Raw genomic sequence first — 55,514 nt, 5'->3', positions numbered from 1 at the left:
GCACCGGCGTCTGGGCGCTGATCCGCGGTCTGGCGGCCTCCGGCGTGACGATCCTGCTGACCACCCAGTATCTGGAGGAGGCCGACCAGCTCGCCTCCCGCATCGCGGTGATCGACCACGGCCGCAAGATCGCCGAGGGGACCAGCCGCCAGCTCAAGGCGCAGACGGGTTCGGGGGCGCTCCACATCACGCCGCTCGGGCCCTCCGACATCGCGGCCGGGGCTTTGGGGCGCCTGTCGGGCCGCCTGGTGCACCGCTCGCCCGAAGGCGGCGAGCTGTCCGTCCCGGTCCGCGACGCGGCCGAGGCGCAGGAGATCCTGGCCGCCCTCGGGCGCGAAGGGGTTGGCCTCGCCGACTTCCGGATGGGTCAGCCCACGCTGGAGGAGGTGTTCTTCGCCCTGACCGGCGGTCCGCGACCGGAGACCCGCCCATGACGGAGATCGCGCTCGAACCGCCCGCCCGGCCCGCCCCCCCGGCCTCGGTGCCGCAGGCCGAGGAGATGGCGCCGTCTCTGGCGGCGGTGACGGCCGTGCCGCGCCCGCCGCGTCCTTCGGCGCTCGCCAACGCGCTCACCTTCGCCTGGCGGGCCGTCCTCAAGTTCAAGCATGTCCCCGAGCAGCTCTTCGACCTCGTGATGACGCCCATCATGTTCACGCTGCTCTTCACCTTCGTGTTCGGCGGTGCGCTGGCGGGTTCCCCGCGCGAGTATCTCCAGTTCTTCCTGCCCGGAATCCTGATCCAGACGGTGATCTTCAACGCGGTCTATTCCGGCGTGGGCCTGTGCACGGATCTCCAGAAGGGTCTGTTCGACCGCTTCCGGTCCCTGCCGGTCTGGTCGCTCGCGCCCTTTGCCGGTCTGATCGTGGGCGACGTGCTGCGTCACCTGATCGCGGGGGCGATCATCCTTGGCATCGGGCTGGGTCTGGGCTTCCGGCCCGAAGGGGGGATCTGGGGGACGCTGGGCGCCGTGCTGCTGCTGCTGGCGGTGGGGTTCGGCGTGGGATGGGTGTTCCTCGTGCTGGGCCTTCTGGTGCGCACGCCCACCACGGTGATGACCTTCGGCTTCACCGTCCTCTTTCCGGTCGTGTTCGCCTCCAACATCATGGTGGACCCCGCGACCATGCCCGCCTGGCTGCGCACCGTCGTCGAGCTCAACCCCGTCTCGCACATGACCACGGCCCTGCGCGGGCTCTTCGGCGGCTCCGCCACGACGGGCGAGGTGGCGCTCGCCCTTGCGGCGCCGGCGGCGCTCACGCTGGGGCTGGCGCCCGTCGTCCTGCGGCTCTACCGCCGGGCCTAGGCGATCAGGCGGCCGCCCGGCAGGCGCCGGATGAGCCAGGCCGCCGCGGCCGAGAGGGCAAACACCGCCAGCGCGCCCGCCGCGGCCGGGCCGTCGGGCACGGTCCGATACCAGACCAGCATGACCGCCGGATGCGTCAGGTAGATGCCGAAGGCGAGCTGGCCCAGGGGCATCGCCCAGGCCGATCCCAGGGGCAGCCGCCAGACCGCCTCGAACAGCAGGCAGGCCCCGAGGATGAACGGCGCGGCGAGCGAGCCCCAGAGCAGCGAGGCGCCCAGGCAGGCCCCCGTTGCGAACAGGAGAGGCCCCCCCACCGCACCATGACGCTGTCCCGACGCCGACAGCAGCCCGTAGAGACTGGGCACGAGCGCAAAGGCCCACTGGGCCAGCGGCTCCGGCAGGCCGCCGCGGTCGTGGAGCCACAGCGCCCCCAGCCCGGCCGGGATCAGCGCCGCCGCCGCGATCCAGACCGCCCCCGCCGAGCGCAGCAGCCGCGCCGCCGCCGGCACGAGCGGCGAGGCCACCAGCACGAAGGGCAGGAACCACAGGTGGATCTCGGGCCCGATCAGCAGCCGCCACGGATCGCCGAGCGAGAGCGCCTCCTCCGGCCCGAACCGAATCACCCCCAGCCCCAGAAAGGCGCCCGACCAGACCAGCCACGGCAGGGCGAACCGCACGAGGCGCCCCAGCCAGAACCGCCGCTCGCCCCCGCGCAGCAGCGAGCGCAGCGACAGAAAGGCGGTGAGGATCAGGAACAGCGCCAGGGCGACATAGCCCTCCGCCATCCCCGGCGCCTGCATGTGTGCCCAGACGATGCCAAAGGCCGCGACAAAGCGCATCAGGTCGATCGAGGGACGCCGCGTGGCGCTGGGCAGGGTCGGCATGGTCCTTGGAGTCCGTGCCCGCAGCCTTGCCCCGGCTGCCGCGCCACCGCAAGGCCGGACGGGGCGGCCGCGCTTGAACTCCCCCCTTCGCTCCCGTATCTCGGAGCGTCACGCCAAGGAGGCCGCGATGTCCTGGACCGACGAACGGGTGGAGACGCTCAAGCGCATGTGGAGCGAAGGCGCCTCGGCCAGCCAGATCGCCAAGGAACTGGGCGGCGTCACCCGCAACGCGGTCATCGGCAAGGTCCACCGGCTGGGCCTGTCGAACCGGGGCGGCCCCGCCGAGCAGCCCGAGGAGCCGGCGGAGGAGAGTGCGGCCGCCCCCGAGGCGATGCCGGAGGCCCCGGACGAGCCCGACCTGCCGGCCGAACCCCAGGAGCCCGAACCCGAGGCGCAGGAGCCGCCCGCCCCCTTCCGCCGCCCGATCGTTCCGGCCGGTCAGCCGCTGCCGCCCCAGCCGGCGCCCAACGAGATCAGCCCCGAGGCGATCGCCAAGGTCCAGGAGGTGGAAAAGGTCGCCCGCCGCCTGTCGCTGATGGAGCTGACGGAAAAGACCTGCAAATGGCCCGTGGGCGATCCGGCCACGCCGAACTTCTGGTTCTGCGGCCTGCCCGCGCAGCCGGGCAAGCCCTATTGCGAGGCGCATGTGGGCGTCGCCTTCCAGCCGATGAGCGCCCGGCGCGACCGGCGCCGCTAGGGAGGGGTCAGAACACCCCGAGCAGCCAGAGGATGATGATGATCGGAATGGGAATCCCGATCAGCCAGGCAAGGATGGGCTTCATGGTCGCGGCCTCCGTGTGATGGTGTCGCGGCCCAACGCCGCGCGGCCTCATCCGGTTGCCTGCGGGCGCGGCGGGCGACGCAGCGTCCCCCTTCCGCCGGCGCCCGGCTTCCGCTAGGACAGCGCCTCCCGCACGCCCGGATCTCGCCATGAGCCTCAACCCCCCCGACCTGCGCCCCGACCGCGCTCCGGCCCCCCGGCTGGCGGAGGCGCCGCGTCCGGGTCAGCCGCGGGTGGGCATGGTCTCGCTCGGCTGCCCCAAGGCTCTGGTGGACAGCGAGCGCATCCTGACCCGCCTCAGGGCCGAGGGCTACGCGATCAGTCCCGACTATGCCGGCGCCGACGCCGTGATCGTCAACACCTGCGGCTTTCTCGATAGCGCCCGCGCCGAGAGCCTCGAGGCGATCGGCGAGGCACTCGCGCAGAACGGCCGCGTGATCGTCACCGGCTGCCTCGGGGCCGAGCCCGACTACATCACCGGCGCGCATCCCAGGGTCCTCGCCGTCACGGGTCCGCACCAGTACGAACAGGTGCTGGACGCCGTCCACGCAGCCGTCCCTCCGCGGCCCGACCCCTTCATCGACCTGCTGCCCCCGCAGGCCGTGTCGCTCACCCCCCGGCACTACAGCTACCTCAAGATTTCAGAGGGTTGCAACCACAAGTGCCGGTTCTGCATCATCCCCGACCTGCGCGGCCGCCTCGTCTCGCGCCCCGCCCATGCCGTGCTGCGGGAAGCCGAGCGCCTCGTCGCCGCCGGCGTGCGCGAGCTGCTGGTCATCAGCCAGGACACCTCCGCCTACGGCCTCGACCTGCGGCACGAGGAGGCGCGCGGCCACCGTGCCCACATCACCGACCTCGCGCGCGATCTCGGCTCGCTGGGGGCCTGGGTGCGGCTCCACTACGTCTATCCCTATCCCCATGTGCGCGACCTGATCCCGCTCATGGCCGAGGGGCTGGTGCTCCCCTATCTCGACATCCCCTTCCAGCACGCCCATCCCGACACGCTGCGCCGCATGGCGCGCCCCGCCGCCGCCGCCCGCACGCTCGACGAGATCGCGGCCTGGCGCGCGGTCTGCCCCGACCTCACCTTGCGCTCCACCTTCATCGTCGGCTTTCCCGGCGAGACCGAGGAGGAGTTCCAGACCCTTCTCGACTGGCTCGAGGAGGCGCAGCTCGATCGCGTGGGCTGCTTCCAGTACGAGGACGTGAAGGGCGCCCGCTCCAACGCGCTGCCCGATCACGTCCCCCCCGAGGTCAAGCAGGAGCGCTGGGAGCGCTTCATGCAGAAGGCGCAGGCGATCAGCGCGGCCCGGCTTTCTGCCAAGGTGGGCAGGACCTTGCCGGTCATCGTCGACACGGTGGACGAGGAGGCGGCGACCTGCCGCACCCAGGGCGACGCGCCCGAGATCGACGGCCACCTCTACATCGACGAGGGGCACGAGGGGCTGCGCCCCGGCGACATCCTGCCCGTCGTGGTGGAGGAGGCCGACGACTACGACCTCTGGGGCCGGCGCGTCTGACGCCTTTACGCGCGCCGCGTCCGCGCCTACCTCCACCCCGTTCCCGCCGGAGACGCGCTCCCATGGCCACCCCCGCCTTCGAGGCCATCGCCGAGACCTTCGAGTTCCTCCCCGACTGGGAGGACCGCTACCGCGAGGTGATCGCGCTCGGCCGCGCCATGCCGCCCATGCCCGAGGCGCTCAAGGTCCCTGCGACCAAGGTGACGGGCTGCGCCAGCCAGGTCTGGATTCACCCGGAGGTGCGCGACGGCCGCTTCGACTTCCAGGGCGACAGCGACGCCCAGATCGTCCGCGGCCTCATCGCGATCCTCCACGCCCTCTATGCGGGGCTCCCCGTGCGGGAGGTGCCGGCGGTGGACGCCGAGGGGGCGCTGCGCCGCCTCGGCCTCGACGGGCACCTGTCGGCGCAGCGCTCCAACGGCCTGCGCGCCATGGTCGCCCGCCTGCGCGAGGCCGCGCGCGAGGCGGCCTGAGGCGCGTTAACCCGATCTTAACGTCCCTGTGGCAGAGAGGGGGCAGGGGACGCGAATCGCGCCCGGACCCGGACCGACCTGCCGGGGATCACCTTCCGATCCGGCCCCTTGCGCCGGGGATCACCTGTCGTTCCGCCTGCATGGCGGGGATCACCTTGCGGCCCGCCCCACCGGCGGCAGATCGCCTCCGGCCCCGTCCCGTCGCGGCGGCCCACCCCCTCGGGGAGAGCCCCGGCCCGTCACCGCGGCCGCGGCGTCACCTCAGACTCTCGCCGCGCGTGCCAGCGCCTCCGCCAGGTCGCCATAGCCCGTGAAGCGGCGCTCGAACCGCAGGCCCAGCCGCTCCGCGCAGGCCCGCGCCCGCTCGGTCAGCTCCGGGTCCTCCGTCTGCGCCAGATGGACGAGGGTCTCGTAATGGCCGAAATAGGCGTCCCGCAGCTCGGGATGCCGGTCGAGCCCCAGGGGGCGCCACACAAAGGCATCGAACTGCCGCACGAGGAAGTCGGTCAGGTAGAAGGCCGTCATCTCGCCGCGCGCCGCAAAGGTCGCGTTGCCCTCGAAGAAGCTGTAGCAATGCGGCCCCGCGATCATCTCGACGCCCAGCCGCCGGCAGGCCGCCTCCAGCAGCCCCCCCGTGCCGCAATCGGCATAGGCGACAAAGATCCGCTCGTAGCGCCCGCGCGCCGCCTCCGCGGCGGCCTCCACGGCCGGGACGATCCGCTCGGGGTGGTTGTGCAGGATCGCGGGCAGGCACTGGATGTCGAGATGCCGCCAGCCGTGCATGTCGCGCAGCGCCAGCACCTCGCGCGCCAGCGCCCCGCAGGCCAGGATCAGGACCCGCCCCGTCCCCTCGGGCGGCAGGCCCGCCTCGGTCAGCCTGTCGTCGTCCGGCTCCCCGCTCAGCGCGCCGCCGCTCCCTGGTTGTGGCGCCGCGCCACCAGCGCCTTGGCCGTCTCCACCGCCACGGCCGCGTCGCGGCAATAGGCGTCCGCCCCGATCGCGCGGCCGAACTCCTCGTTGAGCGGCGCGCCGCCCACCAGCACGATGAAGTCGTCGCGGATGCCCTTTTCCTTCATCGTGTCGATGACGACCTTCATGTAGGGCATGGTCGTGGTCAGCAGGGCCGACATGCCCAGGATGTCGGGCTTCTCGGTCTCGAGCGCCTCGATGTACTTCTCGACCGGGTTGTTGATCCCGAGGTCCACGACCTCGAATCCCGCACCCTCCATCATCATCGAGACCAGGTTCTTGCCGATGTCGTGGATGTCGCCCTTGACGGTGCCGATCACCATCTTGCCCACGCGCGGGGCGCCCGTCTCGGCCAGCAGCGGCTTCAGGATCGCCATGCCGGCCTTCATCGCGTTGGCGGCCAGCAGCACCTCGGGCACGAACAGGATGCCGTCGCGGAAGTCCTGGCCGACGATCGTCATGCCCGCGACCAGCGCCTCGGTCAGCACGTCATAGGGCGCCCAGCCCCGCTCGAGCAGGATGCGCACGCCCTCCTCGATCTCGTCCTTGAGACCGTCGTAGAGGTCGTCGTGCATCTGCGCGACCAGCTCCTCGTCGTCCAGTTCGCTCAGGATGATCTCGTCGTCGGCCATGGCTGTCCTCGCAGGCGTCCTGCCGCCTCCTTGCGACCCCCGGGAGTCGCGGTCGCGGCGAAATCCGACACCCCCTGCATGGCAGGCGACGGAAGGGCAAGCGGATTGCGGCGTCTCTTGCCAAGTTCACTTTTTGTTCTAACCCTTGCCGCATGTCCGAGGCCGAGTCGCTTCCGCCCTCCCGCCGTCCCGGCCGCGCCGCCCGGTCGAACCCCGACGGCCGGTTCGAACCCTACCGGCGGGTCGCGGTGGACGACGGCTGGGAGAGCGACCCGCTTCCTCCCCTGCGGACCGAGATCGCGACCGAGCGGCCCCGCCGCGCCATGGCACGCAACAGCTCGCCGGACATCCCGTTCGACCGCTCGCTCAATCCCTATCGGGGGTGCGAGCACGGCTGCATCTACTGCTTCGCGCGGCCCACCCATGCCTTTCTGGGCCTCTCCCCGGGTCTCGACTTCGAGACACGGCTCGTCGCCAAGCGCGGGCTCGCGGAGGCGCTGGCGCGCGAGTTCCGGTCCCGCAGCTATGTTCCCGCCCCCCTGGCCATCGGCACGGCAACCGATCCCTACCAGCCGGCCGAACGCGACCGCCGGCTCATGCGTCCCGTGCTGGAGGTGCTTGCCCGTTTCGGCCATCCGGCCACGATCACCACCAAGGGGGTCCTGATCGAGCGCGACATCGACCTTCTCGCTCCGCTGGCCGAGCGGGGGCTCCTCCATGTGGGACTGTCGGTCACCACGCTCGATCCTGCGATCAGCCGCGCGATGGAGCCCCGCGCGCCGAGCCCCGCGCGCCGGCTGCTCGCGCTGCGGCGGCTGGCAGAGGCGGGCATCCCCGTCCGGGTGCAGGTCGCGCCGCTTGTGCCTGGGCTGACGGATCACGAGCTCGAATCCGTCCTGTCGGCCGCCTCCGAGGCAGGAGCGAAGGCGGCGACAACCATTCCCCTGCGGCTGCCGGGCGAGGTGGCGCCGCTGTTCCGCGACTGGCTGGCCGAGCGATTTCCCCATCGCGCGGCGCGGATCATGCGACGGGTGCGCGATCTGCATGGCGGACGGGATTACGATCCGGCCTGGGGAACGCGGATGGCGGGTCAGGGAGAGTGGGCGCGGCTGATCGCGGCGCGGTTCGACCTGATCTGCCGCCGCCTGGGCCTCGAACGGCGGTTGCCGCCGCTGCGAAGCGACCTGTTCGCCGTTCCCGCGCCCGAGCCCGGTCAGCTGTCCCTGTTCTGACACTCCGCACGGACCGGCCGCATCCGGTCGGGCGCCGCATCCACGCACCGACCCGAACGCGTGCCGCAGGCTGCCGCTCGATGGCGGGATGCGCGACCCGAGCAGGATCTTGCGCCACCTCCGAGCGGGACTTCGCCCCGACGGGCGGCCGCCTCCACCTCTCCGCGGCCCCGGCGGGCAACCTGTCCTCCGCGACCCGCTCCGCCGTTGCCGACTGCAAGAGCGGATCGTCCGGACGTCGAACCGGCCATCCCGGAGCCTTGGCGGTCCTTCAGCCCCGCCGCCGCCGTCCCGCGCGGCGGTCCGCGTCCGTGCTTCCGCCGCTTCCATCCGAGGCGGAGGAAAAGGGCCCCAGCCGCTCGGCGATGACCTCGAGCGTCGGCCGCTCGCCCCGCGGATGTGTTTCCAGGGCCTCGCGCATCCGGCGCAGATGGTCCGGGGTCGTGCCGCAGCAGCCGCCGATGATGGTGGCCCCCGCATCCCGTGCCAGGACCGCATAATCCGCCATCAGCTCGGGCGTGCCGTCATAATGGATGTGGCCGTCGTGATAGCGCGGAATGCCGGCATTGCCCTTGGCGATCAGGGGTTGTTCCGGGCCGGCCGCGGCAAAGCCGAGGATGGTGCGCAGGAGATCCGAGGCACCCACGCCGCAATTGGCGCCGAAGGCCAGGGGCTGGTGGGGCAGGCGGGCGACCATCTTGACCATGTCCACGGCCGTCAGCCCCATCATCGTGCGGCCGGCCGTGTCGAAGCTCATGGTGCCGCACCAGGGCATCCCCGCCCGCTCGAAGGCTTCGGCCGCCGCGCCGAATTCCTCGGCCGCGCTGATCGTCTCGAGCCACAGGACGTCGGCGCCCCCCTCCTTCAGACCCTCTGCCTGCTCGTGGAAGATCTCGACCGCCGCCTCGCGGGTCAGGCTTCCCATGGGGGCCATGATCTCGCCCGTGGGCCCGACCGATCCGGCCACCACGACGGGCCGACCAGCGGCATCGGCGACCTCGCGTCCGATCTCGGCGGCGATCCGGTTGAGCGTGCGCACGCGCCCTTCCGCCCCGTGCAGCCGCAGCCGCGACGCATTGGCGCCGAAGCTGTTGGTCAGGAACAGGTCGCTGCCGGCCTCCACGGCGCCGCGATAGAGCGACCTGATGCGGTCGGGGTGCTCCTCGTTCCACAATTCGGGCGCTTCGCCGGCCGCGAGACCCATGTTGAACAGGTTGGTTCCCGTGGCGCCATCGGCCAGAAGCCAGTCGCGGGTGCCCAGAAGGCGGGAAAGGATGTCGGTCATGAGGGGCCTCGCTGCGGCCGCGGAGAAGGGGGCGCACTCCGCCCTTGGCACGGAGTGCGGCCGGACGCAAACAGGTCGGATGCCGGGCCGGACGGCGGCCTCTCAGCGCTCCGCTTCGGTCATGATCTGGGACTTGGCCTCGGCCAGAAGCTCGCGCATCTTGCTGCGGATGGTGGCCTCGTCCGCCCGGTCCCCGAGATCGCCCTTGACCTTGCGGAAGACGTCCTCCTCGCCGGCCTCCTCGAAGTCGGCCTTGATGACCTCGCGCGCGTAGAGTTCGGCCTCCTCGCCCGACTTGCCGAGCAGACCCGCGGCCCAGAGCCCCAGCAGCCGGTTGCGCCGGGCTTCGGCCTTGAACTGCATCTCGGCATCGTGGGCGAACTTGGCCTCGAAGGCGTGCTCGCGCTCCTCGAACGGGTTGGGCATGGGCGGGTCCTTTCGTTCCGGGCGCCGGGACGGTCCGACGGGTTGCCTTGGGGATATGCCGACGGCCCGGCTTGCCCGCAAGGGTCCCTTGCCGTAAGAGGCCGCCAATCCCGTTGCACGGCGCGCGCGCGCGGTGGCCGCGCACACCCAGGAGCCCCCATGGCGCGTCGCAAGAAGTTCTACGAAGGCAAGGCGAAGATCCTCTACGAAGGTCCGGAGCCCGGCACCCTTGTGCAATACTTCAAGGACGAGGCCACGGCCGGCAACGGTCAGAAGAAGGAGGTGTTCGAGGGCAAGGGCGTCCTCAACAACCGCCTGAGCGAATTCTTCATGCAGGGCCTTAACCAGATCGGGGTGCCCACCCATTTCATCCGCCGCCTGAACATGCGCGAACAGCTGATCCGGCAGGTCGAGATGATTCCCCTCGAGGTGATCGTGCGCAACTTCGCCGCGGGCTCCATGGCGCAGCGCCTCGGCCTCGACGAGGGGGCGCAGCTTCCGCGGCCCATCGTGGAGTTCTGCTACAAGGACGACCGCCTCGGCGATCCGCTGGTGCCGGAGGAATACATTCTCGCCTTCGGCTGGGCGAGCCAGCAGGATCTCGACGACATCGTGGCGCTGGCCCTGCGCGTGAACGACTTCCTGTCCGGGGTGTTCCACGGCGTCGGCATCAAGCTGGTGGACTTCAAGATCGAGGTGGGGCGGATCTGGGACGGCGAGTATCCGACGCTGGTCGTCGCGGACGAGATCAGCCCCGATTCGTGCCGCCTGTGGGACATCGAGACCGGCCGCAAGCTGGACAAGGACGTCTTCCGCAAGGATCTCGGCAGCCTGACCGAAGCCTACACGGAGGTCGCGCGCCGCCTGGGCGTGCTGCCCTCCAACGTGACCCACCGGCCCAAGCCGACCCTCATCAACTGAGGGGGATGCCGATGAAGGTCGTCGTCACGATCATGCTGCGCCCGGGCGTCCTCGATCCCCAGGGTCAGGCTGTCCAGCGCGCGTTGGCCTCGCTGGGCTTCGAGGAGGTGCGGGAGGTGCGGCAGGGAAAGGTCATCGAGCTCGACCTCGCCCTCGCCGACCGCGAGGAGGCGGAGCTGCGCGTGCGCGAGATGTGCGAGCGGCTGCTGGCCAACACGGTCATCGAGAGCTACCGCATCGACCTGCCCTGAAGAGGGCTCAGGCGGGCAGATGCCGCATCAGCGCCGCGACCTCGTGGGCGCGCAGCGACGGCAGCGCGTCACGGCGAAGGCGGCCGCGAGACAGGTGCGCCAGTTCGGGAAACAGCGCCAGCAGTTCGGTCCGCGCATCCTCGAAGCCTGCGAGCGTCAGCGCGCCGGGTTGCAGGCTCTCGGTGGGCAGACCCTCCGACAGGACGATCTCGTGCCGCTCGAACAGGAGGTGGTGGTAGGTCACGGGTCCCGTCACCGGGGCGCGCCGGGCGCCATGCCCCACGAAGTGGATGGCGGGCGCCAGGGCACGGCCGCCGCATCCCGCCAGAAGATCGACCGCACCCCCCCTGATGACGATCCGGTGCTGGGGGGAGAGGCCCAGATCGCGCCGGGGCAGGCCGGGCCCGAAGAGGCCCGCGGGCACGATCACCGGCCTGAGCCGGGGATTCAGGAGGAGATCCGCAGCCGACAGGGTCCGGCGCCCGATCCAGACGACCGGCTGCGCCGCCCCGTCGGCGGTCAGGACGAGGTCGCCGGGCCGGATCGCCTCGACCGGCCGTTCGCCCGAGGGCGTGGCGATGAGGGTGCCGGACACGAAACAGATCAGGATCGGATCGGTCGAGTTCGGATTGACGACGGCGATCGTGCCGGACGGAAAGGCGCTCATCACGGCCGGCGTCCCGCTGCCGTCCGTCAGGAAGACGTAGCGCTGTCCGGCCACGGTCACGATGGCGACCGGCTTGCCGCGCAGATCGACGCCGTTCACGTTGCTCAGCTTGTTCACCGACGCGAGCTGGCCGGAGAAGTTCACGACGAAGCTGTAGCTCTGGCTGTTGATGACCACGAGGGTGTCGGGATCGGGCTGTCCGCCGTTCGGCTCCAGCCGGACATCGCCGCCGGGCCCGTTCCGCACGAAGGTCATCGTGGTCACCGGCACCTGATTGGTATTGATGGCGTTGATGCTGCTGCTCGACGTGCTGCGGTCGCCGCGGGCGTGAAAGGTCAGGGCGGTCATCGTCCTCTCGGGTGCTGGAAGGGTGGCCGTCCGGCCGGCGGGAGTGGCGATCCGGCAGATCCTGCGGCGGCATCAAGGCAGGAATGAGGCCGGATCGGGGCAGAGATGGGCCCGCCGGTTGACGCCGCCGCCCGGGCGCCCTTACTGGCCCTGCCAGACTTTCGGAGGGCGTGATGAGGGCGGCGCTTGTGGTCTTTCCGGGGTCCAACTGCGACCGTGACCTCGACGTGGCCCTGCGCGCCGCGGGCGCCGAGGTGCGGCGCGTCTGGCACCGCGATCAGGTCCTGCCCGAAGGTACGGACCTTGTGGCGGTGCCGGGCGGGTTCTCCTTCGGCGACTATCTGCGCTGCGGGGCCATCGCGGCGCGGTCGCCCGTCGCCGGTGCCGTGCGTCGGCACGCCGGGCGGGGAGGCTATGTGCTCGGCATCTGCAACGGGTTCCAGATCCTGATCGAGATGGGCCTGCTGCCCGGTGCGCTGATGCGCAATGCCGGGCTCCGGTTCGTCTGCCGCACGGTTCCACTGACCGTGGAGGCCGAGAGCGCCTTCACCGCCCATTATGCGCCGGGCGCGCGCATCCGCCTGCCCGTCGCCCATCACGACGGCAATTTCGTGGCCGATCCCGACACGCTCGACCGTCTCGAGGCCGAGGGTCGTGTCGCCTTCCGCTATGCGGAGGACGTGAACGGCTCGGCGCGGGGGATCGCGGGCATCCTGTCGGCCGACCGTCGTGTGCTGGGCATGATGCCGCATCCCGAACGGGCCTGCGATCCGGCGCAGGGCGGCACTGACGGGGCGGCGCTGTTCTCCGGCCTTGTCGGGGCCCTGACGGCGGCGTGAGCGTCCCCTCGCTTGCTCCATGCGCAGGCGGGGCGTAGAACGCCCCCATGACCGCGATCGAGCATTCGCCCCCCGATCTTCCGGGCGGCGCCTCCTGGTGGCCGCGCATCGCGCTCGCGCTGTTCGGCCTGTTCGCGGTCTCGGTGATCTGGATCACCAATCTGTACCTGACCGAACGCTTTACCGAGACGGTCCGCAACCGGGCCGAGGTCCGCTACACCCTCTATGTCGGCAACCTCGTGTCCGAACTGCAACGCAACTCCATCGTGCCGCAATTCCTGGCGCGGGACCCCGAACTGATGACGGCGCTGCGGGAGGCAGACCATTCCCGCTCGACGATCCGTCTCATGGACCTGGTGGACGAGGTCGGCGCGGCCTCCATCATGCTCTACGACCGCGACGGGGTGGTGGTGGCGGCGACCGACCGCACCCGGCTGGGCGAGAACCACGCGGATGCGATCTACTTCACCCAGGCGCTCCGCGCCGCCGGAACCGTGTTCACGACCGTCCCGCGCGAGACGGCGGGCTTCGGGTTCTTCTATTCGCGCCGGGTCGCCGATCCGGGGGGCACGCTCGGGGTCGTGGCGGTGGAGGTGGATCTCGCCAAGCTCGAACGCTCCTGGGCCGGCACGCAGGATGCGGTCATGGTCGCCGACAGCGAGGGGCGGATCATCCTGGCGACCGAACGGCGCTGGCGCGGCCTGACCGAGGCCGAGGCGCTGTCCGCCGCGCCCTCGCCGACGCCCATCGAGAAGGCGCTGCGGCTGACGCAGGACTGGACCACCCTGCCGGCCGACGCCTACGTCTCGGGCGAGGCGGTGATGCGGCGGGAATTGCGCGTGCCGTTCCAGGGCTGGAAGCTCGTTGGCTTCACCACCTTCCAGAGCGTGCGCGAGCGGGTGAACGGCATTCTCGCTCTGCAGGTCATGGGTTTCGCCATCCTGCTGGCCGTGGCCTTCTGGGTGTCGTCGCGCAAGGCGGCCTCGCGGCTCGGCCTGTCGTTGCGCGAGTCGGCGGAACTGCGGATGCTCAACGCGCGTCTTCAACGCGAGATCGCGGAGCGCGAGCGGATGGAACGGACCCTGGAGGTGGCGGAGCAGACCCTTGCCCAATCCTCCAAGCTGGCCGCGCTGGGCGAGATGTCCGCAGCCGTCAGCCACGAGCTGAACCAGCCGCTCGCTGCCATGAAGACCTATCTCGCGGGCGCGCGCCTGCTGATCCAGCGCAAGCGCCACGAGGAGGCGCTGTCCTCCTTCGGCCGCATCGACGACCTGATCGACCGGATGGGCGCGATCACCCGCCAGCTCAAGTCCTATGCCCGCAAGGGCGCCGAGGCGTTCGAGCCCTTCGACATCCGCGAGGCTCTCTCGACGGCGCTCGCCATGATGGAGCCGCAGCTCAAGCAGCGGAAGGTGGCCATCGAGCGCACCGTGCCCGACCGGCCGGTGATGGTGCTGGGCGATCGCCTGCGCTTCGAGCAGGTGGTCATCAACCTTCTGCGCAATGCGCTCGACGCGACGCGCGACGTGGCCGATCCCACGGTCGAGCTGATCCTGACCAGCGGCCAGACCGTGCGCCTGATCGTCCGCGACAACGGGCCGGGCATCGAGGATCTCGATGCCCTGTTCGAGCCCTTCTACACGACCAAGCAGCCGGGCGAGGGGGTCGGTCTCGGCCTCGCGATCTCGTCCGGCATCGTCAACGACCTGGGCGGCCGTCTGACCGCCCGCAACGGCGCCGACGGCGGCGCGGTGTTCGAGGTCGTTCTGCCCGCCTTCGAGGCCCCTGCCGCCGCCGCCGAATAAACGGAAGGACCACTCCGCATGTCCAAGGCCATGAAGATCGCCATCGTGGACGACGAAAAGGACATGCGCCAGTCCATCAGCCAGTGGCTGGCGCTTTCCGGCTTCGACACGGAAACCTACGGCAGCGCCGAGGACGCGCTGCGCTCCGTCTCGGCCGACTATCCCGGCATCGTCGTTACGGATGTCCGGATGCCCGGCATGGACGGCATCCAGTTCCTGCGCAAGGTCAAGAGTCTCGATTCGACCCTGCCGGTCATCGTCATCACCGGCCACGGCGACGTGCCCATGGCGGTGGAGGCGATGCGCATCGGCGCCTTCGACTTCCTCGAGAAGCCGTTCAACCCGGAGCGCATGACCGAACTGGCCAAGAAGGCCACCCAGGCGCGCCGCCTCGCGCTTGATGCACGCGCGCTGCGCCGCGAGCTGTCGGACGGCGGCGCCATCATGCGCAAGCTGATCGGCTCGAGCCCCGCCATGGAGCGCCTGCGCGAGGATATCCTCGATCTTGGCCAGGCCGACGGCCACGTGCTGATCGAGGGCGAGACGGGCACGGGCAAGACGCTGGTGGCCCATGCGCTGCACGCCGTGGGCTCTCGCGCGAGCCGCAAGTTCGTCCTCGTCGCCTGCTCGGCCTTCGACGACGAGGCGCTGGGCCGCCGCCTGTTCGGACCCCCGGCCGAGGACGAGCCGCTGCCCGCCATGGAGGAGGCCCGCGGCGGCACGCTGGTGCTCGAGGATGTCGAGGCGCTCTCGCCTGCGATGCAGGCGCGTCTGCTGACCGCCATCAACGAGCAGGGTACCCCCGCCGAGACCCGGATCGTCGCCATCTGCAACCTTCAGGAGCAGGGCAAGACCTGCGAATCGGTGCTGCGGCCCGATCTGTTCTACCGGCTCGCCGCGCTCAAGATCACCGTTCCGCCCCTGCGCACCCGGGGCGAGGACATCCTGACCCTGTTCACGCGCCTCAGCGAGCAGTTCGCAGAGGAATACGGCTGCGACGCGCCCCAGGTCAGCGCGCAGGAGGCGGCCCAGCTTCTGCAGGCCCCCTGGCCGGGCAATGTGCGCCAGCTCATCAACGTGGCCGAGCGCGCCGTTCTCCAGAACCGCCGCGGCTCCGGCACGATCGCGTCGCTCCTCATGGCCGAGAGCGACGACGGCAAGCCCGCCATCACGACCGAGGGCAAGCCGCTCAAGGAATTCGTCGAGGCGTTCGAGCGGATGCTGATCGACAACACGATGCGCCGGCATCGCGGCTCGATCGTGGCGGTGATGGAGGAGCTGTGCCTGCCCCGGCGGACGCTGAACGAGAAGATGGCCAAGTACAATCTGAGCCGGCAGGACTATCTCTGACGAAGCCGGATTCGGTCGGCGCGAAATCGCCCATTGTGTTCGCCCGACGGGCTTGGCTATGAAGGGGTCAACGGGCTGGCGCCCTCCGGGTGCCGCTCGGACGGATTTCCGCCTTTCCGCCTCGACGGTCCCTGCGGCCTGCGGGAAGCGCGGGCTGGGAGCGGCCCCGAACGGGTCTCTTGTCTTCCCCTGCGGCGCCGTTCCGGCTGCCGGCCGGGATCATCGAACGGGCGCCGCGGATTGCCTTCCGCAGCGTCGAGGACCAACCGCGATGCTGCGCGCACAAGACCGGTCAGACATTGGAGCGGCCCCCCGGGCTCCGCTCCGGTCGCCGGGCGGCGCGCCTTCGCCTTTCATGGACACCCCGGACCCGGCTCCGCGCCCTGCGGCGGTCGGGTTCGTGCGTGCAAGGATTCATGCCCAAGAAGATGCTTATCGACGCGACGCATCCCGAGGAAACGCGGGTCGTCGTCCTGGACGGCAACAAGGTTGAGGATTTCGACTTCGAGAGCGCGACCAAGCGCCAGATCGCCGGCAACATCTATCTGGCCAAGGTCACCAGGGTCGAACCCTCCCTGCAGGCCTGTTTCGTGGAATACGGCGGCAACCGCCACGGCTTTCTCGCCTTCGGCGAGATCCATCCCGACTACTACCAGATCCCCGTAGCCGACCGGCAGGCCATCCTGGCCGAGGAGCGGGCGCTGGCCGCCAGCCAGTCGGACGACGACGAGGACGGTTCCGACGGCGAGGCGTCCGACAGCGGCCAGCGCCGCCGTCGGGGCAGGGGTCAAGCCCTGCGCGCGGCCGAGGCCGTCACCGCGGAGGATGCAGCCGAAGCCGCGGAGGACGGGTCCGACGAGGGCCTCTCGCCCATGGCGACGGTCGGCGAGACGCCGGTGGAGACCCCCGCCGCGGACGAGACCGACGAGGAGGGCGGCGTCGAGACGGTCGAGAAGGACGACACGATCGAGGTCGTTGCGGAAGAGGACGATCCGCTGGCCATGCGCCCGTCGCGCAAGGCGGTCCGTCTGCGGCGCTACAAGATCCAGGAGGTCATCAAGGTCCGGCAGATCATGCTGGTCCAGGTCGTCAAGGAGGAACGCGGCAACAAGGGCGCCGCGCTGACCACCTATCTCTCGCTCGCGGGCCGCTACTGCGTGCTGATGCCCAACACGGCACGGGGGGGTGGCATCTCGCGCAAGATCACCAACGCCGCCGATCGCAAGAAGCTCAAGGAGATCGCCAGCGAACTTCAGGTGCCGGAAGGGGCGGGCCTCATCATCCGCACCGCCGGTGCCCAGCGCACCAAGGCCGAGATCAAGCGCGACTACGAATATCTCCAGCGCCTGTGGGAGCAGATCCGCGAACTCACGCTGAAATCCATCGCCCCCGCCAAGATCTACGAGGAGGGCGACATCATCAAGCGGTCCATCCGAGACCTTTATTCCAAGGACATCGAGGAGGTGCTGGTCGAGGGCGAGGAGGGTTACCGCAACGCCCGCGACTTCATGAAGATGATCATGCCGGGCCATGTGGGCAACGTGGTCCACTACACCGACCCGCTACCGCTCTTTGCGCGCTACGGCGTCGAGAGCTTTCTCGCCTCCATGTTCAACCCCGTGGTGCAGCTTCCCTCGGGCGGCTACATCGTCATCGGCGTGACCGAGGCGCTGGTCGCCATCGACGTGAACTCGGGCCGGGCCACCAAGGAAGGCTCGATCGAGCAGACCGCGCTCAAGACCAATCTCGAGGCCGCCGACGAGATCGCGCGCCAGCTGCGCCTGCGCGACCTGGCCGGGCTGATCGTGCTCGACTTCATCGACATGGACGAGCGCAAGAACAACCTCGCCGTCGAGAAGCGCCTCAAGGAGCGGCTCAAGACCGACCGCGCCCGCATCCAGGTCGGCCGAATCTCGGGCTTCGGCCTTCTCGAGATGAGCCGGCAGCGCATGCGCCCCGGCATGCTCGAGAGCATCACCCAGCCCTGCCCGCATTGCCACGGCACGGGCCATCTGCGCTCGGACGAGAGCGTGGCGCTGCTGATCCTGCGCCAGCTCGACGAGGAGGGGGTCAAGGGCCGCTCGCGCGAGGTGGTGGTCCGGGCTCCCGTCGGCATCATGAACTATCTCGTCAACCAGAAGCGCGAGCACATCGCAGGCATCGAGCGGCGCTATGGCATGGCCGTGCGGCTGGAAGCCGATCCCGCCCTGGTCTCGCCCGACTTCTCCCTCGAGAAGTCCAAGACGCCGACCCGCGCCATCCCGGAGCAGCGGCCGATCGTCATGGCCGGCCAGCCCGCCCTGATGCCCGAGGTCGAGGAGGAGACCGCCGAGACCGAGGAGGAGGCGGAGGAGGCTGTCGCGGGGGGCGACACGGCCGAGGGGGCCGAAGACGACCGGCCCCGGCGCAAGCGCCGTCGCCGCCGCCGCCGCAAGGGTGGCGACCGGACGGAGGAGACCGGCGAGAGCCGGTCGGCAGACCTGACGGGCGACGACGAGGGCGAGCCCGAGCACGCCGAGCCCGAAGGCGGGACCGCCGCGACGGAGGAGGGGGAGCAACCGGCCCAACCCGTCGCCGAACCGGCGGCCCCCGCGGCAGAGGAGGCGTCGCCCCCGCGCCGCACCCGTGTGCGCCGCCGTTCCGCCGCGCCGCCCGAGGCGGCTTCGACCGAGTCCCCGGACCTCGCGGGCGGGACGGCTCCGGCCGCCGACACCGTTCCGGCCGAGGCCGCGCCCGCAGCCGAGGAGAAGCCGAAGCGGCGCAGCCGCGCGCGCAAGGCCGCTGCCGAGCCGACCGAGCCGGCAACCGAGCCGGCAACCGGGTCGGCGGCCTCCAAGCGCTCGCGCAGCCGGCGCGCCGCGCCCGAGAATCTGTCCGAACCCCCCGCTCCGGCCCAGCCTCCTGCCGATCAGCCGAGCGAGCCGCCCGCGGGCGTGGAGCCGGCTCAAGCGCCCGAGCCCGCCGCCGCAGTCGCCGCGACGGGCCCGGCCGAGGCGCCGGAACCCCTGCCGCAGCCCGAGCGGCCCAAGCGGCGCGGCTGGTGGTCGGCCTGAGAGCGTCTCCGCACCTCATCCGCCCCGGCGGATGAGGTGCGCCTGTGCCCCCTCCCGATCGGTGAGGCCCAGATGATCGTGTCCCGCCTCGCGGCAGAAATGCGGCAGGTCGATCGCGGCCATCGGGTCGTCGGCCAGGACGCGCAGCACCTCGCCCGGCCGCATGCCCAGCAGTGCCTTGCGCGCGCGCAGGACGGGCAGGGGACAGCGCAGCCCTCGCGCGTCGATCTCGCGGTCGGGAATCATGGCCCGGCGGGGATGTCGAAGCCCGGCGGGGCCAGCTCGAACCCCTCGAACCGGAACCCCGGCGAGACGGTGCAGCCCACCAGCGTCCAGTCGCCGAGGCTCCGGGCCGCCTGCCACCAGCCGGCGGGCACCACGGCCTGCGGCATCTCGCCCGCCCGCAGGTCCGGGCCCAGTCGCCGCTCCTCGGCCGGGCCCCCGGCATCGGCTGCCAGACGCAGCCGCAGGGGCGCGCCCGCGTGAAAGTGCCAGATCTCGTCGGCGTCCACCCGGTGCCAGTGGCTGCGCTCGCCCTGCCGCAGCAGGAACAGGATCGCCGTCCCCGCGGGGCGCTCGCCCGGCCGCGCGCCGGCCGTCCAGGTCTGCCGGTACCAGCCGCCCTCGGGATGGGGGGACAGACCGAGCCGCGCGATGATCTCGTCCCCCGTCACTCGTCCTCCTCCGGGGCTCTTGCCCGGATGTGCAGGACGGCCATCATCCGGTGGACCAGCGGATACAGGATCAGTGCCGCCACCGCCGGATAGACGGCGCCGCCCACCAGCGCATAGATCCCCGCGAACAGCTTGGCTGCGTCGTGGGGCATGGGGTCCACCGGGCCCATCCCGCCCAGGATCATGGCGGCGTTGAGAAAGCTGTCGACCCAGCCCAGCCCCGCCAGCTCGTGATAGCCCAGCACGCCAATCCCCAGCGCCACCGCCAGGAACCCCGCCGCCACGGCCACGAACCGCGCCACGCGCCGCGCGAACTCTGCGCGGCTGTGCAGGCGCAGCGCGGGCCGGTGCCCCTCCACGGCCTCAGCGCAGGACCGAGCGCCCGGCATATTCCGCCACGTCGCCCAGGCCCTCCTCGATGCGGATGAGCTGGTTGTACTTGGCCAGCCGGTCGGACCGCGACAGCGAGCCCGTCTTGATCTGCCCGCAATTCGTCGCCACGGCGAGATCGGCGATGGTCGCGTCCTCCGTCTCGCCCGAACGGTGCGACATCACGCAGGTCATGCGCGCGCGATGCGCCATGTCCACGGCGCGGAGCGTCTCGGACAGGGTGCCGATCTGGTTGACCTTGACCAGAAGCGAATTGGCGATGCCGCGCGCGATCCCCTCGCGCAGCCGGTCGGGATTGGTCACGAACAGGTCGTCGCCCACCAGCTGCACCCGGTCGCCCAGCGCCTCGGTCAGCATGGCCCAGCCGTCCCAGTCGTCCTCGGCCATCCCGTCCTCGACCGACAGGATTGGATACGCGCCCACCAGCTCCTCGAGGAAGCGGACGTTCTCCTCCGGGGTCAGGGACTTGCCCTCGCCTTCCATGGCATAGCGCCCGTCGCGCCAGTATTCCGTCGCCGCGCAGTCGAGCGCGAGCATCACGTCCTCGCCCGCCCGATAGCCCGCCTTCTCGACCGACCGCAGGATCACGTCCAGCGCCTCACGCGTCGAGCGCAGGGCGGGCGCAAAGCCGCCCTCGTCCCCGATCCCGGTGGACAGGCCCATCCCCGACAGCTCGCCCTTGAGCGTGTGGAAGATCTCCGCCCCCCAGCGCACCGCCTCGCGCAGCGACGGCGCGCCGACGGGCATGATCATGAATTCCTGGATGTCGATCGGGTTGTCGGCGTGCTGGCCGCCGTTGATGATGTTCATCATCGGCACGGGCAGGACGCGCGCCGCCGTGCCGCCGACATAGCGGTAAAGGGGTGTCGCGGTGTAGTCGGCGGCCGCCTTGGCGACCGCGAGGCTCACGCCCAGGATCGCGTTGGCCCCCAGCCGCCCCTTGTTGGGCGTCCCGTCCAGTTCGCACAGCAGCGCGTCGATCCCCGCCTGCTCGGTCGCGTCCATGCCTTGGACGGCGTCCGCGATCTCGCCGTTGACGGCGGCGACCGCCTCCAGCACGCCCTTGCCCCTGTAGCGCGCCTTGTCGCCGTCGCGCTTCTCGACCGCCTCGTGGGCGCCGGTGGATGCGCCCGAGGGGACGGCCGCGCGGCCCATCGTCCCGTCCTCCAGCGTGACGTCCACCTCCACGGTGGGGTTGCCGCGGCTGTCGAGGATCTCGCGCGCGTGGACGTCGATGATCGTGGTCATGGAAGGGCTCCCGTGATGGCCGGCGTCGGGCGCTCCCTAGCGCGGGGCGGCCCCCCGCGAAAGGGCCTCGCGCGCGCGGACCCGCTCGCGCCAGACGGCATAGAGACCGCTGCCCACGATCATCGCCGCCCCGATCAGCGTCCAGCCGTCCGGCCGCTCGCCGAAGGCCAGTGTGCCGATGACCAGCGCGACCAGCAGCCGGACGTAGCGGAACGGCATGATGGCCGAGAGCTCGCCCACCCGCGTGGCCTCCGTCAGCCACCAATAGGCCGCCACACCCGCCCCCAGCGCTCCTCCCAGCAGCCACCACGTCCCGGCCCCCGGCCAGACCGCCCCGCCCGTCACCCCCAGCTGCGCCGCCCCGATCAGCGCCACCGCCAGAAAGCCCCAGGTCGTCAGCTGCGTCGTGTCGATCCCCGACGGCACGCGCCGCGTGAACAGGTCCCGCGCGGCCAGCCCCATGACCGCCAGCAGCGCGAGCAGCGCCGCCGGCTCGAACCCTGCCGCGCCGGGCCGGATCACCACCATCACGCCCGCGAACCCCACCAGGATCGCCAGCCACCGCCGCCAGCCCACCTCCTCGCGCAGGAACAGCGCCGCTCCCATCGCGACCGCCAGCGGGATCGCCTGAAAGATCGCCGTCACCAGGACCAGCGGCACCAGGGCGAGGGCCAGCACATAGGCCGCGCTGCCAAACATCTCGGCCAGGTTGCGACCCAGCACGGCCGGGTGCAGAGCCTCGGCCGACCAGATCCGCCGCCCCCGCCGCCGGGCGGCGGCTCCGAACAGCACCCCCCCGCCCAGGCCCAGCATCAGCAGGATCTGCCCCGCGGGCAGTGTGGCCGAGGCCGCCTTCACAAAGGCATCCTCCACGGCGAAGGCCGTCATGCCCAGGCTCATCAGCAGGATGCCGCGCGCGTTGTCCGCCCCGCCGGGGGGCGCGCTCACCGTCCCGCCTTGCGGGGCAGCGCGTAGAGTTCCAGCCGGTGCCCGACCAGCCGATAGCCCAGCCTCTCGGCAATGCGCTCCTGCAGGGCCTCGATCTCGGGGTCCACGAACTCGATCACCTCGCCGGTGGACAGGTCGATCAGGTGGTCGTGGTGGTCGCGCTCGGCATCCTCGTAGCGGGCGCGGCCCTGCCGGAAATCGTGCCGCTCGAGGATGCCCGCCTCCTCGAACAGCTTGACCGTCCGATAGACCGTGGCGATCGAGATGTTGGGGTCCAGCGCCGCGGCTCGCGCATGCAGCGCCTCCACGTCGGGATGGTCCTCGGCCTCCTCCAGCACGCGGGCGATCACCCGCCGCTGCCCGGTCAGCCGCAACCCCTGCGCCTCGCAGCGTTCGATGATCGTCAGCGGCACCGGCCCGTCCCCTCAGCCCAGCCGCACCAGCGCGTGACGCTTGCGCCCCGCGCTGAGCTTGAGGCCCCCGGCCACCTCCTCGGCGGTCAGAAGCCGCGGCTCGGTCACCACCTCGTCGTTGATGCGTGCGCCGCCTTCCGCGAACAGCCGCCGCGCCTCCTTGCCGCTGGCCGCCAGGCCCGCCTGCACGAACAGCGCCGTGTTGGCCAGGCCCGCCTCGATCTGCGCCTCGGTGACGACGATGGTGGGCAGGTCCTCGCCCACGCCGCCCGCCTCGAACACCTCGCGCGCGGTGCGCTCGGCCGCGGCGGCCGCCTCCGCCCCGTGGAGCAGCGTCGTCACCTCGCGGGCGAGCCGCACCTTGGCTTCGTTGATCTCTGCCCCGCCCAGGCGCCCCAGCCGCTCGCACTCCTCCACCGGCAGCTCGGTGTAGAGCTTCAGGAACCGGCCCACATCGGCATCGGCCGTGTTGCGCCAGAACTGCCAGAAGCCGTAGGGCGACAGCATGCGCGCGTCCAGCCACACGGCGCCCCCCGCGCTCTTGCCCATCTTGCGCCCGTCCGCCGTGGTCAGCAGCGGCGAGGTCAGGCCGAAGAGCGCCGCCCCCTCCATCCGGCGGCCCAGTTCGATCCCGTTGACGATGTTGCCCCACTGGTCCGACCCGCCCATCTGCAGCACGCAGCCGTGCCGCCGCCACAGCTCGACGAAGTCGTAGGCCTGCAGGATCATGTAGTTGAACTCGAGGAAGGACAGCGACTGCTCCCGCTCCAGCCGCGACCGCACGCTCTCGAAGGAGAGCATCCGGTTGACGCTGAAATGCCGCCCCACGTCGCGCAGGAAGTCGAGGTAGTTGAGTCCGTCGAGCCACTCCGCATTGTCGAGCATCAGCGCCCCGGTCGGCCCCTCGCCGTAGTCGAGATAGCGCGCGAAGACCCCCCGCAGCCCCTCGACATTCGCCGCGATCTGCTCGGGCGTCAGCAGCGGGCGCTCCTCGCTGCGAAAGGACGGGTCGCCCACCTTGGTCGTGCCGCCCCCCATCAGCGTGATCGGCCGGTGCCCCGTCCGCTGCAGCCAGCGCAGCATCATGATGTTGAGCAGGTGCCCCACATGTAGCGACGGCGCCGTGGCGTCATAGCCGATATAGGCCGTGACCACCCCTCCGCTCAGCGCCGCGTCCAGACCCTCGAGGTCGGTGCAGTCGGCGTAGTAGCCGCGCTCGATCATCGCCTGGAGAAAGTCGGATCGGGCGCGCGCGATGGTCATGGCCTTGTTCCCCTCGGGTCGTCGGGGCATCGTCATAGCGGCGCCGGGCGCCGGGGGAAAGCGGGGCGGGGGATGGCCGGGACGGTTGCGGCTCTGGGAACCATGTCGGGCACCTCGCTCGACGGGGTGGACGCGGCGATCCTCCACACGGATGGCGAACGGATCGCCGGCTTCGGCCGCACCGCCTTCCGCCCCTATTCCGAGGCGGAGCGCGAGACCCTGCGCGCCGCGCTCGGCCGGTGGGATGGTCCCGAGGTCGCGCGAGCCGCCCGGGTCGTCGAGGATGCCCATGCCGAACTGCTCGCCACCTTTTCCGAAGCGGGGATCGTGGGCTTTCACGGCCAGACGCTGGCCCACGACCCGGGGGGCAGGGGCACCCACCAGGCGGGCGACGGAGCGGCACTGGCCGCGCGTCTCGGCCGCCCCGTGGTGTGGGACTTCCGGTCCGCCGACATCCGGCTGGGCGGGCAGGGGGCCCCTCTCGCCCCCTTCTATCACCATGCGCTCGCCCGCCGCGCGGGCGAGACGCATCCCGTTGCGGTGCTCAACCTCGGCGGCGTGGGCAACCTCACCTGGATCGACCCCGCGCGGGAGCGGCCCGAGGAGGAGGGGGCGCTTCTCGCCTTCGACACCGGCCCCGCCAACGCGCCGCTCGACGACCTGCTCTGGCGCCGCCGCGGCGAACCCTTCGACCGCGACGGCCGGCTCGCTGCCGCGGGCACGGTGGCGATGGCGGTGATCGAGGAGTTCCTGCGCGCCCCCCATTTCTTCCGGATGCCGCCCAAGTCGCTCGACCGGGATGCCTTTGCCGGCCTGGCAGAGCGGGTCGCGCATCTGGACGACGCGGACGCCGCCGCGACGCTGGCGGCCTGCTGCGCGGCCGCGGTGGCGAGCGGGATGGATCTTCTGCCTGCTCCGCCTGCCCGGCTTCTGGTCACCGGCGGCGGGCGGCGGAACCCCACCCTGATGGCCATGATCCGGGCAGGGGTCGATTGCGCCGTGGAGCCGATCGAACGCTGGGACGTGGACGGCGACATGGTCGAGGCGCAGGCCTTTGCCTTTCTGGCCATGCGCGTGGCGCGTGGCTTGCCCACCTCCTGCCCCGGTACCACGGGCGTGCGGGCAGCGGTCGCCGGCGGTATCTTCAGCGTTCCAGAAGGCGTTACGCTTCCAGCGCAACTCCGCGCAGGGTCTGTGCAACGGCGTCGCATGGGTTGAAGCCCTGCATTTCCGTCATAGGTCGGGCGTAACCGGCTCGACCGGTCCATGACCAGACCAGACGAAAGGCTCGACCATGACGCTTCGCCTTGCCGCGGCCGCCGCCGCCGCTTCGCTCATCGCCGTGCCCGCCCTCGCCGGAGGCCTGAACCAGCCCGTGGCGCCGACGACCCCCGTTGTCGCACCGGCGCCCGTCCTGCCCGCGCCTGCCCTGCCGCAGGCCGGCAACTGGACGGGGTTCTATGCGGGCGGTCAGCTCTCCTACGGGTTCAACGTCGGTTCGGACGATCTCGAGGACAGCTATGACGGGGCCCTCTACGGGGTCCATGCGGGCTACCAGCAGAATGTCGGGCGCTTCGTGCTCGGCGCCGAACTCGACTACGACTGGACCGACATCTCCATCGGGGAGGCCGACACCAGCATCGACAACATCGGACGGCTGAAGCTCCGCGCCGGCTGGGACGCCGGGCGCGTCATGCCCTATGTGACCGGCGGCTTCGCCCGCGCCGAGCTGTCGGGCGGCATCGACGAGACGGTGAACGGCGGCTTTCTCGGCGCCGGCGTGTCCTATCTCGTGACCGACAACGTGATGGTCGGGGCCGAGGTGCTCCAGCATCGCTTCAACGATGTCGGGCCGGGCGACATCAACGTGGACGCCACCACCGTCGGCCTGCGCGCCTCGTTCCGGTTCTGACCGCTCAGGAGGCCCGCGCCCGGCGGGCCTCCGCCGCCAGTCGGTCGGCCAGGCGCAGGATGCGGCCCAGCGCCTCCTCGTAGAGGTCGTCGGCCACCGTCATCGCCACGCGCACATGGCCGGCCGCCGCACGGCCGAAGCTTTCGCCCGGCATGACGGCGACCTGCTCCTCCTCCAGCAGCCGCTCCGCGAAGGCGATCCCGCTCAGGCCCGTCGCGCGAAGGTCCAGCATCGCGTACATCGCCCCTCTCTGGGGCGCGAGCCCCACGACCTGCTGGCGCGACAGCAGGCGCTGCGTGATCTCCCGCCGCCGGCGGAACGGCTCGGCGATCCGCGCCTCGAACTCGTCTCCCAGAGCGAGCGCGAACACCCCGGCATCCTGGATGAAGCCGGGGATGCCGTAGTTCGTGACCGTGGACAGGTCCCACAGCAGGGCGATGGCGGATTCGGGCGCGACGACCCAGCCCAGCCGGCTGCCCGTCATCGCGTGGCTCTTGCTCATGGAGCCGACCACGAGGCAGCGTTCGGCCAGGCCCGGCACGGCGCGCGGGCTCAGGTGCCGACCCTCCCACACCTGCGAATCGTACACCTCGTCCGAGATCACCCACAGGTCGTGCCGCTCGGCCACGCGGGCGATCCCTGCCAGTGTGCGCTCGCCGTACAGGACCCCGGTCGGGTTGTTGGGCGAGTTCACGAGCAGCGAACGCGCCCCGGCGGCGACCGCATCCAGCGCCTCCTCGCGCGGCTCGAACCCGTCCTCGGCCCGCGCCTCGACGGCGACGGGGACCAGGCCCGCCGCGCGGATCGTGCCGGGATAGGTCGCATAATAGGGGTCCACGAACAGCGCGCGGTCGCCGGGATCACCCACGAACTGATGCGCCGCGAACAGGGCGGCCTGTGCACCCGGCGTGACGATGACGTTCTCGGCCCGCGTCGGCACGCCCGTCATCCGCTCGGTGCGCCGGGCGACTGCGGCGCGCAGATCCGCGATGCCGGGGATGCTCGCATAGCCCGTATGCCCGCCCCGCGCGGCCGCATGCATCGCATCCAGGATCGCGGGATCGGTCTTGATGTCGTGTTCGCCGATGGTCAGCTCGAGGACAGGGATGCCCTGCGCGATCATCTCCTTCGCGCGATAGAACATCTCCCACCCGTCCGAGCCGCCCTCGTTGATGCCGCGGATGCGGCGGGACGGTAGGGGGTGCTGGGTCATGCCCCCTCCCTGCGACCCCGCCGGTCCGAAGTCAACCGCCCGTCTCCGCAGCTCCCAGCGTGTCGCGCAGCCGCCGGGGCAGTCCTGCGCGGATCGTCTCATAGGCGATCCCCAGCCGCAGCCGCAGCTCCCCCTCGTCCGTCCCCTCCGGCAACAGCACCCACGAGCGGTGGAAATAGGGCGCCCGCGCCGCGATCCCGGCGGCGATCAGCACCTCCGCCTCCTCGATCCCGCGCGTCTTGACCGACACGCCCGGCATCACGGCACCGATGCAGGCGAACATCCGGCCGCCCACCTTCCACGCGTCGTGTCCGCCGCCCCAGGGGTCGGACCGTTCCGCCCCCGGCATCTCCGCGCAGATCCGGTTGACGAGGTCCCGGCCCATGCGACCGGCCATACCACGCGGCGCCGGTCCGTTCCATGCACGCGAGTGTGGACGCGCCCCCTCGCGCCTGATAAGGCGGGGCCATGACGATCCGTGCCATCCTGATCGGCTGCATCATTCCCTGCTGACATCCGTCACGCGGGCCGCATCGTCGCACTCTCCGGTGAGATCGAGACCAGCCCGCGGGCCCACCGCCCGAGGCGCCATGACCACGATCCGCCTGACGAACTCCCTGACCCGCCGCAAGGAGGTCTTCGTCCCCCTCGATCCCGCCAACGTGCGGATGTATGTCTGCGGCCCCACCGTCTATGATCGCGCGCATCTGGGCAACGCGCGCCCCGTGGTCGTGTTCGACACCCTCTTCCGGCTCCTGCGCCACGTCCATGGCGCGGACCACGTCACCTATGTCCGCAACATCACGGACGTGGACGACAAGATCAACGCCCGCGCCGCCGAGACGGGCCGCCCCATCCGCGCCATCACCGACGAGACGATCCGCTGGTTCCACGAGGACACCGCCGCTCTCGGCGCACTCCCCCCCACGCACGAGCCGCGCGCGACCGACCACATCCCCGGCATGATCGACCTGATCGCCGCGCTCCTCGCCCGCGGCCATGCCTACGAGGCCGCGGGCCACGTCCTGTTCCGCGTCCGCTCGTTCGGGGAATACGGTGCGCTCTCGGGTCGCTCGCCCGACGACATGATCGCGGGCGCCCGGGTCGAGGTGGCGCCGTGGAAGGAGGACCCGCTCGACTTCGTCCTCTGGAAGCCCTCCGACCCCTCGCTGCCCGGCTGGGACTCCCCCTGGGGTCGGGGACGCCCCGGCTGGCACATCGAATGCTCTGCCATGGCCCGCGCGCTCCTGGGCGAGAGCTTCGACATCCACGGCGGCGGCCTCGATCTCCTTTTTCCCCACCACGAGAACGAGATCGCCCAGAGCCGCTGCGCCCATCCCGAAGGCCGCTTCGCCCGGGTCTGGCTCCACAACGAGATGCTGCTGGTCGAGGGACGCAAGATGTCCAAGTCGCTCGGCAACTTCGTCACCGTGCGCGACCTCCTGGACCGGGGCGTGCCGGGCGAGGTCGTCCGTCTCGTCCTGCTCGGCACCCATTACCGCAGCCCCACCGACTGGACCGACCGCAAGCGCGCCGAGGCCGAGACGACCCTGCGCCGCTGGCGCGCGGCGGCGAGCGGCCTCGCCCCCGGCGCGCCCGACCCGGCCGTGGTGGCGGCGCTCGCCGACGATCTCAACACCCCCGCCGCGATCGCCGCGCTGCATGCCCTCCACGGGGCGGGCAACGGCCCCGCCCTCCTGGCCAGCGCGGCCCTTCTCGGCCTCCTGACGCCGGAGCTGGGCGGCTGGGAGGAGGCCGCGCCGGCCGATTCCACCCTTCTCGCCACCCTGCGCGAGAGGCTGATCGCGGCGCGACAGGATGCCCGCCGCACGCGCGACTTCGCCGAGGTGGACCGCCTCAAGGCCGCCCTTCTCGCCGCCGGGGTCGAGGTGCGCATGGGCCGGGACGATGTCGAACTCCGGCCCGGACCCGCCCTGGACGAGGACGCGCTGCGGCGAATCGCGCCCGGCCGGCGGCCGGAGCATGCCCCGTGAGCCGCGCAACACCTCGGCAGCCGCCCAACACCCTGACGGCGCCCGAATTCCCTGCTTCGCGCAACACCACCGCACGGTGGTGTAACGCCTTGTTAACCCCCTTCCGCCAGCCTGGGCGCAAACAGGACCCACGCCCATGACCGACCGCCTCCACCTCTACGACACGACGCTCCGCGACGGCGCCCAGACCCAGGGCGTCCTCTTCACCACGGCCGAGAAGATCCGCATCGCCCAGCTTCTCGACGCGCTCGGGATCGACACGATCGAGGGCGGCTGGCCCGGCGCCAACCCCACCGATTCCGAGTTCTTCGAGGCCGCGCCCCGGATGGCCCATGCCCGCCTCGCCGCCTTCGGGATGACCAGGCGCTCCGGCCGGTCGGCCGAGAACGACGACGTCCTCGCCGCCGTGCTCAATGCGGGCACCTCCACGGTCTGCCTCGTCGGCAAGGCGCATCCCTTCCACGTGACCGAGGCGCTCGGCATCCCGCTCGACGAGAATCTCGAGAACATCCGCGCCTCCTTCGCCCATCTGCGCGCCAGGGGGCGCGAGGCCGTGTTCGACGCCGAGCACTTCTTTGACGGCTTCCGCGCCGATCCGGCCTATGCGCTCGACTGCCTGCGCGCTGCCCATGCCGAGGGCGCGCGCTGGATCGTGCTCTGCGACACCAACGGCGGCACCCTTCCGGCCGAGATCGCCCGCGGGGTCGAGGCCGCGATCGCCGCCGGCATCCCTCCCGACCGCCTCGGCATCCACGCCCATGACGACACGGGCCATGCCGTCGCCAACAGCCTCGCCGCCGTGGAGGCCGGCGCGCGCCAGATCCAAGGGACGCTCAACGGCCTGGGCGAGCGCTGCGGCAACGCCAACCTCGTCACCCTGATCCCGACGCTCCTGCTCAAGGAGCCCTACCGCTCCCGCTTCGCGACCGGCGTGACCGAGGAGGCGCTGCGCGGCCTGCTCAGCGCCTCGCGCACGCTCGACGACATCCTCAACCGGGTGCCCGCGCGCCAGGCGCCCTATGTCGGCGCCTCCGCCTTTGCGCACAAGGCGGGGCTCCACGCCTCGGCCATCCTCAAGAACCCCGCCACCTACGAGCACGTGGACCCGGCCGCCGTGGGCAACACGCGCATCGTGCCCATGTCCAACCAGGCCGGCCAGTCCAACCTGCGCGCCCGCCTGGCCGAGGCGGGGATCGAGGTCGCGCCGGGCGATCCGCGCCTTGCCCGCATCCTCGAGGAGGTCAAGGAACGCGAGGGGCGCGGCTACGCCTACGACACCGCGCAGGCCAGCTTCGAGCTTCTGGCCCGCCGCGCGCTCGGCCTGCTGCCCACCTGGTTCGAGGTCGAGCGCTACCGCGTCATCTCCGAGCGCCGCCGCAACGCCCGCGGCCAGATCGTCACCGTCTCCGAGGCGGTCGTGACCGTGGCCATCGGCTCGCGCCGCATCACCAGCTTCCACGAGAACCTTCACGCCCCCGAGGAGGGGGATGCCGGCCCCGTCCACGCGCTGTCCCGCGCGCTCGCGGCCGATCTGGGGGACCTCCAGTCCTTTATCGCCGACATGCGCCTCACGGACTTCGCCGTGCGCATCGTCGGCTCCGGCACCAACGCCGTGACCCGCGTCCTCCTCGACAGCGAGGACGGCCGGGGCCGCCAGTGGACCACCGTCGGCGTCTCCGCCAACATCATCGACGCGAGCTTCGAGGCCCTGGCCGACGCCATCGCCTGGAAGCTCTGCCGCGACAACGCCCCCGTCCCGCGATGAGCCTGGACGCCTGCGCCGGGCGCGTGGCGCGCGGCGACCCCGACCGCTTCCGCGCCGTCATGTCCGCGCCCCCCCCCCCGCGCGCGAGGTCCTGTTTCCCCTCTACGCCTTCAACCTCGAGGTCGCCCGCGCCCCCTGGATGACCCGAGAGCCGCTGCTGGCCGAGATGCGCCTGCAATGGTGGCGCGACGTGGTGGCCGGGGCCCGCAGCCAGCCCCTACCGGCGCACGAGGTCGCGGGCCCTCTCGCGGCGCTGATCGCCGCGGGCCGCCTCGACCCCGCGCCGCTCGACGCGCTGATCGAGGCACGCCGCCGCGACATCGAAGCCCGGCCCTTCGCCCTGTCCGAACTGCGTCCCTATCTCGAGGGCACGGCCGGCAACCTCCTCTGGGCCGCCGCCGCGGCGCTGGGGGCTACCGATCGCACGGCGGTGCTCGAGGCGGGCTTCGCCCAGGGTGCGGCCAGCTGGCTCCTCGCGCTGCCCGCCCTCTCTGCCTCGGGGCGCGGCCTCGCCCAGCCGGGCCCCGAGCCCGTGCGCGCGCTTGCGTCCGAGGCGCTCGCGGCGCTCGCCCGCGCCCGCGCCGCCCGCCCCGGCGCGGCCGCCGCCCTGCGCGCGGCCACGCTCGCCGGCCCCGTCCTGCGCGCCGCCCTGCGCGACCCGGCCGCGGCGACGGAGGGCCGACTCGCCCTCTCCGAGGGGTCGCGGCGGCTGCGCCTGCTCTGGGCGACGTGGCGCGGGACCTGGTAGGCCGGCCTCAGGCGTCCCGCGGCCGCAGCCAGAGCCAGATCAGCGCCCCGCCCGCCAGCACCAGGAACGGCGCCATGGCCAAGTTGACCGCCTGCCACCCCTCGACCGCGCTGCCGCCCACGCAGTTCATCAGCCCCCCCGAGGCCAGCGAGGCCACCGTGACCCCGCCCATCACCAGCGCGTCGTTCATGCCCTGCGCCCGATGCCGCTCCTCCGGCCGCCCGGCCGCGGCCGTCAGCATCGCCGTCGCCCCGATGAAGCCGAAGTTCCAGCCCAGCCCCAACAGGATCAGCCCGACGAAGAAGTGACCCAGCTCCACCCCCGACAGCCCTGTCGCCCCGGCCCCCGCCAGGATCACGAGGCCCGCGAGCACCACCCGCTCGGCCCCCCAGCGCGCGATCAGGTGCCCCGTGAAGAAGGACGGAACGAACATCGCCAGCACATGCGCCGAAATCACGTCCGCCGCATCCCCGGCCGAGAAGCCGCACCCCACGATGGCGAGCGGCGTCGAGGTCATCACCAGGTTCATCAGCGCATAGCTGACCATCCCGCAGACCACTGCGACCAGAACGGGCGGCCGCGCCAGCAGCGCCCCCCAGGACGGCCCCCGAACGGCCGCCTCCCGCCGCCCGACCGGGCGCGGCAGGTCCAGCAGCAGATAGAGCGCCATGCCGGCGAGGTTGATCGCCAGCGCCACGAGGTAGGTCCCGAGGAACGGCACCGCGAACAGCCCCGTCGTCGCCTTGACCAGCTGCGGCCCCAGCACCGCCGAGATCAGCCCTCCCGCCATCACCCAAGAGATGGCCTTGGGCCGGAACGCCTCGGAGGCGGTGTCGGCGGCAGCGAAGCGATAGAAGCCCTGCGCCGCCATGTAGAGCCCCGTCAGGAAGCTGCCGCCCAGGAACAGCCCGAACGATCCCGCCGCCAGCCCCCAGGCCGCCAGTGCCGACCCGGCCAGCCCTCCGCCCGCGCCCAGGAAGAACCCCGCCCGCCGCCCGTGCCGCGCCATGAACCCCGCCAGGGCCGGCGCCGCCAGCGCCGCGCCCAGCACGATCATGGAGATGGGCAGCGTGGCGAGGCACGGCACCGGCGTCAGCATCTGCCCCGCCAGACCGCCGACCACGAAGACCATCACGACCTGGCTGCCCAGCACCGCCTGCGCGGCGACCAGCACGGCCACGTTGCGCCGCGCCCGTCGGTCGTCCGGGGCGGCGGCCGCGCGATCGGCGGGGGAAAGGCTGTCCGTCATGCCCCCGCCCCTAGACCTGCCGCCGCGCCCTGTCCATCGGCCGCGCGGTCGATCAGATGCGCGAACGACCCCGCGACCGATCCCCGCCGCAGCCCCATCCGTCCCAGCGGCGCGCCTTCCGTGTCCCACCCTTTCCACAAGGGCTCGCCCGCCTCGTGCTCCACGGTCGCATAATGGAACTCGTGCGCCGTCCAGGAACCGGCCAGCGGCCCCCATCCTCCCTCGACCCGCCGGTATCCCAGATGCAGCCGCCGCCGCGCGAAGGAGCTACGCAGCCCCAGAAGGCCCGCCATCGGATGCGCCTCGCCTGCGGCATCGACCAGCGCCTCGCCCAGCACCATGTAGCCCCCGCACTCGCCGTGGATCGCGACCCCCCGGCGCGCCGCCCCCCGGAGAGAGGCCATGAACCGCGCCGCCCCCCCGATCCGCGCCGCGTGCAGCTCGGGATAGCCGCCGGGCAGAAAGACGAAGTCCGCCCCCTCCGGCACCGCCTCGTCGGCCAGCGGCGAGAAGAGGGCCACCTCCGCCCCGCCGGTCCGCCACTCCGCCAGAAGGTGCGGATAGGCAAAGGCAAAGGCCGCGTCCCGCGCCACCGCGATCCGCCGGCCGGGCGGGGCGGGGCAGGGGGGCGCCGTCTCCGGCAGGTCGGCCCCCCCGGCCAGGGCAGCCAGCGCGCCCACATCCGCATGCCGCTCCAGCGCGTCCGCCGCCCGCTCGAGGAAGTCCTCCAGGTCCGGCCGCTCGCCCGCGCCCACCAGGCCCAGATGCCGCGCCGGATGCGCCAGGCCCTCGTCGCGGGGCAGGGCGCCCAGCACCGGCAGTCCCGCGCGCTCCACCGCCCGCTCCACGGCCAGCCGGTGCCGGTCCGATCCCAGCCGGTTCAGCACCACCCCCGCCACCCGCACACCCGGATCGGCCGCCGCAAATCCCGCGACGAGCGGCCCCGCCGACTGCGCCATGCGCGAGGCATCGACCACCAGCACCACCGGCAGGCCCAGCAGCCGCGCCAGGTCCGCCGCCGATCCCCGCCCGTCGGGCGGCGCCCCGTCGAACAGCCCCATCGCCCCCTCGACCACCAGCGGCCCGCGCCCGCCCGCCAGCGCCCGCAGCCGCGCCTCGCCCATGGCCCAGGCGTCGAGGTTGACGCAAGCCCGGCCCGTCGCCGCCTCGTGGAAGCGCCCGTCGATGTAGTCCGGCCCGCTCTTGGCGCTCCGCACCGGCCAGCCCCGCCGCCGCATCGCCCGCAGCAGGCCCAGGGTCACCGTCGTCTTGCCCTGCCCCGAGGCGGGGGCCGAGACCAGAAGCCCGCCCATGGCCCTCAGGCGCTCGCGCTCAGGCCGCGCGTGCCCAGCGGATCGGCCGAGCGCACGACCCCCGCCCAGTCCAGGGCCTGCCGCAGCAGCACGGCCCGCCCCACGCACAGGATGGCCGGCGCCTCCGCCCGCGCCGCCTCCTCGGCCAGCCGTCCCAGCACCGTCTCCACCACGCGCTGGCGCGGCGTCGTCGCCTCCGAAACGATGGCGCAGGGCTCGAGGGCCCCGCGCCCCGCCGCCATCAGCGCGCCCGCGATCGTCGCCGCGTGCTTCAGCCCCATATAGATGACGATCACCTCCGACGCCCGCGCCACCGCCCCCCAGTCGATGGCCGAGGGTGCCTCGCCCGACTGGTCGTGCCCGGTCACGAAGGTCACCGACTGGTTCACGTCCCGATGCGTGACGGGAATGCCCGCATAGGCCAGCCCCCCGATCCCGGCCGAGATGCCGGGGATCACCCGGAACGGCACCCCCGCCTCGACCAGCGCCAGCCCCTCCTCGCCGCCGCGGCCGAAGACGAACGGATCGCCCCCCTTCAGCCGCAGCACCCGCCGCCCCTCGCGCGCGAGTTCGATCAGCCGGAGCGAGATGTCGCGCTGCTTCGGGCTGGGCTTGCCGCCGCGCTTGCCCGCATGGATGCGCTCAACCCCCGGCGCCCAGTCAAGGATGGCCGGTTCCACCAGCGCGTCGTGCACGACCACGTCGCAGCTTCGCAGCGCGTGCAGCGCGTGCAGCGTCAACAGGCCCGGATCGCCGGGCCCCGCGCCGCACAGCCACACCCAGCCGGGCAGGAACGGGGGCCAGTCGTGAGGGGGCAGGGCGGTCATGCCCCCTTATGCGCCCGCGCGCCGCCCGCGAAAAGCCGCCCCGCGACCGCGCACCCTCCGAACCCGACGCACCCCCGCGCCCCCGGTTGCCGCCGCCCGCTCGGGGCCGCCTTGCGCCCCGCCCCGCCCCGTCCCATCTTGCCCCCGTGAGCGAGACCCCCCTCCGCCGAGGCTGGACCACAGGCGCCTGCGCCACCGCGGCCACGCGCGCCGCGCTGTCGCGGCTCTGGAGCGGCGCCTGGCCCGATCCCGTCACGATCCGCCTGCCGCGGGGCGAGACCCCGTCCTTTCCCCTCGCCCATCGCGCCGAGGGACCGGGCTGGGCCGAGGCGGGCATCGTCAAGGACGCGGGCGACGACCCGGACGTGACCCACGGCGCGCTGATCCTCGCCCGCGTCGCCCCCTCGGCGGGCGGCGTGCGCTTCCGCGCGGGCGAGGGGGTGGGCACCGTCACCATGCCCGGTCTGCCCGTCCCGCCGGGAGAGCCCGCGATCAACCCCGTCCCCCGTGCCATGATGGAGGAGACGGTGGCCGAGCTCGCCTCGGAACACGGCCGCCCCCCGGATGTGGAGATCACCGTCTCCGTCCCCGGCGGCGCCGCCCTGGCCGCGCGCACCTGGAACCCCCGCCTCGGCATCGTGGGCGGGCTCAGCATCCTCGGGACGACCGGGATCGTCAGGCCATTCTCCTGCGCGGCCTGGATCGCCTCCATCCACCGCGGCATCGACGTGGCGCGCGCCGCGGGCCTGCCCCATGTCGCGGGCTGCACCGGCGCCACCAGCGAGGCGGCGGTCCGCGCCCTCCACGCCCTGCCGCTCGAGGCGATGATCGACATGGGCGACTTCGCCGGCGGCATGCTCAAGTATCTCCGCCGCCATCCCGTCCCCCGCGTCACCGTGGGCGGCGGCATCGCCAAGATGGCCAAACTGGCGCAGGGCGCGCTCGACCTCCACTCGGCCCGGTCGCAGGTGGACATGGCTCGCCTCGCCGAATGGGCGGGCGATCCGGCGCTCGCCTCGGCGCCCACCGCCCTCGCCGCGCTCGAGGCGGCGGGCCCCGCCCTCGCCGCCCGCGTGGCCGAGGAGGCACAGGCCCGCGTCTCCGACCTTCTCGGGGCGTCAGCCGCGGCCGACGTGGTCGTGGTGGACCGCGCCGGCCGCATCCTCGGGCGGGCCGGCCCGTGATCCTGCTTCTCGCCGGCACGGCCGAGGCGCGCCGCCTCGCCCACGCCCTCGCGGAGGCCGGCCTGCCCGCGGTCGCCTCGCTCGCCGGCGCCACGCGCGACCCTGCGCCCCTCGCGCTCCCCGTGCGCCACGGCGGCTTCGGCGGGGACGAGGGCTTCGCGGCCTTTCTCGACGCGCATCCCGTCCGCGCCGTCATCGACGCCACCCACCCCTTCGCCGCCCGCATCACCGCACGCACCCACCGCATCTGCGCCGCCCGCGCCCTGCCTCTCCTGCGGCTCGAGCGGCCGGGATGGGGCGAGGGGCCGGGCCGCCGCCTCGTCGCCTCCGAGGCCGAGGCCGCCGCCCTGATCCCGCCCGACGCGGTCGTGTTCCTCGCCACGGGGCGCGGCTCGCTTCCCGCCTGGTCCGGCTTGCGTGCCGCGCGCGTCCACCTGCGCGTCATCGACCCCCCCGACCGCCCCTTTCCCTTTCCCGGCGGCTGGGAGGTGGGCCGCCCCCCCTTCGACGCGGCGGCCGAGGCCGGGACCTTCCGCCGCCTCGGTGTCACGCATCTGGTGGCCAAGGATTCCGGCGGCCCCGAGGGCTGGCCCAAGATCGAGGCCGCCCGCGCCCTCGGCATCCCCGTCCTGCTCCTGCGCCGCCCCCCGCTGCCCACCGGCCTGTGCACCGTCACGACCGAGGACGACGCCCTCGCCTGGGCGCGCTCCGTTGCTGCTTCGTTCCGGTCCGTGTAGCCTGACCCCATGCGCCTGATCCACAGTCCCGCCTGCATCGACGAGGGGACGGCCTGGCTTGCCGCCCGCGACCCGCGCTGGGCGACGGCGCGGCAGGTCGCGGGCTCCATCCCGCTGCGCCGCCATGCTGACGGATTCCCGCGCCTCCTTCTCTCGATCGTCAGCCAGCAGGTCTCGACCGCCGCCGCCGACGCGATCTGGGCCCGGCTTGAGGCGCGAGGCCTGACCGATCCCGCCGCCATCCTGTCCGCCACCGACGAGGACCTGCGCGCCGCCGGCCTCTCGCGCCAGAAGGCCCGGTACGCCCGTGCCCTCGCGGGGACTCCCATCGACTACCCCGCGCTCCGCACCCTGCCGACCGAGGAGGTCGTCCGCCGCCTCACCGCCGTCCCCGGCATCGGCCCCTGGACGGCCGAGATCTATGCCATGTTCGCGCTCGGCCATGCCGACGCCTTCGCCCCCGGCGACCTCGCCCTGCAGGAAGGGGCGCGCCTCCTCTTTGCCCTGCCGGACCGCCCGACCGAGCGGGCCCTGCGCGCCATGGCGGCCGAATGGTCCCCGTGGCGGGCGGTGGCGGCGCGGCTGCTCTGGGGCTATTACGGGGTCGTCCGCTCGCGAGAGGGGGTGCGATGACCGAAGCCGATCGCGGCGCCGCCGCTCTTGCCGCCATTCCGCCGGCCGAACGCGCGGCCCTGGCCGAACGGTCGGACCGCGCGGGCCTCCTGCACCTCGCCGGCCACGGCGGCGCCATCCTGCTGACGGGGACCCTGATCGCCGCCCAGATTCCCCTCTGGCCGCTCCTTCTGCCGGTGCACGGCGTGCTCCTCGTGTTCCTGTTCACGCTCGAGCACGAATGCACCCACCGCACCCCCTTCGCCTCCGCCCGCCTGAACGAGGTCGTGGGCCACCTCTGCGGCGCCCTCCTGATCCTGCCCTTCCGCTGGTTCCGGCCCTACCACCTCGCCCATCACCGCTGGACCAACCAGCCCGGCGACCCCGAGCTCGAGGGCGGCGACAAGCCCGCCACACGGCGCGCCTGGGCGCTGCACGTCTCGGGCCTGCCCACCTGGGCCGGGCAGATCCGCACCCTCTGGCGCCTCGCCCTGGGGCGCGAGGCCGCCCCCTACCTTCCCCCCTCCGCCCGGCCCGCCATGACGCGCGAGGCGCGCGCCCTCCTCGCGCTCTACGGGGCGGGGGCGCTCTCGCTCCTCGTCTCGCCGCTCCTCTTGTGGCTCTGGGTCGTGCCGCTCCTGCTGGGCCAGCCCGCCCTGCGCCTCTACCTGCTGGCCGAGCACGGGGACTGCCCGCGGGTCGCGGACATGCTGCTCAACACGCGCACCACCTTCACCAACCGCCTCGTGCGGTTCCTCGCCTGGAACATGCCGTATCACGCCGAACACCACCTGATGCCCGCCGTCCCCTTTCACCGCCTGCCCCGGCTGCATGCGCTGATCCGCGACCGGCTGGGTAGCACGGCCGACGGCTATGCCGCCTTCACCCGCGACTTCCTCGCCCGGAGACCCCTGTGACCAGACCCCTCTCGGCGCTCCGCGCCGGCCCGCCGGCGCCGCGCTCGGCGCTCGTGTTCCTGCACGGCTACGGCGCGGACGCCCACGACCTGATGGGTCTGGCCGAGCCGCTCGCCCCCCACCTGCCGGGCACGGCCTTCCTGTCCGTCCACGCGCCCGAGCCCTGCCGCAATGCCCCCTGGGGCCGCCAGTGGTTTCCCATTCCCTGGCTCGACGGCTCCTCCGAGGCCGAGGCCCGCGCAGGCCTGCTCGCCGCCGCCGCGGACCTCGACGCCTGGCTCGACGAGACCCTCGCGGCCGAGGGCCTTCCCCCCGGCCGCGTGGCGCTCTGCGGCTTCTCGCAAGGCGCGATGATGGCGCTCCACGTCGCCCCCCGCAGGCCCGAGCCCCTTGCCGGCATCGTCGCCTGCTCGGGACGCCTGCTTGCCCCCGACCTCCTCGCAGCCGAGGCGCGCTCGCGCCCACCCGTCCTTCTGCTCCACGGGGACCGCGACGACGTGGTGCCCTTCGCCGCCATGGCCGAGGCCGAACGCGCCCTGCGCGCGGCGGGCTGGACGGACCTGTCCACCTACACCATGCGCGGCACGCCCCACGGGATCGCCCCCGACGGGCTGGGCGCGGCGGTGGCCTTCCTGCGCGACCGGCTGGGGGGCTGAGGCCTTGTCACCTCCCCGTCACCTTTGCGCGATACGGGGATGCCGCCACCTGGCCAGATGTTGCGGCGCTTGTCGCCGGAACCCCACCAGCTATAGTGCCCCCGGGGCATGACGCGAACGGATGGAGCGGCATGACGGACGAGTTCAGGACCAGCTTCGTACGCGATCCCGCGTCGCTCCGCCAGCATCCGGCCCTTGTGCTCAATGCCGACTACCGGCCGCTCTCCTACTACCCCCTCTCGCTCTGGCCCTGGCAGGAGGCCGTCAAGGCCGCCTTTCTCGACCGGGTGGAGATCGTCGCCACCTATGACGACGTGGTGCGCTCGCCCTCCATGACGCTGCGCATCCCCTCGGTCGTGGTCCTCAAGGACTATGTCCGCCCGCAGAAGACCGTGGCCTTCACGCGCTTCAACCTGTTCCTGCGGGACGAGTTCTGCTGCCAGTATTGCGGCGCCAAGGGGGATCTGACCTTCGACCATGTCGTGCCCCGCTCGCGCGGCGGCCGCACGAGCTGGGAGAATGTCGTGGCCGCCTGCTCGGGTTGCAACCTGCGCAAGGGCAACAAGCCCCTCAAGGCGTCCGGCCTGACGCTCCGCCGCCCCCCCCGGCGCCCGGGCGCCGAGGAGCTGCGCAACATCGGCCGCAAGTTCCCTCCGAACCACCTGCACGACAGCTGGATGGACTTCCTCTATTGGGATGCCGAGCTGGAGGCCTGAAGGCGGCGATTCGGGCTTGACCCGTGAAAGCCTGCCGCCTAGGTCGCGACCGCCGGCATCCGCCGGCATGCCCCCACAGGAGGCCGAATTGGACGACGGTAGTAGGCGCATCGCCCGTCCCGTCCGTGCCGTTCGTGCACGGGGGCCGGGCCTGCGCATCCACAACAGGAACGGGTCGGCATCCTGACAGGCGGTCGGGGCCGCCGGCCCCGCCATGCCCGAGGACGGACCCATGACCGCAACCACCTGGAACAGCTTCGCCATCAGCCGCTACCTGCGGGCCGGTGACCTGCGCTCGATCGGCGCGGCACTGCGCGAGATGCACCCCGCCGACACCGTGGCCGCCATCCGCGACTTCCCGCCCGCGGACCTCGCCCGCATCATCGGCACCCTCCCGGAGGACCGGCAGGCCGAGCTCTTCGGCTATCTCCCGCCCGAGACGCAGGCCGCGCTCGCCGCCGCCATGTCGCGGCGCGACCTCGCGCGCCTGCTTTCGGCCATGCCCCACGACGAGCGCGCGGACCTCTTCGCCGACCTCTCCGAGGAGCAGCGCCAGGCCATCCTGCCCGGCCTCGCCCAGGCCGAGCGCGACGACCTGCTCAAGCTCTCCTCCTACCCGGAGGGCAGCGTCGGGGCCGAAATGACTTCGGACTATGCGACCGTCCCGGCCGGCGTCTCCGCCGCCGAGGCGATCGACCACCTGCGCCGCGCCGCCCCCGACGCCGAGACGATCTACAACTCCTTCGTCACCGACGCCGAAGGACGGCTCGTCGGCACGGTCTCGCTGCGCGACCTCATCGTGGCGCCGCCCGGTGCCACTGTGGACGACGTGATGCGCCGCGACCCCGTCTCGATCCGCGCCGACGCGCCCCGCGCCGAGGCGGTGGAGCTGATCCGCCGCTACGACCTGCTCGCGCTGCCCGTGCTCAACGGCGGCGACCGGCTGGCCGGGATCGTGACCTACGACGACGCCATGGACGTCGCCCAGGAGCAGGAGACGCTGTCCTTTCGCAAGACCGGCGCGGTGGGTCCCATCAGCGAATCGATCCTGACCGCCAGCATCGGCCTGCTCTATCGCAAGCGGGTGTTCTGGCTGGTGCTTCTGGTGTTCGGCAACATCTTCTCCGGCGCCGGCATCGCCTATTTCGAGGACACGATCGCGGCCTATGTTGCGCTCGTGTTCTTTCTGCCGCTGCTGATCGATTCGGGCGGCAATGCGGGCTCGCAATCGGCCACGCTGATGGTGCGCGCGCTGGCCACCGGCGACGTGCGCACGCGCGACTGGGGACGGATGCTCGGCCGCGAGATCCTCGTTGCGGGGCTTCTCGGGCTCACGATGGCCGTTGCGGTCTCGTTCCTCGGCATCCTGCGGGGCGGGCCGGACATCGCTCTGGTCGTGGCGCTGACCATGGTCATCATCGTGCTCATGGGCTCGGTCGTGGGCATGTCGCTGCCGTTCCTGCTGCACCGCTTCGGGCGCGACCCGGCCACCGCCTCCGCTCCGCTCATCACCTCCATCGCGGACGGGCTGGGCGTGCTGATCTACTTCGGCATGGCCACCGCGCTGCTCGACCTCACCGTGCTCGAGACGGAGTAGCCCGGCCATGACCGTCGCCGCCGCCGCCCTCCATCTCGTCGCGGCCCTCGTGTTCGGCGCCCTGATCGGCGCCGAACGCCAGTGGCGACAGCGCCTCGCGGGGCTCCGGACCAACACGCTCGTCGCGCTCGGCGCGGCGAGCTTTGTCGTCTTCTCCGCCGCCTTTCCGGACGAGGTCAGCCCCACCCGCGTTGCCGCCCAGGTCGTCTCCGGCATCGGCTTTCTCGGCGCCGGCATCATCTTCCGCGAAGGGCTCAACGTCCGCGGCCTCAACACGGCCGCCACGCTCTGGTGCTCGGCCGCCGTGGGGGTGATGGCCGGGGCAGGGGCGATCGCGCTCGCCGCGCTCGTCACCGCGCTCGTGATCTTCGTGAACCTCGCGCTGCGTCCCCTCGTCATCCGGCTCAACCGGCAGCCCATCGAGACGACCGAACTGCCGCAGGTGCTCTCCTGCTCCGTCGTCTGCCGCGCCCCGCACGAGGCGCATGTCCGCGCGATGATGCTGGCGGACTTCGCCGCAAACGGCCTGCATCTGTCCGCGCTCACGAGCGAGAACATCGAGGGCAGCGACCGGGTCGAGGTCACGGCCGAAGTGACCGCCCCCAACACGCCCAGCGGGGTGCTCGAACAGATCGTGGGCCGCCTCAGCCTCGATCCGGCGGTCACGGCCGCGCGCTGGCGGCGCGCGACCTGACGGCCCTCACCAGTCGATATCCTCCATCAGCCCGTCGAGGGTGGAGGACCAGATGTCCATGACCCCCCGGAACGTCGCCGGGGACAGGCCCCCTGCGGTCGTGACGAAATAGCTCAGGAACGGATCGCCCTCGGCATTAACGTCCACGCGGCCCGCCACCCATTGCCGGTTCCAGTCGTTGGCCCAGGCCGCATCGAATCCCGGATCGACGTCGAAGCTCGTGCGGAACTGGAGGTCGCGGCAACCGGCCCGCTCTTCGGCGCAGCCATAGAAGTGGACCGTGTAGCGGATGCCGTCCCGGTCCACCCGGATCAGCGGAAAGCCCTCCTCGTCCTGTTCGAGCTGCGCCTTGTGCCCGTAGGCCCGCAGCGCCGAGAGCACCGTCTGCGGCTCCTCGGCCCGGACCGTCTGCGCCTCGGCCGCTCCGGCCATCCCCGCGCCCAGCGCGACCGCGATCACCAGCCGAGCCATCCCCTGTCCTCCCTTGCCCCCTGACGCAGCGTAAGGGGCCGGGGGGCGGCCGATCAAGCCGCTCTGCCGCCCCGGTGCTTGACAAGGCGCGCGCGAGGGGCGGACAACGCCCCATCTCCCGGCACCATCCCGGCTGAAGCATCCGTGTTCCGTCCGACCCGTCCCCGTGTCCGCGTTGCCCACTGGACCTGTGGCAGCGCACCGGCTAGAGAGCGGCCGTTAGCGCTAACGGAAGCGCTTCGGGGGAAAGGGCGTTCATGGTCTCTCGTGTGATCCCGGTGGACCCCTTCGACCTCGTGATCTTCGGCGGGACGGGGGACCTCGCGCGGCGCAAGATCCTGCCCGGCCTCCTGCGCCGCTTCCATGCGGGCCAGATGACGGCCGACAGCCGCGTGATCGGCGCCGCGCGCTCCGACCTCGGGGCCGAGGGCTGGCGCAGCCTGATCCGCGAGGGGATCGAGGAATTCGCCCCCGCGCTCGCGGCCGACCGCGACACGCTCGAGGCGTTTCTCGAGCGGCTCGATTATGTCTCCATCGACGCGACCGGCGACGGCGGCTGGGACCGGCTGTGCGACCTCATGCGCCCCGGCGCCGTGCGCGCCTTCTACTTCTCCGTCGCCCCGTCGCTCTTCGGCCCGCTGGCCGAGCGTCTCCACGCCCACCGCATCGCCGACCGCGAATCGCGCATCGTGGTCGAAAAGCCCTTCGGCCGCGACCTCGCCAGCGCCCGCGCCCTCAACCGCACCCTCGCCGAGCATTTCGACGAGAGCCAGATCTACCGCATCGACCACTATCTCGGAAAGGAGACGGTCCAGAACCTGATGGCCGTCCGGTTCGGCAACCTCCTGTTCGAGCCGCTCTGGAACAACCACTACGTGGACCACATCCAGATCACCGTGGCCGAGACCGTGGGCGTCGAGGGCAGGGGGGATTACTACGACAAGGCCGGGGCCATGCGCGACATGGTCCAGAACCACCTGATGCAGCTTCTCTGCCTGATCGCCATGGAGCCGCCCTCCCGGTTCGAGGCCGACGCCGTGCGCGACGAGAAGCTCAAGGTCATCCGCGCCCTCAAGCCCGTGCGCCCCCACCACATCGTCCGCGGCCAGTACGACGGTACCCCCTCCGCTCCCTCCTACCGCGAGGAGGTGGGCAATCCCCGCTCCTTCACCGAGACCTACATCGCGCTGAGGGTCGAGATCGCCAACTGGCGCTGGTCGGGCGTGCCCTTCTACCTGCGCACGGGCAAGAAGCTGCGCGCGCGCCATTCCGAGATCGCCGTGGTCTTCAAGGACCTGCCCCATTCCATCTTCGAGGGCGACGACCGCCCCCACCGCAACATCCTCGCCATCCGCCTCCAGCCCAACGAGGGCATCGACCTCACCGTGACCATCAAGGAGCCGGGGCCGGGGGGCATGCGCCTCACGGACGTGCCGCTCGACATGACCTTTGCCAAGGCGCTGGGCAATGGGGCCGAGGACGTGCCCGACGCCTACGAGCGGCTGGTGATGGACGTGATCCGCGGCAACCAGACCCTGTTCATGCGCGGCGACGAGGTGGAGGCCGCCTGGGCCTGGACCGATCCCCTGATCGCCGGGTGGGAGGCGCGCAACGACGTGCCCAAGCTCTACGATCCCGGCTCCTCGGGTCCCGACGACGCCATGATGCTGCTGCATCGCGAGGGCCGCCGCTGGCGCGACATCCGCGCCTGACGGGCGCGGCCCGCGTCCTCCCTCTCGGGGGGTCCCGTTCCGGCTCCGCCGACGCGGCGGGACCGGCGGGCGGGCGGCAGGCTTTCCGGCCTCCGGTGCGGGCCCTGTGGCTCCGGCGCCACGGGCCGGAGGATGGGGGCCCGGACGGGTGCTCGCGGCGGGGGGCGTTAACCCGATCTTAACCTCTCCTGTGGCAGGTCCTGTCCTGTCGCGGGTCCTCCCCTTCGGGGCCCTGCGCGCCGCAGCCCCGCGCCTCTCCGGCGCGGGCGCTGCCGGGACAGGCCCTTTCCGCTCCCCCCGCGGGGGCAGGGGCGGCGCGCTGCTCTTTACAGGGCCCGGGAAGGGCGGGCCCACCGGGTGTCCGAAGCCGTGCACCAGCCCGCACGCGCGAGAGGGCCCGGCCGCCCGCGGGACGCATCCCGCCGCCGCCCGTCACGGGAGGACAAACCCTGCCCGCAACGGCGCGGCATCCACGACCTGCCCGGATGGCGCCGGCCTCGCCGGCCGTCCCGGCGGGGAGGGGGCTCCTTGCGCCCCCCCGGCGCCGCTCCTACACAGGGGCCGCAACCACGGGGGCCGCGCCATGACCACTCCCAGACCCGACCTCGCTGCCGTCGTGGGCAACACCCCCCTGATCCGCCTGCGCCGCGCCTCCGAGGCGACGGGCTGCGAGATCCTCGGCAAGTGCGAGTTCATGAATCCCGGCCAGTCGGTCAAGGACCGCGCCGCGCTCTGGATCATCCGCGACGCCGTGCGCCGCGGCGCGCTGGAACCCGGCGGCACCATCGTCGAGGGGACGGCCGGCAATACCGGCATCGGGCTTGCCCTCGTGGGCGCCTCCATGGGCTTCCGGACCGTCATCGTCATCCCCGAGACGCAGAGCCAGGAAAAGAAGGACATGCTCCGCCTTGCCGGGGCCGAGCTCGTCCAGGTCCCCGCCGCGCCCTACCGCAACCCCAACAACTACGTCCGCTATTCCGGCCGCCTCGCCGCCGAGCTGGCGCGCACGCTGCCGCACGGCGCGATCTGGGCCAACCAGTTCGACAACACCGCCAATCGCCAGGCGCATATCGAGGGGACGGGACCGGAAATCTGGGAGCAGACGGGGGGCCGCGTCGATGGCTTCGTATGCGCGGTGGGGACCGGCGGGACCATCGCCGGCGTGGCCGAGGCGCTCCGGCCGAAGGGCGTCAAGATCGGCCTCGCCGACCCCGAGGGGGCGGCGCTCCACGCCTACTACACGACCGGCCAGTTCGACGCCCCCGGCACCTCCATCACCGAAGGCATCGGGCAGGGACGCATCACCGGCAATCTCGAAGGGTTCCGCCCCGACTTCTCCTGGCGCATCCCCGATTCGGAGGCCCTGCCCATCGTCTTCGACCTGCTCGAGCACGAGGGCCTCTGCCTCGGCGGCTCCTCGGGCATCAACGTCGCCGGCGCGATCCGCATGGCGCGCGAGATGGGGCCGGGCCACACGATCGTCACCATCCTCTGCGACTACGGGACGCGCTACCAGTCCAAGCTCTTCAATCCCGCCTTCCTGCGGGAGCGCGGTCTGCCCGTCCCCCGCTGGCTCGATCGCCCCCCCGCATCCATTCCCGGCGTCTTCGAAGATTGACGCCCTCGCATTGACCGCCTGCGCGGCGGTCGCTTAGCTGGCCGGGGGGCACCGACGGAGAGGGGTCATGCGCATCGCGTCCCTGGTACTGCTCGCCGTCTGGCCCGGCGCTGCCGCGGCCCAGGGCTTCGAGAACTGCAGCAAGCTCGAGGCGCGCGTGGCCGGCGCCGCGCTCGACGGGGCCGTGACACTGGCCCTGCTCGCCGCCGACTCGGTCGCCGACACGCCTGCCTATGTCCGCTGGTTCGGCGAATGGGACGAGGACCGCGCCGCCACGGTCCGGCGCACCCTCCGGCGGACGGCAACGGTTCTTCAGGACCCTTCGCTGACATTCGCCTGCCTCGCTCCGGCGCGCATCGAATGCAAGGGCGACAAGCGCGACGACATCTACGGCTTCGTCCTGTACGACCGCCCCCGCATCGTCCATCTCTGCCCCTCGTTCTTCCGCATGCCCGGCATCGCCGATGCGAAACGCGGGCTGGGCGATCAGACCGACGGGACGCGCGAAGGGACCATCATCCACGAGGTCACGCACTTTCCCTCCGTCGCCGGCACCGTGGACGAGTGCTATTCCCGCCCCGTCTGCGAGGGGATGGCGCTCTCCGATCCCGACCTCGCCGTGATCAATGCCGACAGCTTCCAGTACTTCGCCGAGGACGTGACGATCGAGGCGCTCCATCCCCGCTGACACGGCCCGGCCCCGACGCCCCTTGCATCCGCCCGCCCCGCAGGGCACATGACGCCGGACGGAGCGGTGGCCGAGTGGTCGAAGGCGCACGCCTGGAAAGTGTGTAGGCGGGAAACCGTCTCGAGGGTTCGAATCCCTCCCGCTCCGCCACTTGCCCCCGCGAACGCGTTCTCCCGATCCGGCTGCGGCCGGATTTTTCCGTTGTTTTCGAGGGTTATGCAGGAGGGGCTGAGCACTTCCCCTGCCGTCGCGAGGCCCCGAAGCGGTCTCTCAGGTCCGATATTCTCCGGACCTGTTGACTGCGCTCGTTTGGTGAATTTCTTATAAGCCCTTGTAAGATAGCAAAAAAATCCAGCGTCCGAAATTGCTTGGATTGGGGTCGCGTTCGCGCCTGCCGCGACTGGGTTCGGAAACTCTCAGACCATGGCCCGTTCCAGTCTCTGCTTCCGGCGCTCCCAATCGGGCATCACCTTGTCGAGGAGCGCGAAGAAGGCGGCCCCGTGGTGAGGTTCCGCCACGTGGCAGAGCTCGTGGGTAATGACATAATCGATGGCGTCGACCGGGGCCTGCACGAGGCGGCGGTTGAGCAGAAGGCGTCCGGCCGGCGACATGGACCCCCATCGCTGCCGGATCTGGCGGACGATGAGACCTTTCGGGCGGAATGCCTCGGGATCCGGGAACAGACCGAGACAGAGTTCGATCCGCTCCGGAAACTTGATGTGGGCCCGGTCCCGGTACCATGCCTCGACCAGTTCGCGCGTCACCTCCGGCCTGGCCGGCCGGTGTGTCTGCACGACGATGAAACCGCGGATCAGCTTCACGCATTCCTGGACATGCGGCACGACCTTCAGCCGGTACTGGCGCCCGAGGTAGAGATGCGTTTCACCGGCGACGAACCTGCGCTCCGGCGTCCGCGGCAGGAATTGGGCAAAGTACCGTTGCTGCCTCGTCACCCAAGCCGCGCGCTTCCGCAGCCTGGCTTCGATGGCGTCCAGAGTCGCGTCTTCCGGGGCCGCGATCACCACCGAGGCATCCGGCTCGACGGCGATCTCCAGTGTCTTCCTGGGTCGGCGGACGATCTCGTACCGGATCTCCTGCTCGCCGTACTGCAGGCAGTGCAGTTCCCGTGTCATGCTGCAAACCGCGCCCGGGCAAGATCCATGATCTTCAGTTCGAGATCGTCGAGCACCTCCAAGGGCAGATCGACGCCCCGCTGGTCGCGCAAGACGTCGAAGAAGTAGTCGTCGACGGCATTGCGCAGATTGTTCTGGGCCACCTCGTTCGACCAGATGTCGACGATCAGGTGGGACTTGACGATGTCGATGATCTCCAGAGCGATGGATGCCGCTTCGTCGCCGACCACCGGCTCGTCGCCCCTGATCTTGAGCTGACCGTCGAGGATCCCGAAGAACGCCTGTGCATCCTCATCACCTCGGATGCTTTCGGGAACATCCCGGCCCCGATCCTTGCGGGCCACCTTGCTTGCGAGGTCCACGACGCTGTTCAGGTACTCGCGCTCGGAGAGCCGCTTCTCGCGATAGGCGCGAATGGTCGCTTCGAGCAGCTCGGAGAACTGTTTGTAGAAGGTCGGGTCCTCATCCATCTTCTCGGTGATCGCCCTCCGGGTCGCGCTGGCGATGCGATCCGCCTTCGAGGCCTCGGACACCCCCGTCTCCTCGACCACGGCCTTCAGCGCGTCGGGATCGTTGATGTTGACCAACTCGATGATCGTCTCCGCCGGCATCGCCACGACGTGGTCATCGAGCAGCTTCTGGATCTTCGGCTCGAACTCGCGGACATCGACCGTCTCCTGGTAGCGGAGTTGAACCGAGCGCCTGAGCTCGGAGAACTGCTTCCAGTCCCGCTTCAGGGCGTCGACCCTCGCGTCGTCGAACACATCGAAGAGCTTGTCGGACGAGAGCGAGATGTGCAGGCACCGGCTGAAGGCCTTGAGGCGCGCATAAAACTCGTGGCGCAGCGCGTCGTCGGCGAGGTGCTGCTCGAACTGCTCCATGTCCTTCTTGTTCCGCACAGGCTTGAAGAGGTCCCAGAGCTGATCGTGCAACTGGGGCAGCTTGCGGATCTCTTCGCGGACGTCATGGACCGTCCCGGCGAGGTCGGCGGCCTCGTAACCTTCGAAGGCGCTATAGGTCGTCAGGGCGCTGTCCAGTTCGCCCAGCAACCCCTCGTAATCGACGATGAAGCCGAACTGCTTCTCCGTTCCACCATCCTCGTAGAGCCGGTTCACCCGCGCGATGGCCTGCAGAAGATTGTGCTCCTTCAGCGACTTGCAGACGTATAGCACCGTGTTCCGGGGGGCGTCGAAGCCGGTGAGCAGCTTAGAGACGACAATCAGGATCTCCGGGTCGCCGGAGCCCTTGAAGGCGTCGATGATCTGGCGGTTGTACCCCTCCTCGGTGTTGTACCGCGCCATCATCTGCGACCAGAAGCGGCGGACCAGATCCCTCGACTCCTGGTCGACCTCCTCGTTGCCCTCGTTCTCGTCCGGCGGCGAGATGACGATCGCGCTCGAGACATGGCCGATCTCGTCGAGAAACTCCTTGAAACGGACGGCTGCCGCCTTCGACGGGGCGACCAGCTGCGCCTTGAAGCCGGTCCCCTGCCAGTGCTGGCGATAGTGCTCGGAGATGTCGAACGCCTTGGCCCGGATGGCCTGGTCGGTCCTGGCCAGCGCGTCCATCCGGGAGAACTTGCGCTTGAGGTCGGCCTTCTGGCTGTCGGTCAGCCCCGCGCTGATCTTCTCGAACCAGCGGTCGATGACGGCGCCCGAGACCTGCTGTTCGACAAGCCGTCCCTCGTAGAGCAGCGGCACGACGGCGCCGTCGGCGACCGCTTCTTCGATGGCGTAGCGGTGAATCAGCCGCCCGAAGGTCGACAGCGTGTTCTTCTCCTTCTTCAGCAGCGGCGTTCCGGTGAAGCCGAGGTAGCAGGCCCTGGGCAGCAGACGCCGCATCCTGGCGGCGAACTGGCTGTGGCCGCCGTAGCGACCCGTCTGCGTCCTGTGGCTCTCGTCGACCAGCACGAAGATGTTCGGATCCTCGTCCGCGAGATTGCTGTTCCTCAGCGCCGTGTCGAACTTGTTGATGATCGTGGTGACCAGCGGCGCCTTGTGCCGGATGAGTTCGAGAAGATGCACCCCGCTGGTCGCGCGGACCGGCTCGAGGTCGCAGGACTTGAACGTGTCCTTGATCTGCCTGTCGAGATCGTCGCGGTCCGTGACGATAAGGATGCGCGGGTTCGCGATGCTGCGCTCGAGCGCGAGCGCACGCCCCAGCATCACCATGGTCAGCGACTTGCCCGAGCCCTGGGTGTGCCAGATCACGCCGCCCTTGCGGGCGCCGCTGACGTCATGCTGCTTGACCGTCTCGACGGCGCGCCGGATGCCGAAGAACTGCTGGTGGCGCGCCACCTTGCGCACACCGCCGTCGAACACGGTGAAGCGGCGGATGAGGTCGAGCAGCCGCTCGGGGCGGCACAGCGCGTACACTGTCCGGTCCTGAACCGTGACCGCGCGGTCGCCTTCGGCGGCCATCGCGTCGAAGTAGGCGCGCGCGCCCGCGAAATCGCCGGAGAAGATGGCGTCCTTCTCCGCCGCGGTGAGCACGCGGTTGGCAAGGGGCGCGATGGCCGCGTCGGTGTCTTCCTCGTCGCGCCAGGTCTGCCAGAACCTGCCCGGCGTCCCGACCGTCGCATAGCGCGCCTCGTTGCGGTTCATGGCCACCAGCAGCTGGGCGAAGTGGAAGAGCTGCGGGATGTTGTCCTCGTTCTGGTAGCCGATCAGCTGGCTGTCCGCGCGTCGAAGGCTCTCGGTCGGCCGCTTGTTCTCGATCACCAGGACGGGGATGCCGTTCACGAAGGCGACGATGTCGCAGCGCCTGGTCTGGCTCGAGCCGGTCCGCTCGACCGCGAATTCGGCGGAGACGTGGAAGGCGTTGTTCTCCGGCCGCTCCCAGTCGATGTAGCGGAACGAGTAACTCTTCGAGTCGCCGTCGATGGCCTTGGTGATCGTCGTGCCCAGAAGAAGCGTGTCGTAGATGTCCTGGTTCGTGCCGCGCAGGCCCTTCAGGCGGTCGGGCGTGGGCTTGAGCCGCCGCATCGCCTCGTGCGCGTCCTCGAGGTCGAAGGCATACTCCCGGCCGCGATGCGTGAAGCGGTTGATGCGCATGAGCTGCTCGGCGAGCACATCGTCCAGCACCACGTTGCGCAGCCGCCCCCCGCGCAGACGCAACGCCTCCGCCTGGCTGAGCGGGGCGAACCCGAGCGCCACCAGCAGCTGCAGCGCTGGAACCTGGGACTGAACCTTCTCGGCGGCGTCGAAGGTCATGGGGCGCGCTCCCGAGCCCGGATTAACTTGCAGTCAAGGGGCTCTGTGGCTATATACCGATCAAAGGATTGGGCATTTCCCGGTCGACAGAGGGGTCCTGGAGCTTCCGGGGCCCCTTTGTTTTTTCCGCTCTGACAGGGGCTTAGGGGAAGCATTTGAGGCCTTTGAGCTTGGGCTTGATGATCTCGAACGCACGGTTCGGCTGGTCCGGGCGCAGCCGCGACAACGCGATGGGCCGGGCGGTCAGGTCGGCCAGCTGCAGGCCGGGGGCGTTGGCCGCCTTCGGGATGAACACGGGCTGGAAGTCGAAGCGGCTGAAGTCGTGCCGGCGATAGCCCCAGTGGCTGTCGTTTCCGGCAATGCGCCGGAACTCCAGTTCAAGCTCCGCGTCTTCCTTGGCGCCCCGGCTCTCGAAGACGACGTGCACGGTCCTTCCGTGCTGCTTTTCTGCGGTCAGCATCAGATGCAGCCGCTCCATGCAGAAATGAAGGGCGATTTCGTAGGGGTTCCAGGGGTTGGCGTATCTGGCGCGGTGCCTTTCCTTGTCGATGACCGAAGCGAAGATCGTCATCGGGGCAGCCTCCACCAGCGCATTCATCTCGTCGAAGAAGCGGCTGCGCAGCTCGCGGTCGGTGCGCAGCAGGCCGAAGGGACCAAGGCTCTTGCGGATCTCGTGTTCGTGCAGGACGACCGAGTCGTGCCCCCAGATGCCGAACTTGAACCGCTGCATTGCGGGCACGACCGTGGTGATGTAGTCGTCCTTTCGCAGGACGCAGAAGGTCAGCGCGAAGACGGGATACTGCGGGTCGATGCTGACCATCCCGTGATCGCCGCTTTCGTCGGCAAAGACGATGAAGTCGGAGAAATCAGGCAACAGGCTCCTCCGGCATCACCCTCCACGCGCCCGTCAGCAGCTTCTGCATCAGGCCGCGCTTCTGGCGGGTCAGGGCGTCGATCTCGGCGTCGAGAAGGGCGAGTTCCTCCCGGCCCGCCGAAAGCGCGGCGGCAATCCGGTCCTGCGTCTGCCGGTCGGGCAGTCGCAGGGGCGAGGCGAGCCAGTCTTCCGGCGAGACCCGCCGCGCCTTGCGCTGGCCGCGCGCAAGATGGACCTGACGGGTGTAGTATGCCGGGCGCGTCAGATACTCGATCAACCAGACCGGATTGACGGCCTCGGAACAGTCGAAGGCCGGAAGGTCGAGGGTGGATTCGAGCCCGTCCAGTTCGGGGCCGATAAGGGCGAAGGCGCCGTTGAGGAAGTCGAGCTTGCTCCAGATGATCTGGCCCGCCCGGCGCCGGTAGTAGCGCGTGTTTGCGCTGCCGCCGCGGGGCTCGTCCTTCTCGACGGCGCCCTTGCCGTAGAGACGGACGGAAATCTTGCGCGCCGTGGCCCCGTCCGTGCCGGGCTCACGGCTTTCGGTCAGGACATCGCCGAAGGTGGCCGGACGACCGGCACGGCTTGCTGCGGCGATCAGCCTGCCGCGCAGCCCGTCGAGCCGCCGCGCCTTGGCCGCGCGCAGGGCGGCGAGCCGTTCGAGCGCCTCGTCCCAGGTCCGCAGGATCGCCGCGATCTTGCGCTGTTCGGGGAGAGGGGGGAGGCTGATCTCGATGGATGAGAGATGCTGTTGGTTGACAGACGGAACAGCACTTTCTTGGCTGAACCGCCCAAGGTCCTGGGTAAGGAGAAAGTAGTATAGAAACTCCCCGTCTAATTTCTGCCTATCGGGAATCGCCGCCATCATGTTGTTGTCGATTGCAGTCGGGCGCAGGAGAATCCGTCTTCTGTTTAGCTTGAGCGCAGCGCCAACTTTCGGGAAAACAACGGCACCTGCAGGCTGCAGGGTGGCACGAAGCTCGCGCAGGGCTGCAACGGAAACCCAATGTTGGGCCGTGGTGATATACTTCTCGTTGCCGGCGATGGTCAGATCGCTAACCTTGATGAACGGGTGATCACCACTCCTATGGCCCTGATGGGCCTCGCTAAAACCGCTGCCCCCTCGAAATGTGCAGGCGTCCCCTAAGGCGATCTCGATCCAGTCCGTCGCTTGAAACTCTAGGTTACCCATCAACACCCAACTCCCTCAGATACCCGGCCATCCTCGCCCGCACTTCGGCCAGTTCCGCCTCGATCCGGGCGATGTCCCTCTGCACGGCGGCCACGTCGATCTCCTCCTCCGGTTCGAAGGTATCGACATAGCGGGGGATGTTCAGGTTGTAGCCGTTTTCCGCGATCTCCTCGGGGCTTGCCCGATGGGAATAGCGCGGGGTCTCGGCGCGGGTGCGGTAGGTCTCCAGCACCCGGTTCACATGGCCCTCGTCCATCACGTTCTGCGTCTTGCCGGGGGTGAAGTCGCGGCTGGCGTCGATGAACAGCACGTCGCGGCGGTCGGCATTGGCGCCGCCCTCCTCGCGCGAGCGGTCGAAGATCAGGATGGCGACCGGGATGCCCGTGGTGGTGAACAGGTTGGCGGGCAGGCCGATGACGGCGTCGAGCAGGTTTTCCTCGATCAGCTTCTGCCGGATGCGCCCCTCGGCCCCGCCGCGGAACAGCACGCCATGCGGCACGATCACCGCCACCCGGCCGGTCTGGCGCCTGGCGATCTCGATCATGTGGGTGATGAAGGCGTAGTCGCCCTTGGATTTCGGCGGCACCCCGCGCCAGTAGCGCTTCCAGGGGTCGGCGGCGGCGTTTTCGGCCCCCCACTTGTCCAGGCTGAAGGGCGGATTGGCCAGCACCACGTCGAAGCGCATCAGGTGGTCGCCCTCGACCAGCGCGGGGCTGTTCAGCGTGTCGCACCATTCGATGCGCGCGGCGTCGCGCGCGTGCAGGAACATGTTCATCCGCGCCAGCGCCCAGGTCGCCCCGTTCACCTCCTGCCCGTAGAGGGCGAAGTTCTCGGACCCGACCACCGTTGACGCCTGGATGAGCAGCGAGCCCGACCCGCAGGCGGGATCGCAGATCGTGTTGCCGGGCCGGGGTGCGGCCAGCAGGGCCAGGAGCCGCGAGACGGCGGCGGGGGTATAGAACTCGCCCGCCTTCTTGCCCGCGTCCGAGGCGAAGCGCGAGATCAGGTAGATGTAGCATTCGCCGATGATGTCCTCGCTCACCCGCGAGGGGCGCAGGTCGAGCGCGGGCTTGGCGAAATCCTCGAGCAGGTTCTTCAGGCGGCGGTTGCGGTCCTTCGGGCGGCCGAGATTGGCTTCGGAGTTGAAGTCGATGTTGCGGAAGACGCCCTCGAGCTTGGCGCGGTTCGCATCCTCGATCCGCTCCAGCGCGATGTTGATCAGCTCGCCGATGTTGGGCTCGTTCCGCTGGGCGTAGAGGTCGTAGAAGCTGGCGCCTTCGGGCAGGATGAAGCGCTCGCGCTCGAGCCGGCGGCGGATGCGGGCCTCGTCGCCGCCGTATTGCCTGCGGTAGGTCTCGACATGGTCGTTCCAGAGGTCCGAGATGTATTTCAGGAACAGCATCACGAGGATGTAGTCCTTGTACTGGCCGGCATCGACCGCGCCCCGGAAGCTGTCGCAGGCCGCCCAGGCGGTCTGGTTGATCTGGCTCTGGGTGATCTGATCGGTCATCGGGCGGTTTCCTTCCGGTCGGCGGCCCTGGCGGCCTCGCCGAGAATGAGGCTGAAAAGGTGTTCCCGGCGCGCGGCCAGGCGGCGGAGCAACTGCGCCTCCCGGCGCGCCAGCGCGTCGAGTTCGACGATGCGTCTCTGCGTGGGCAGGTCGGGCACGGCGATCTCGAGGTTCTCGAGGACCGCCATCGGGATCATCCGCAGGCTCGTGCCCTGCGCCTCGGCGCCCAGCCTGCGCTGCGCGTCCGGCTGGTTGATGGCCCAGGCGAGGTAGTCGGGCAGAACGCGGCGCCGGTCGGGGCGAAGGATCACCAGCGGGACGATGACCGCCACGGGTTCCGGCAGCGGGTCCGGAATGGCGGCCGCGGTGTTCGGCTCGCCACGCGACCGGAACACGACCTCGCCGCCGCGGACGAAGTATCGGTCGGGCAGCTGGCCCAGGTCGTATCTCTGGAAGTCGGGGCCCGGCGCCTCGCCGCTCGTCGCGATGTCACGCAGCTGCAAGGCCGGCACGCCGCCATCCCGCAGCGGATCGAGCCGGCCGCGCGCCGTGTAGCCGGAGCGAATGTCTGAGAGCTGCGCGAGCCGCATGAACGGAATCTCTGTAGAGCTGATTACAGAACTCTACGCCTTGCAGAGCGGCGCGTCAATCTACGGTAGCGCAGTTTCCTTCCTACAGAGAAAAATGTTTTGCCTGGTGCTGCCATGTGAGGGGGAACGGCTCCAGCACCTGCGCCAGGCTCACCTTCGGCCCCTGCTTCCCGTCCAGGATTGCCTCTACGATGTCGGGCGCGAGCAGCGTGAGCCGCAGGACGCGGGTCATGTATGAGGGGGCAATCCCCTCCCGCTCGGCCAGTTCGACAACGGTGACGAACTCGCCCGATTCCAGCATCCGCTTCCAGCGGAAGGCACGGGCCAGGGCCTTGACGAGGGCGTCGTCGGGGCGTCGGGGCGGCGCGATGCCCTCGGGCAGGCGCATTTCCTTGCGCCCGCCGCGCTTCGCGAGCCGGAAGGGCACGCGCAGGGTGACGGTATCGGCGGGCGCGGGACGGGTCATGCGGCCTCTCCGACCGCGCAGGCCAGCATCTTGCGGGCGAGGCCGGCAAGGCCGTCGATGCGCAGGCGCAGGTCGAAGCCGTCGGGAGCGAGGTCGATCCGCTCGACTAGGAGCGCCACGATGCGCGCCTGCTCGGCGGGGAAGAGTTCGTCCCACAGCGGGTCGAGCCGTTGCAGGGCCGCGCGGGCTTCGTCCTCGGTGACACCATCGGCGCGGGCGCGTGCCGCCTTCCACGTCCCCGCGAC

Annotated in this window: 55 protein-coding genes, 1 tRNA gene and 1 pseudogene (1 of these 57 running past the window's edge); 29 read left to right on the top strand and 28 right to left on the bottom strand. The window is 71.0% G+C overall.

All coding sequences use genetic code 11. The features are described from left to right. On the top strand, positions 1-434 hold the 3' end of the coding sequence (locus tag GT358_RS00280) for an ATP-binding cassette domain-containing protein (protein ID WP_166580577.1). The gene continues 529 nt to the left of window position 1, outside the view; the window shows 434 of its 963 coding nt (coding positions 530-963); its start codon lies off the left edge, out of view; the stop codon is at positions 432-434. A 65-nt stretch (positions 435-499) separates the two neighbouring features. Next, complete coding sequence (locus tag GT358_RS00275; protein ID WP_166581042.1) at positions 500-1,300, top strand: ABC transporter permease; 801 nt, start codon at positions 500-502, stop codon at positions 1,298-1,300. On the opposite strand, the gene GT358_RS00270 is transcribed toward GT358_RS00275, so the two are convergent. Beyond that, positions 1,297-2,184: an acyltransferase family protein gene (locus GT358_RS00270; RefSeq protein ID WP_166580576.1), complete on the bottom strand. Its 888-nt coding sequence runs from the start codon at positions 2,182-2,184 to the stop codon at positions 1,297-1,299. The two genes, GT358_RS00275 and GT358_RS00270, sit on opposite strands and share 4 nt — an antisense overlap. Before the next feature lie 127 nt (positions 2,185-2,311). Between GT358_RS00270 and GT358_RS00265 the strand changes: the two genes are divergently transcribed. Further along, positions 2,312-2,881, top strand: coding sequence for a GcrA family cell cycle regulator (locus GT358_RS00265; protein WP_166580575.1), 570 nt, complete (start codon positions 2,312-2,314; stop codon positions 2,879-2,881). 7 nt (positions 2,882-2,888) lie between these two features. Here the strand turns inward: GT358_RS00265 and GT358_RS16810 are convergent, their stop codons facing one another. Beyond that, on the bottom strand, positions 2,889-3,017 hold the full coding sequence (locus tag GT358_RS16810; RefSeq protein ID WP_256371788.1) for a hypothetical protein: 129 nt from the start codon (positions 3,015-3,017) through the stop codon (positions 2,889-2,891). A gap of 97 nt (positions 3,018-3,114) precedes the next feature. Here GT358_RS16810 and rimO point away from each other — a divergent pair, with 97 nt between their 5' ends. Beyond that, positions 3,115-4,485 (top strand): 30S ribosomal protein S12 methylthiotransferase RimO, encoded by a 1,371-nt coding sequence (gene rimO, locus GT358_RS00260; protein ID WP_166580574.1) that lies wholly within the window; start codon positions 3,115-3,117, stop codon positions 4,483-4,485. Between the two features lie 62 nt (positions 4,486-4,547). Then, positions 4,548-4,958 (top strand): SufE family protein, encoded by a 411-nt coding sequence (locus tag GT358_RS00255; protein WP_166580573.1) that lies wholly within the window; start codon positions 4,548-4,550, stop codon positions 4,956-4,958. 261 nt (positions 4,959-5,219) lie between these two features. On the opposite strand, the gene GT358_RS00250 is transcribed toward GT358_RS00255, so the two are convergent. Further along, positions 5,220-5,861, bottom strand: coding sequence for a DUF1638 domain-containing protein (locus GT358_RS00250; protein WP_166581041.1), 642 nt, complete (start codon positions 5,859-5,861; stop codon positions 5,220-5,222). Next, positions 5,858-6,559 carry a B12-binding domain-containing protein gene (locus GT358_RS00245; protein WP_166580572.1) on the bottom strand — a complete coding sequence of 234 codons (702 nt, stop codon included), beginning with the start codon at positions 6,557-6,559 and terminating at the stop codon, positions 5,858-5,860. Before GT358_RS00245 ends, GT358_RS00250 begins: the two co-directional genes overlap by 4 nt. 152 nt (positions 6,560-6,711) lie before the next feature. On the opposite strand from GT358_RS00245, the gene GT358_RS00240 reads away from it, so the two are divergent. Beyond that, the gene (locus GT358_RS00240; RefSeq protein ID WP_166580571.1) at positions 6,712-7,791 is read left to right on the top strand and encodes a PA0069 family radical SAM protein; all 1,080 of its coding nucleotides are present in this window, start codon (positions 6,712-6,714) and stop codon (positions 7,789-7,791) included. Between the two features lie 271 nt (positions 7,792-8,062). Here GT358_RS00240 and bmt read toward each other — a convergent pair whose 3' ends face one another. Further along, positions 8,063-9,076, bottom strand: coding sequence for a betaine--homocysteine S-methyltransferase (bmt, locus tag GT358_RS00235; RefSeq protein ID WP_166580570.1), 1,014 nt, complete (start codon positions 9,074-9,076; stop codon positions 8,063-8,065). A gap of 102 nt (positions 9,077-9,178) precedes the next feature. Beyond that, positions 9,179-9,502 carry a DUF1476 domain-containing protein gene (locus GT358_RS00230; RefSeq protein WP_166580569.1) on the bottom strand — a complete coding sequence of 108 codons (324 nt, stop codon included), beginning with the start codon at positions 9,500-9,502 and terminating at the stop codon, positions 9,179-9,181. 159 nt (positions 9,503-9,661) lie between these two features. On the opposite strand from GT358_RS00230, the gene purC reads away from it, so the two are divergent. Both purC and purS read left to right on the top strand, forming a co-directional pair. After that, positions 9,662-10,423 (top strand): phosphoribosylaminoimidazolesuccinocarboxamide synthase, encoded by a 762-nt coding sequence (gene purC / locus GT358_RS00225; protein WP_166580568.1) that lies wholly within the window; start codon positions 9,662-9,664, stop codon positions 10,421-10,423. 11 nt (positions 10,424-10,434) lie between these two features. Further along, positions 10,435-10,674, top strand: coding sequence for a phosphoribosylformylglycinamidine synthase subunit PurS (gene purS, locus GT358_RS00220; protein WP_166580567.1), 240 nt, complete (start codon positions 10,435-10,437; stop codon positions 10,672-10,674). Positions 10,675-10,681: 7 nt separating this feature from the next. Here the strand turns inward: purS and GT358_RS00215 are convergent, their stop codons facing one another. Beyond that, positions 10,682-11,689, bottom strand: a complete 1,008-nt coding sequence (locus tag GT358_RS00215; protein ID WP_166580566.1) for a Hint domain-containing protein — start codon at positions 11,687-11,689, stop codon at positions 10,682-10,684. A 173-nt stretch (positions 11,690-11,862) separates the two neighbouring features. Here GT358_RS00215 and purQ point away from each other — a divergent pair, with 173 nt between their 5' ends. From purQ to GT358_RS00195, 4 genes are all read left to right on the top strand, one after another. Further along, entirely contained in the window at positions 11,863-12,528 is a 666-nt protein-coding gene (purQ, locus tag GT358_RS00210) for a phosphoribosylformylglycinamidine synthase subunit PurQ (protein ID WP_166580565.1), read from the top strand. 47 nt (positions 12,529-12,575) lie between these two features. Further along, entirely contained in the window at positions 12,576-14,333 is a 1,758-nt protein-coding gene (locus GT358_RS00205; protein ID WP_166580564.1) for an ATP-binding protein, read from the top strand. 18 nt (positions 14,334-14,351) lie between these two features. Next, positions 14,352-15,683: a sigma-54 dependent transcriptional regulator gene (locus GT358_RS00200; protein WP_166580563.1), complete on the top strand. Its 1,332-nt coding sequence runs from the start codon at positions 14,352-14,354 to the stop codon at positions 15,681-15,683. Between the two features lie 416 nt (positions 15,684-16,099). Then, a complete protein-coding gene (locus tag GT358_RS00195) occupies positions 16,100-18,736 on the top strand; it encodes a ribonuclease E/G (RefSeq protein ID WP_166580562.1) in 2,637 nt (878 codons plus the stop codon). A gap of 15 nt (positions 18,737-18,751) precedes the next feature. Here GT358_RS00195 and GT358_RS00190 read toward each other — a convergent pair whose 3' ends face one another. From GT358_RS00190 to tyrS, 7 genes are read right to left on the bottom strand one after another with little or no spacing between them, the layout of a single operon-like run. Beyond that, positions 18,752-18,982 carry a sulfurtransferase TusA family protein gene (locus GT358_RS00190; protein WP_166580561.1) on the bottom strand — a complete coding sequence of 77 codons (231 nt, stop codon included), beginning with the start codon at positions 18,980-18,982 and terminating at the stop codon, positions 18,752-18,754. Then, the gene (locus GT358_RS16550; protein ID WP_166580560.1) at positions 18,979-19,410 is read right to left on the bottom strand and encodes a cupin domain-containing protein; all 432 of its coding nucleotides are present in this window, start codon (positions 19,408-19,410) and stop codon (positions 18,979-18,981) included. The genes GT358_RS00190 and GT358_RS16550 overlap by 4 nt, the downstream gene beginning before the upstream one ends. Further along, positions 19,407-19,769, bottom strand: a complete 363-nt coding sequence (locus tag GT358_RS16545) for a hypothetical protein (RefSeq protein WP_243730633.1) — start codon at positions 19,767-19,769, stop codon at positions 19,407-19,409. Before GT358_RS16545 ends, GT358_RS16550 begins: the two co-directional genes overlap by 4 nt. Before the next feature lie 4 nt (positions 19,770-19,773). Then, entirely contained in the window at positions 19,774-21,048 is a 1,275-nt protein-coding gene (eno, locus tag GT358_RS00175; protein WP_166580558.1) for a phosphopyruvate hydratase, read from the bottom strand. A gap of 36 nt (positions 21,049-21,084) precedes the next feature. Then, positions 21,085-21,996, bottom strand: coding sequence for a DMT family transporter (locus tag GT358_RS00170; protein WP_371416176.1), 912 nt, complete (start codon positions 21,994-21,996; stop codon positions 21,085-21,087). Continuing rightward, entirely contained in the window at positions 21,993-22,409 is a 417-nt protein-coding gene (locus GT358_RS00165; RefSeq protein ID WP_166580557.1) for a transcriptional repressor, read from the bottom strand. The genes GT358_RS00170 and GT358_RS00165 overlap by 4 nt, the downstream gene beginning before the upstream one ends. A gap of 12 nt (positions 22,410-22,421) precedes the next feature. Next, complete coding sequence (tyrS, locus tag GT358_RS00160) at positions 22,422-23,672, bottom strand: tyrosine--tRNA ligase (protein WP_166580556.1); 1,251 nt, start codon at positions 23,670-23,672, stop codon at positions 22,422-22,424. 72 nt (positions 23,673-23,744) lie between these two features. Between tyrS and GT358_RS00155 the strand changes: the two genes are divergently transcribed. Next, the gene (locus tag GT358_RS00155; protein ID WP_166580555.1) at positions 23,745-24,890 is read left to right on the top strand and encodes an anhydro-N-acetylmuramic acid kinase; all 1,146 of its coding nucleotides are present in this window, start codon (positions 23,745-23,747) and stop codon (positions 24,888-24,890) included. A gap of 76 nt (positions 24,891-24,966) precedes the next feature. Further along, positions 24,967-25,584: an outer membrane protein gene (locus tag GT358_RS00150; protein ID WP_166580554.1), complete on the top strand. Its 618-nt coding sequence runs from the start codon at positions 24,967-24,969 to the stop codon at positions 25,582-25,584. 4 nt (positions 25,585-25,588) lie between these two features. Here GT358_RS00150 and GT358_RS00145 read toward each other — a convergent pair whose 3' ends face one another. Then, complete coding sequence (locus tag GT358_RS00145; RefSeq protein WP_166580553.1) at positions 25,589-26,797, bottom strand: pyridoxal phosphate-dependent aminotransferase; 1,209 nt, start codon at positions 26,795-26,797, stop codon at positions 25,589-25,591. A 31-nt stretch (positions 26,798-26,828) separates the two neighbouring features. Beyond that, entirely contained in the window at positions 26,829-27,182 is a 354-nt protein-coding gene (locus GT358_RS00140) for an MmcQ/YjbR family DNA-binding protein (protein ID WP_166580552.1), read from the bottom strand. 205 nt (positions 27,183-27,387) lie between these two features. Between GT358_RS00140 and cysS the strand changes: the two genes are divergently transcribed. The 3 genes from cysS to GT358_RS00125 all read left to right on the top strand — a co-directional run bounded on the left by cysS (position 27,388) and on the right by GT358_RS00125 (position 31,304). Continuing rightward, positions 27,388-28,791, top strand: coding sequence for a cysteine--tRNA ligase (cysS, locus tag GT358_RS00135; protein ID WP_166580551.1), 1,404 nt, complete (start codon positions 27,388-27,390; stop codon positions 28,789-28,791). Positions 28,792-28,927: 136 nt separating this feature from the next. Next, entirely contained in the window at positions 28,928-30,556 is a 1,629-nt protein-coding gene (cimA, locus tag GT358_RS00130) for a citramalate synthase (RefSeq protein WP_166580550.1), read from the top strand. Positions 30,557-30,566: 10 nt separating this feature from the next. Continuing rightward, positions 30,567-31,304, top strand: coding sequence for a squalene/phytoene synthase family protein (locus GT358_RS00125; RefSeq protein ID WP_371416200.1), 738 nt, complete (start codon positions 30,567-30,569; stop codon positions 31,302-31,304). Between the two features lie 7 nt (positions 31,305-31,311). On the opposite strand, the gene GT358_RS00120 is transcribed toward GT358_RS00125, so the two are convergent. Genes GT358_RS00120 through cobA form a run of 3 tightly spaced genes read right to left on the bottom strand, consistent with a single transcriptional unit; the run spans position 31,312 to position 34,693 of the window. Continuing rightward, on the bottom strand, positions 31,312-32,553 hold the full coding sequence (locus GT358_RS00120) for an MFS transporter (protein WP_166580549.1): 1,242 nt from the start codon (positions 32,551-32,553) through the stop codon (positions 31,312-31,314). Then, entirely contained in the window at positions 32,550-33,866 is a 1,317-nt protein-coding gene (locus tag GT358_RS00115) for a cobyrinate a,c-diamide synthase (protein WP_166580548.1), read from the bottom strand. The genes GT358_RS00120 and GT358_RS00115 overlap by 4 nt, the downstream gene beginning before the upstream one ends. 5 nt (positions 33,867-33,871) lie before the next feature. Then, positions 33,872-34,693 (bottom strand): uroporphyrinogen-III C-methyltransferase, encoded by an 822-nt coding sequence (gene cobA, locus GT358_RS00110; RefSeq protein WP_166580547.1) that lies wholly within the window; start codon positions 34,691-34,693, stop codon positions 33,872-33,874. Between the two features lie 146 nt (positions 34,694-34,839). On the opposite strand from cobA, the gene GT358_RS00105 reads away from it, so the two are divergent. The 8 genes from GT358_RS00105 to GT358_RS00070 all read left to right on the top strand — a co-directional run bounded on the left by GT358_RS00105 (position 34,840) and on the right by GT358_RS00070 (position 41,806). Beyond that, complete coding sequence (locus GT358_RS00105; protein ID WP_371416175.1) at positions 34,840-35,877, top strand: cobalt-precorrin-5B (C(1))-methyltransferase; 1,038 nt, start codon at positions 34,840-34,842, stop codon at positions 35,875-35,877. Further along, positions 35,874-36,614, top strand: a complete 741-nt coding sequence (locus tag GT358_RS00100; RefSeq protein WP_166580545.1) for a precorrin-6A/cobalt-precorrin-6A reductase — start codon at positions 35,874-35,876, stop codon at positions 36,612-36,614. Before GT358_RS00105 ends, GT358_RS00100 begins: the two co-directional genes overlap by 4 nt. Before the next feature lie 9 nt (positions 36,615-36,623). Next, positions 36,624-37,247 carry a DNA-3-methyladenine glycosylase gene (locus tag GT358_RS00095; protein WP_166580544.1) on the top strand — a complete coding sequence of 208 codons (624 nt, stop codon included), beginning with the start codon at positions 36,624-36,626 and terminating at the stop codon, positions 37,245-37,247. Then, the gene (locus GT358_RS00090) at positions 37,244-38,143 is read left to right on the top strand and encodes a fatty acid desaturase (protein ID WP_166580543.1); all 900 of its coding nucleotides are present in this window, start codon (positions 37,244-37,246) and stop codon (positions 38,141-38,143) included. Before GT358_RS00095 ends, GT358_RS00090 begins: the two co-directional genes overlap by 4 nt. After that, positions 38,140-38,799 carry an alpha/beta fold hydrolase gene (locus tag GT358_RS00085; protein ID WP_166580542.1) on the top strand — a complete coding sequence of 220 codons (660 nt, stop codon included), beginning with the start codon at positions 38,140-38,142 and terminating at the stop codon, positions 38,797-38,799. The genes GT358_RS00090 and GT358_RS00085 overlap by 4 nt, the downstream gene beginning before the upstream one ends. A 131-nt stretch (positions 38,800-38,930) precedes the next feature. Then, positions 38,931-39,515: an HNH endonuclease gene (locus tag GT358_RS00080; protein WP_166580541.1), complete on the top strand. Its 585-nt coding sequence runs from the start codon at positions 38,931-38,933 to the stop codon at positions 39,513-39,515. Between the two features lie 232 nt (positions 39,516-39,747). Then, positions 39,748-41,112 carry a magnesium transporter gene (gene mgtE / locus GT358_RS00075; protein ID WP_166580540.1) on the top strand — a complete coding sequence of 455 codons (1,365 nt, stop codon included), beginning with the start codon at positions 39,748-39,750 and terminating at the stop codon, positions 41,110-41,112. A 7-nt stretch (positions 41,113-41,119) separates the two neighbouring features. Next, a complete protein-coding gene (locus tag GT358_RS00070) occupies positions 41,120-41,806 on the top strand; it encodes an MgtC/SapB family protein (protein WP_166580539.1) in 687 nt (228 codons plus the stop codon). A 6-nt stretch (positions 41,807-41,812) separates the two neighbouring features. On the opposite strand, the gene GT358_RS00065 is transcribed toward GT358_RS00070, so the two are convergent. After that, complete coding sequence (locus GT358_RS00065; RefSeq protein WP_166580538.1) at positions 41,813-42,277, bottom strand: YbjN domain-containing protein; 465 nt, start codon at positions 42,275-42,277, stop codon at positions 41,813-41,815. Positions 42,278-42,534: 257 nt separating this feature from the next. Between GT358_RS00065 and zwf the strand changes: the two genes are divergently transcribed. The 4 genes from zwf (at position 42,535) to GT358_RS00045 (ending at position 46,445) form a co-directional block, all read left to right on the top strand. Then, a complete protein-coding gene (gene zwf / locus GT358_RS00060) occupies positions 42,535-43,989 on the top strand; it encodes a glucose-6-phosphate dehydrogenase (RefSeq protein ID WP_166580537.1) in 1,455 nt (484 codons plus the stop codon). 583 nt (positions 43,990-44,572) lie between these two features. Continuing rightward, positions 44,573-45,607, top strand: coding sequence for a cysteine synthase A (locus GT358_RS00055; protein WP_166580536.1), 1,035 nt, complete (start codon positions 44,573-44,575; stop codon positions 45,605-45,607). A gap of 67 nt (positions 45,608-45,674) precedes the next feature. Continuing rightward, positions 45,675-46,295: a M35 family metallo-endopeptidase gene (locus GT358_RS00050; RefSeq protein ID WP_166580535.1), complete on the top strand. Its 621-nt coding sequence runs from the start codon at positions 45,675-45,677 to the stop codon at positions 46,293-46,295. A 60-nt stretch (positions 46,296-46,355) separates the two neighbouring features. Next, positions 46,356-46,445: transfer RNA gene (locus GT358_RS00045), tRNA-Ser, on the top strand. A gap of 266 nt (positions 46,446-46,711) precedes the next feature. Here GT358_RS00045 and GT358_RS00040 read toward each other — a convergent pair. From GT358_RS00040 to GT358_RS00005, 8 genes and pseudogenes are all read right to left on the bottom strand, one after another. Continuing rightward, a complete protein-coding gene (locus tag GT358_RS00040) occupies positions 46,712-47,428 on the bottom strand; it encodes a M48 family metallopeptidase (RefSeq protein ID WP_166580534.1) in 717 nt (238 codons plus the stop codon). Then, positions 47,425-50,640 carry a type I restriction endonuclease subunit R gene (locus tag GT358_RS00035; RefSeq protein ID WP_166580533.1) on the bottom strand — a complete coding sequence of 1,072 codons (3,216 nt, stop codon included), beginning with the start codon at positions 50,638-50,640 and terminating at the stop codon, positions 47,425-47,427. The genes GT358_RS00040 and GT358_RS00035 overlap by 4 nt, the downstream gene beginning before the upstream one ends. A gap of 142 nt (positions 50,641-50,782) precedes the next feature. Further along, entirely contained in the window at positions 50,783-51,514 is a 732-nt protein-coding gene (locus GT358_RS00030) for a DUF3800 domain-containing protein (protein ID WP_166580532.1), read from the bottom strand. Continuing rightward, positions 51,507-52,703 (bottom strand): restriction endonuclease subunit S, encoded by a 1,197-nt coding sequence (locus tag GT358_RS00025; protein WP_166580531.1) that lies wholly within the window; start codon positions 52,701-52,703, stop codon positions 51,507-51,509. The genes GT358_RS00030 and GT358_RS00025 overlap by 8 nt, the downstream gene beginning before the upstream one ends. Beyond that, entirely contained in the window at positions 52,696-54,213 is a 1,518-nt protein-coding gene (locus tag GT358_RS00020) for a type I restriction-modification system subunit M (protein ID WP_166580530.1), read from the bottom strand. The genes GT358_RS00025 and GT358_RS00020 overlap by 8 nt, the downstream gene beginning before the upstream one ends. Continuing rightward, positions 54,210-54,803 carry a restriction endonuclease subunit S gene (locus GT358_RS00015; RefSeq protein WP_166580529.1) on the bottom strand — a complete coding sequence of 198 codons (594 nt, stop codon included), beginning with the start codon at positions 54,801-54,803 and terminating at the stop codon, positions 54,210-54,212. Before GT358_RS00015 ends, GT358_RS00020 begins: the two co-directional genes overlap by 4 nt. A gap of 82 nt (positions 54,804-54,885) precedes the next feature. Next, the gene (locus GT358_RS00010) at positions 54,886-55,269 is read right to left on the bottom strand and encodes a hypothetical protein (RefSeq protein WP_166580528.1); all 384 of its coding nucleotides are present in this window, start codon (positions 55,267-55,269) and stop codon (positions 54,886-54,888) included. After that, positions 55,266-55,514 (bottom strand): annotated as a pseudogene (locus GT358_RS00005) (recombinase family protein); the annotation flags it as partial. The gene GT358_RS00010 and the pseudogene GT358_RS00005, both read right to left, overlap by 4 nt.

Origin of the sequence: Rubellimicrobium sp. CFH 75288 (assembly GCF_009904055.1) — a bacterium.
GTDB lineage: Bacteria > Pseudomonadota > Alphaproteobacteria > Rhodobacterales > Rhodobacteraceae > Rubellimicrobium.
This window is presented reverse-complemented; position numbering and strand designations above follow the sequence as displayed.

Coding starts and splice junctions, on each gene's coding strand:
- cysS (WP_166580551.1), top strand. CDS start 27,388: ATGACCACGATCCGCCTGACGAACTCCCTGACCCGCCGCAAGGAGGTC.
- GT358_RS00140 (WP_166580552.1), bottom strand. CDS start 27,182: ATGGGCCGGGACCTCGTCAACCGGATCTGCGCGGAGATGCCGGGGGCG.
- tyrS (WP_166580556.1), bottom strand. CDS start 23,672: ATGACCATCGCGCGCGCCCGATCCGACTTTCTCCAGGCGATGATCGAG.
- GT358_RS00035 (WP_166580533.1), bottom strand. CDS start 50,640: ATGACCTTCGACGCCGCCGAGAAGGTTCAGTCCCAGGTTCCAGCGCTG.
- GT358_RS00050 (WP_166580535.1), top strand. CDS start 45,675: ATGCGCATCGCGTCCCTGGTACTGCTCGCCGTCTGGCCCGGCGCTGCC.
- GT358_RS00070 (WP_166580539.1), top strand. CDS start 41,120: ATGACCGTCGCCGCCGCCGCCCTCCATCTCGTCGCGGCCCTCGTGTTC.
- GT358_RS00270 (WP_166580576.1), bottom strand. CDS start 2,184: ATGCCGACCCTGCCCAGCGCCACGCGGCGTCCCTCGATCGACCTGATG.
- GT358_RS00255 (WP_166580573.1), top strand. CDS start 4,548: ATGGCCACCCCCGCCTTCGAGGCCATCGCCGAGACCTTCGAGTTCCTC.
- GT358_RS00065 (WP_166580538.1), bottom strand. CDS start 42,277: ATGGCTCGGCTGGTGATCGCGGTCGCGCTGGGCGCGGGGATGGCCGGA.
- GT358_RS00265 (WP_166580575.1), top strand. CDS start 2,312: ATGTCCTGGACCGACGAACGGGTGGAGACGCTCAAGCGCATGTGGAGC.
- GT358_RS00040 (WP_166580534.1), bottom strand. CDS start 47,428: ATGACACGGGAACTGCACTGCCTGCAGTACGGCGAGCAGGAGATCCGG.
- GT358_RS00080 (WP_166580541.1), top strand. CDS start 38,931: ATGACGGACGAGTTCAGGACCAGCTTCGTACGCGATCCCGCGTCGCTC.
- GT358_RS00205 (WP_166580564.1), top strand. CDS start 12,576: ATGACCGCGATCGAGCATTCGCCCCCCGATCTTCCGGGCGGCGCCTCC.
- GT358_RS00200 (WP_166580563.1), top strand. CDS start 14,352: ATGTCCAAGGCCATGAAGATCGCCATCGTGGACGACGAAAAGGACATG.
- GT358_RS00010 (WP_166580528.1), bottom strand. CDS start 55,269: ATGACCCGTCCCGCGCCCGCCGATACCGTCACCCTGCGCGTGCCCTTC.
- purC (WP_166580568.1), top strand. CDS start 9,662: ATGGCGCGTCGCAAGAAGTTCTACGAAGGCAAGGCGAAGATCCTCTAC.
- cimA (WP_166580550.1), top strand. CDS start 28,928: ATGACCGACCGCCTCCACCTCTACGACACGACGCTCCGCGACGGCGCC.
- GT358_RS00055 (WP_166580536.1), top strand. CDS start 44,573: ATGACCACTCCCAGACCCGACCTCGCTGCCGTCGTGGGCAACACCCCC.
- mgtE (WP_166580540.1), top strand. CDS start 39,748: ATGACCGCAACCACCTGGAACAGCTTCGCCATCAGCCGCTACCTGCGG.
- GT358_RS00020 (WP_166580530.1), bottom strand. CDS start 54,213: ATGACCGATCAGATCACCCAGAGCCAGATCAACCAGACCGCCTGGGCG.
- GT358_RS00115 (WP_166580548.1), bottom strand. CDS start 33,866: ATGGGCGGGCTTCTGGTCTCGGCCCCCGCCTCGGGGCAGGGCAAGACG.
- GT358_RS00025 (WP_166580531.1), bottom strand. CDS start 52,703: ATGGGTAACCTAGAGTTTCAAGCGACGGACTGGATCGAGATCGCCTTA.
- GT358_RS16810 (WP_256371788.1), bottom strand. CDS start 3,017: ATGAGGCCGCGCGGCGTTGGGCCGCGACACCATCACACGGAGGCCGCG.
- GT358_RS00015 (WP_166580529.1), bottom strand. CDS start 54,803: ATGCGGCTCGCGCAGCTCTCAGACATTCGCTCCGGCTACACGGCGCGC.
- GT358_RS00145 (WP_166580553.1), bottom strand. CDS start 26,797: ATGACCCAGCACCCCCTACCGTCCCGCCGCATCCGCGGCATCAACGAG.
- zwf (WP_166580537.1), top strand. CDS start 42,535: ATGGTCTCTCGTGTGATCCCGGTGGACCCCTTCGACCTCGTGATCTTC.
- purQ (WP_166580565.1), top strand. CDS start 11,863: ATGAGGGCGGCGCTTGTGGTCTTTCCGGGGTCCAACTGCGACCGTGAC.
- bmt (WP_166580570.1), bottom strand. CDS start 9,076: ATGACCGACATCCTTTCCCGCCTTCTGGGCACCCGCGACTGGCTTCTG.
- GT358_RS00095 (WP_166580544.1), top strand. CDS start 36,624: ATGCGCCTGATCCACAGTCCCGCCTGCATCGACGAGGGGACGGCCTGG.
- GT358_RS00120 (WP_166580549.1), bottom strand. CDS start 32,553: ATGACGGACAGCCTTTCCCCCGCCGATCGCGCGGCCGCCGCCCCGGAC.
- GT358_RS00240 (WP_166580571.1), top strand. CDS start 6,712: ATGTCCGAGGCCGAGTCGCTTCCGCCCTCCCGCCGTCCCGGCCGCGCC.
- purS (WP_166580567.1), top strand. CDS start 10,435: ATGAAGGTCGTCGTCACGATCATGCTGCGCCCGGGCGTCCTCGATCCC.
- eno (WP_166580558.1), bottom strand. CDS start 21,048: ATGACCACGATCATCGACGTCCACGCGCGCGAGATCCTCGACAGCCGC.
- GT358_RS00150 (WP_166580554.1), top strand. CDS start 24,967: ATGACGCTTCGCCTTGCCGCGGCCGCCGCCGCCGCTTCGCTCATCGCC.
- GT358_RS00245 (WP_166580572.1), bottom strand. CDS start 6,559: ATGGCCGACGACGAGATCATCCTGAGCGAACTGGACGACGAGGAGCTG.
- GT358_RS00275 (WP_166581042.1), top strand. CDS start 500: ATGGCGCCGTCTCTGGCGGCGGTGACGGCCGTGCCGCGCCCGCCGCGT.
- GT358_RS00090 (WP_166580543.1), top strand. CDS start 37,244: ATGACCGAAGCCGATCGCGGCGCCGCCGCTCTTGCCGCCATTCCGCCG.
- GT358_RS00190 (WP_166580561.1), bottom strand. CDS start 18,982: ATGATTCCCGACCGCGAGATCGACGCGCGAGGGCTGCGCTGTCCCCTG.
- rimO (WP_166580574.1), top strand. CDS start 3,115: ATGAGCCTCAACCCCCCCGACCTGCGCCCCGACCGCGCTCCGGCCCCC.
- GT358_RS00230 (WP_166580569.1), bottom strand. CDS start 9,502: ATGCCCAACCCGTTCGAGGAGCGCGAGCACGCCTTCGAGGCCAAGTTC.
- GT358_RS00215 (WP_166580566.1), bottom strand. CDS start 11,689: ATGACCGCCCTGACCTTTCACGCCCGCGGCGACCGCAGCACGTCGAGC.
- GT358_RS00155 (WP_166580555.1), top strand. CDS start 23,745: ATGGCCGGGACGGTTGCGGCTCTGGGAACCATGTCGGGCACCTCGCTC.
- cobA (WP_166580547.1), bottom strand. CDS start 34,693: ATGACCGCCCTGCCCCCTCACGACTGGCCCCCGTTCCTGCCCGGCTGG.
- GT358_RS00195 (WP_166580562.1), top strand. CDS start 16,100: ATGCCCAAGAAGATGCTTATCGACGCGACGCATCCCGAGGAAACGCGG.